Here is a 56,190-nt window from a genome sequence, read left to right as displayed (position 1 = left end):
CCGCTGGTCCGTGCCCACTGCCGCAGGCTCGCCGTGCCCTACACGGAGACCGGACTGATCGACTCGTACCGGCAGGCCCTCGGCCATATGCACGAGGTCGGCGGTGAGCTGCGCGGCGACGCGGGGGGCGACGACCGGCGTGCGGCGGAAACCGTCGCCCACGAGGTCGCTGGGTAGGGAACCGGCGGGCCCACGGGCGCGTTCTCACAACAGGAGCGGCGGCCGGAGGCCGGTGGCCGCGAAGGAGGCGTCGAAGATGTCGACAGGTGCGAAGATCGCCATTGGGGGAGTGGCCTTGGGCCTCATCCTCTGGCCATTCATCGGATTCTGGATGTCGCTGCTGGTGATCGTCGGAGTGCCCGCCGTGGCCTACTTCGCGCTCGACCCCTCGCAGCGCCGCCGGCTCCGCCGGATCAACAACCGCAAGCAGATCGGCCGCTGACCTGGCCGGTTCGCTGTGCCCCGCGGTGGGCTACGGTCGTCCGGGACGATCACCGACACGGGAGAGGGAGCCCCGCACGATGAGCATCGGCGGACGGGTCACCACGGTCAGCAGCAACGGCGCGTACTCATTCACGAAGCCGAACAGGGACGGCATCACCCTCCTCGCCGGGCTCGGCGTCGAGGGTGATGTGCACGCGGGCGTGACCGTCAAGCACCGCTCGCGCGTCGCGCAGGACCCCACCCAGCCCAATCTCCGTCAGGTGCACCTCATCCACGAGGAGCTCTTCGACGAGGTACGGGAAGCGGGCTTCGAGGTCCGTCCCGGCGACCTCGGGGAGAACGTCACGACGCGCGGCATCGACCTGCTCGGCCTCCCGACCGGCACGGTGCTGCGCCTCGGCGACGAGGCCGTGGTCGAGGTCACCGGACTGCGTAACCCCTGTGTGCAGATCGACCACTTCCAGGACGGGCTGCTCAAGCAGGTCGTCGGCCGGGACGACGAGGGCAACATCGTGCACAAGGCGGGGGTCATGTCCGTCGTGAGGACGGGTGGTGTGGTGCGGCCCGGCGACACGATCACGGTGGAGCTGCCGGTCGGGCCGCACCGGCCCCTGGAGCGCGTCTGAAGCCGGCCCTCAGTTCAGCGGACAGGAGTTGACCACGTCACCGCCCACGGGCCTGCCGATCGTTCGGTCCGAGGGCGGTGCGACGCCGTCCTCCACCCACGCGGTCAGCGCCGCGAACGCCGATCGGTGACAGGGCAGGATCGGGCGCAGCAGGTCCGGGTACGTGTCGTACAGGCCGTCGGTGTGCGTGCCGTCCTCGACCGTGTAGTAGCGGTGCAGTGCCGAGCGGCCACGGCCGTCGATCATGCGGGAGTACACATCGGAGTCCTGACGGATCGGCAGCAGCGTGTCCAGATCGCCGTGGAGGGTGATCAGCGGCTTCCCGATCCGGCCCGTCAGCGCCACCTCCGCCAGCGCCCGCCGCACGGACGCGGGGCGTGAGGCGAGGTCGTACGCCGCGTCCGACGCGCAGACCGCGAAGATCTGCTCCGGCGTGGAGCCCGCCGAAGCTCCCGGGCAGGCCGGGTCGTACGAGGGGTCGAACTCGGCGCGGAAGATCTTCTGGGTGAGCCCCCAGTAGACCTTCTCGTGGTACGGCCACAGGAACTGCGAGCCGGGTGCGAAACCGGCCGCCAGGAGGTCCTCGTCATCGGCCCGGCCGAGGGTTCTGGCCACGGTGACGGGCAGGCTCGTCAGCGGGTTCGGCCCGCGCGAGGTCCACAGGACGCCTTCCCAGTCGACGCCTCCGTCGTACAGCTCCGCGTGGTTCTCCAGCTGCCATCGCGTGAGATAGCCGCCGTTCGAGATGCCCGTCATGTACGTCCTGGCGGGCCCGTGCCCGTAGCGCTGACTGACCGCGCGCTTCGCGGCCCGGGTCAGCTCGGCGACACGGCGGTTCCACTCGGCGACCGCGTCACCGGGCCGCCGGCCGTCCGTGAAGAAGTCGGCTCCCGTGTTGCCCTTGTCGGTGGCGGCGTACGCGTACCCCTGCGCGAGGACGTGGTCGGAGATGAGAGCGTCCGTCGCGTACTGCCTCCGTGTGCCGGGTGCCCCTGTGACGACCAGCCCGCCGTTCCAGCGGTCCGGGAGCCGGATCACGAACTGGGCGTCGTGTCGCCAGCCGTGAGTGGCGTTGAGGCGGGAATCGTCGGGGAAGTAGCCGTCGATCTGTATGCCGGGCACTCCGGACGGATTCCTGGTGCCGGAGGCCGCCAGGCCGGCCTGGTCGGCCATGTCGGTGTACGGCGTACCGGCCAGCGCGGCGGTCGTCAGATCCCCGAGGCAGGCAGACTCCTGATGGTCCGCGCCGACGATCCGGAGCCGGTCCTGACGGGCGCAGTGGCCATGTGCCGGCCCGGCCCCGGCCTCTGCCGGGCGGGCGTCCGCGAGGGATGTCCCGGTCAGGGCGAGCAGCACCGCGGCGAGGACCGGAGTCCTCCGCGGTGAATGGAGCAATCGTGATGGGCGGGACAAGCGATGCGGGCGGGACAGGCGCATGACGGCAGGCCTCCGGATGGACGGCGAACAGGTGGGTGCGCCGCCACATCGTGCTGGGGCCCTGCTCGTACGGCCATGGGCCCGGCCCACACCTCGCGCCCGCCGCCCATGTGCTCAGGAGGGGCGTCCAGCCACTGCGCAGGAGGACTGCTCAGGAGGGGCGTACGGCCATCTTGTCCAGAGCCTCCAGCAGGCCCGGCAGCTCGGGCCCGCGCCCCACCGGCAGCACCTCGCCCGGCTCGTCGTCGAGCAGGACGAAGGCGATGTCGTCGGTCCTGGCCACCAGGGACCAGCCGGGCCCGTCGGCGCGCAGCATCCGCGCCCCGTCCGGGGCGAAGCTGGACCGCACCCGCCCGGGCGGCGGCGCCTCGACCTCCACGTAACCGTGCAGGTCCTTGAGCACCCGCTGCACCCCTTCGTGCGGCTTCGCCGGCTCCTCGCCGTCCTCCGTCCGCTCACCGGGCTGGACGAACGTCACCTGGTCGCCCACCTGCTCGCGCCAGATCGCCCACTGCAGGGCGATCTCGTCCGCGCCCATCCGCCGCTGAGCGGGCCCCCAGGTGTCCGTGTCGGGCGGGGAGAGTCGTGGTCCGTCACCGCCGTCGTCCTCGGGATCACGGGGCGCGGGCACACCTGGAGCGACGGTTGCGACCTCCAGCGGCCAGCCGGGCAGTGCGGCGACCACGGTCCGGTCGCTGGGCGACAGGTCGTACTCCATCCCGCAGTCCCACGACGCGATCGCGACCGCGACGAGCGAGACATCGTCGACCACGACCGTCCACCGGCCGCCGGTGCTGTCCTGGCCGAGGACCAGGCCGTACCCTTCGGCGTACGGCTCGAGCCCCAGCGAGGCGCACGCCGCCGGGAAGTCGTCGCCGAGGACGCTCGGGAACTGCGCCGGTGTGAGCAGCAAGGCGGTCAACACATAGAGCGTGTCGTCGTCGGCGACCTCGTCCGTCCCGGCCACAGCACCTTCTCCCCATCCGATCGTTCGTCGGCGCACCCTAACCAGTGGGTAACCCCGACGTCGAGAGCCTGCGGCAGTAAATGTGAACCGTGCGCCCACCCCGGGCTCGCGAGCCGCCCACGCGTCAGGCCACGGGCAGCCCCAGCAGGCTGCGCGCCACCGACTGCGGGGACTCGTCGCGCTCGCGCGCGAGGGCGATCACCGCCCGGCAGGCCAGCTCGTTCACCCCGAAGGACAGCGCCTCCGGCGACACCCAGCTCGACGCCTCCTCGATCCCCTGCTCGTCGTCCTCGGCGCATGCGGACACATACGTCGCCGCTGCCTCGAAGATGTTGTGCTGCCGCCCCCGCGCGGCCGGGACCGCAGCCGTGCTCGCCTCACCGCCGGGCCCGGGCCCGAAGAGCTTGCGGATTCTTGCGATCAATCTGTCGAACACAGTGGCCCCCATGCCTGGTCGTTCACCCGTTCGGAGTACTCCGCCGGTGCGACAAGTCTTCCCGCAACATGGCCCGCAACCACGCCAGTTCCGCTTCGCTTGTCGCCCGGGCGATCGTGAGTACGCCGCGCCGGTACGGGTCGTCGAGCTCCTCCGCCCGCAGCGGCCGGTCGCCCTCGTAGAAGAAACTGGCGGGCTGCTCCAAGAACTCCAGCCGCCGCCGCAGCACCGCGGCACGCGCCGCGGCTTCCGGGTGGTGCCGGAGGAAGGCGAGAAGCGTGAACCAGCGGTTCTCGTCGGTGATGTCCTGCTGTACGGGCTCGGCGAGCCGGTGCAGCAGCGCCTGCCGTCCCGCGTCGGTGAGGCTGAGGACATGGCGGGGTGCAGCGGCCTGGCCGGGTTGGCTCTTGCGGACCAGCAGGCCGCCTTTCTCCAGTCGCTTGATGGCGGGGTACAGGGTGCTCTCGGCCACCGGGCGCACGTGCCCGGTGAGCGCGGTGATGCGTTTGCGCAGCTCGTAGCCGTGCAGCGGGGTGTCGTACAGGAATCCGAGGATGGCCAGCTCCAGCATGCTTGCATTCTGTCGCACTCGCGGGGTACATCGTTGACGTAGTACTACGTGACCGAGGTATAGTCCGGGATTCGAGAGGGCGCCGGAAGAGACGTGGAGTGATACGGATGCGACAGGCCAGGTTCGACGCACGGGGCAGCCTCATCCGCTGGACGGAGTCGGCGGGGGAGGGGCCGGCGCGGGTGTACGTGCACGGCCTCGGCGCCGCCTCCACCGTCTATCACGCGCACATCGCCGCCCATCCCCTCCTGGCGGGCCGCCGGTCGCTCTTCGTCGACCTGCCCGGGCACGGCATCAGTGACCGGCCCGCCGACTTCGGCTACACGCTGGAGGGCCACGCGGACGCACTGGCCGCCGCGCTCGACGAGGCGGGTCCGGGTGCGGATCCGGGTGTGGGTGTGGTCGGCGACGGTGCGGAGATCGTCGCGCACAGCATGGGCGGCGCGGTGGCGATCGTCCTCGCCCACCGCCGGCCCGAGCTCGTGTCACGCCTGGTGCTCGTCGAGGCCGACCTCGACCCGCACCCGCCCGTGACCGTGGGCAGCAGCGGCATCGCCGACCTGCCGGAGGAGGAGTTCGTGCACGGCGACGGGTTCGCACGCGTACTGCAGCGGATCGGACCCACGTGGGCCGCCACCATGCGGCTCGCCGACCCGCTGGCGCTCCATCGGAGCGCGACCTCGCTCGTGCGCGGAACGAGGCCGACGATGCGGCGGATGCTGATGGACTGCCCGGTCCCGCGCACGTATCTGCAGGGCGGGCTCAGCGGCGAACTTTCCGGCGAGGACGCACTCGTGGCTGCCGGCGTGCAGGTCGTGACCGTCCCCGACGCCGGGCACAACGTCATGTTCGACGCCCCCGAGGCGTTCGTCCGCGCGGTCGCCGCGGCAAGGCCCGGCCGCCACGGAGCAGGCGCGACACGTGCACTTCGGTCCTGACGCGCCTCGGTCCTGACGCGCCGCAGCCCTGACGTGGCCTCAGTCCTGACGTGACTCAGTCCTGGCACATCTCAGTCCTCACGTACCGCCAGCACCAGGAACAGCGCGTCCTCGTCGGTGTACGCCACCATCCGCCAGCCCGAAGCACCCAGCAGCGGACCGAGATTGGCCTCGGCGCGCAGATCGTCGTCGGTGGTCTGCCGGCCCTGGCGCGCGGCGAGCGCGGCCCGCCCGATCGGATGAAAGAGCGCGAGGCGCCCGCCAGGGCGCACCACTCGGGCCAACTCGCGCAGATTTGCCTCCGGTTCCGACAGATGGGCGACAAGCCCGGCGGCGAACACCGCGTCGAGCACCTCCGAGCGCAACGGCAGCCTCGCCACATCGGTGAGCAGCAGCCTGCCGTCCCTGTCCCGGCCCGCACGGACGGCGGCGTCGAGCATCTGCGGCGTCAGATCGGCCCCGATGACCGTTCCGCCCGGCCCCACGGCGCTCCGCAGCGCGGGCAGCGCACGCCCGGTGCCGCAGCCCGCGTCCAGTACGGAATCGCCCGGACGCAGTCCGAGCGCCGCGGCACCGGCGGCATAGGCGGGACCGTCACCGGGGAAGCGCGCGTCCCAGCCGGCCGCACGGGCGCCGAAGAACTCCTGCACGAGTGTGTGGTTGGCGGTCATACGGACATGATTCCGCACGCGCGCACAGTTGACCCGTAGTCAATCCCCAACGCCTTCTGCGGACGCACTCACTCAGACGTTTGGTGCACATGTTCGAGCTCGGCACGATCGTTCTGGAACGTCTCTCTGTCATATTCCATCAGGTTTCGAAATGCGCCCCTGTCACACGCACTTGGCAGGACTAGCGTCCCGGAGCCATGGGACATCTGGACCACGCCACCTTCGGCTGGCTGACCCCCGTGCTGTCGTACGCGATGGCCTGCATCGGCGCCGCCCTCGGTCTCCGCTGCACCGTACGCGCGCTCGAAGCCACCGGGACCTCACGCCGCAACTGGCTCATCACCGCCGCATCCGCCATCGGCACCGGCATCTGGACGATGCACTTCGTCGCCATGCTCGGCTTCGGCGTCACCGGCAGCGACATCCGCTACAACGTGCCGCTGACCATCCTCAGCCTCCTCGTCGCCATGCTCGTCGTCGGCGCCGGCGTCTTCGCCGTCGGCTACAGCCGCGACCGCGTCCGGGCCCTGCTGCTCGGCGGCCTCACCACCGGACTCGGCGTCGCCAGCATGCACTACCTCGGCATGGCGGCCCTGCGCCTCCACGGCGAAGTGCGTTACGACCCGCTGCTCGTCGGACTCTCCGTCGTCATCGCCGTCGTCGCAGCCACCGCGGCCCTCTGGGCCGCACTCAACATCAAGTCACCCGTCGCAGTCGCCATCGCGTCGCTCGTCATGGGCGCGGCGGTCAGCAGCATGCACTACACCGGCATGCTCGCGGTCGGCGTGCACGTCGAGCCCTCGGATGGGGCACTGCCCGGGGCCACGGCCATGCAGTTCATCTTCCCCCTCGCCGTCGGCCTCGGGTCGTACCTCTTCCTCACCTCCGCCTTCGTCGCCCTCTCCCCGACGGCGAGGGAACGCGCCGCCTACGCCTCGGCCGAGCGGATCACCGAACCGGCGGCCGAACCGGCCACCGCATCGACGGCCGCAGCGACCACCCCGTAAGGCCGCCCGCCGCACCCACCACCCCGTACCCGGAACGAGGAGGCCATGCGCAAACCCCGCAGCACCCCCGGCGCCGACACGCCATCACCGCACGGCCCCAGTCCGACCGCCTCCGCTCGACCGGCAAGGCGCGGTCGGCGCGCCCACGCCGGACCGCCCGCGGACGAGGAGCTCGCACCGGGAACGGACCTCGGCCCGACCGCGGCACACTCCGTAAAGGGCCGCCCCCGTGAACGCCTGGGGCTGCGTCCCCGAACCGTACGCGCCAAGATCGTCTCGCTGCTGATGGTGCCCGTCGTCTCCCTCCTCGCCCTGTGGGGCTTCGCCACCGTCACCACCGCACAGGACGTCGCACGGCTGCGTCAGCTCCGCGACGTCGAGGACCGCGTCCGCGAGCCCGTCGCCGAAGCCGTCAACGCACTGCAGGCCGAACGCCGCGCGGCCCTCCGCCAGCTGACCACCCCAGGCCCCGAGCGCGCCGCCGACCTCCAGCAGGAGGCCGAACTCACCGACGCCGCCCTCGCGAAGCTCGCCCTCGACGACACCCACACCGTCGCCGACGCCGGCGACCTCCCCTCGGCTGTCGCCGGCCGCCTCAAGGGATTCGTCACAGCGACCGCCGCACTACCCGCCCTGCGCACCGATGTCCTCGCCCGCAAGGCCGAATGGAACCGCACGTACGAGAAGTACACCGCGGCCATCACCTCGGCGTTCGGCGTCAACGGCGCCCTCACGGGCGTCCAGGACACCGCCCCCGGCTCCGACGCCCGTGTCCTCCTCGAGTTCGGCCGCGCCGCCGAAATGCTCTCCCGTGAGGACGCCCTGCTCACCTCCGCCCAGGCCGCCGGGACCTTCAGCAGCGAGCGTCTGCGGCTGTTCACCGGCGCCGTCGAGACCCGACGCGTCCTCACCGAATCCGCGGTCGCCGACCTGCGCGCCCCCGAGCGCGCCGCCTGGCGCTCACTCACCGCTCAAGGGGCCTACCAGGCACTCGAGTCCGCCGAGGACAGGACCCTCACCGCCCCTGCCGGCCGACGCGCCGCCGAGGCCGTACCCGCCACCACCTGGGAGGCCGCCCACAGCAGCGTCCACACGGCGATGCGCGACATCGAGACCGGCGCCCGGCAGAGCGCCGCCGACCGCGCCGACCCCTTCGCCCAGGGCCTCGTCACCGCCTCGGGCGCCGCCGTACTCCTCGGACTCGCCGCCGTCGCCGCCTCGCTCGTCATCTCCGTACGCATCGGACGCGTCCTCGTCGTCGAACTCGTCAGCCTCCGCAACACCGCCCTGGGGATCGCCCGGCACAAACTGCCCCACGCCATGCGCCGCCTCCGCTCCGGCGAAGAACTCGACGTACAGGCCGAAGCTCCGCCGGGACCACACCCGCAGGACGAGATCGCCGAGGTCGGCGAGGCTCTCTCGACCGTCCACCGCGCCGCGCTCAGCGCCGCCGTCGAACGCGCGGAACTCAGCCGCGGCATCTCCGGGGTCTTCGTCAACCTCGCCCGCCGCAGCCAGGTCCTCGTCCACCGGCAGCTCAATCTGCTCGACAGCATGGAGCGCCGCGCCGAGGACCCGAACGAGCTCGGAGACCTGTTCCGCCTCGACCATCTCACCACCCGCATGCGACGCCACGCGGAGAGCCTGATCATCCTCTCCGGCGCCGCCCCCGGCCGCGCCTGGCGCATGCCCGTACCGCTCACCAACGTCGTGCGCGCAGCCGTCTCCGAAGTCGAGGACTACGCGCGCGTCGAGGTACGGCAGCTCCCGGAGAGCGCCGTCGTCGGCGCCGCCGTCGCCGACCTCACCCACCTCCTCGCCGAACTCGTCGAGAACGCGGCTCAGTTCTCCCCGCCCCACACCAAGGTCCGCGTCAGCGGTGAACCCGTCGGCAACGGCTACGCGCTCGAGATCGAGGACCGCGGCCTCGGCATGGGCAAGGAAGCCCTCGCCGAAGCCAACCGCCGCATCGAGGAGTCGGAGGCGCTCGACCTCTTCGACAGCGACCGGCTCGGCCTCTTCGTCGTCAGCAGACTCTCCGCCCGTCACGACATCAAGGTGCGGCTGCGGACCTCGCCGTACGGCGGCACGACCGCGGTCGTCCTGATCCCTACGCCACTGCTCCAGAGCGCACTCCCGCCAGGAGCAGGAGCGGGCGCCGGAACGGGCGCGGGCACGGGCCTACCGGCGTCCACGCGCCATACGGGCGGAACGGCTCCGTCCGACGCCCACTCCGTCGTGCACGGCGACCAGTCAGCCCCGCGGCCTTCCGGCTCCGTGACAGGCCGCCGCTTCCTCGAAGTGCAGCCGGACAACGCACCGCCCCCGCCGCCAGGCGTCATCGCGCTCCGGCTGCGTGGCCGCCCCCAGTCCGTCCCGCAGCCGGAGCCCCACCAGCAGCCGCACTTGCACGCGCACTACGAGCCCGAGACCCGCCCCCAGGACGACGCGGGCGGCCTCCCACGCCGGGTCAGGCAGGCCAGCCTCGTCCCCCAACTGCGCGAAGCACCCGGCCCCGAAGAGCCGGAGGCGGCCGACCGCACCGCGAACGACACCCCGGAACGCACCCCGGAACAGGCCAGGGACCGCATGGCCGCCTACCGAGCCGGCTGGACCCGCGGCGGCGGCGCCGCCCCCGGCCGGACCACCCACAGCAGCGCTCACGGCAATGCCCACGGCAACCCACCCAGCAGCGCCCACCGCAGCGAAGGAGACGACGCATGATCGACCACGAGAGGATCACCCCGTACCAGCGTTCCGGAGAGCTCGACTGGCTGCTCGACGACATGGTGCTGCGGGTGACCGAGGTCCGGCATGCCGTCGTCCTCTCCAACGACGGCCTCGCCGTCGGCGCCTCCAACGGCCTGACCCGCGAGGACGCCGAACACCTCGCCGCCGTCGCCTCCGGATTCCACAGCCTCGCCAAGGGCGCGGGCCGCCACTTCCACGCCGGTTCCGTACGCCAGACGATGGTCGAGATGGACGACGGCTTCCTCTTCGTGGCCGCCGCGGGCGACGGCTCCTGCCTCGCCGTCCTCAGCGCCGTGACCGCCGACATCGGCCTCATCGCGTACGAGATGGCCCGCCTGGTCAAGCGCGTCGGCGAACACCTGCACACGCCGCCGCGCATGTCCACCACCCCGCCCGCCGCCGGCTGACCGGAGGGAGACGCCACACCATGAACGAAGCCGGCGACGGCGACCGGGAACTTCAGGGCAGCCGCTGGTACGACGCCGAAGCGGGCCCTCTCGTCCGCCCGTACGCCATGACCGGAGGGCGTACGCAGCCGGGCCCCGGCACCGTGCGCTTCGACGTCATCGCACTCGTCGACGCCGCCCCCGACGCGGCCGGCCGGGCCGGTGAATCGCTCCTCGGCCCCGAACACCGGGCCCTGCTCACGCTGTGCAGCGCGGAGACCCAGTCCGTCGCGGAACTCGCCGCCGACGCCGACCTGCCCATCGGCGTCGTACGCGTCCTCCTCGGCGACCTGCTCGAGGCCGGCCTCGTCACCGTCAGCCGGCCCGTACCGCCCGCGCAACTGCCCGACGAGAGGATCCTCCGGGAGGTGATCGAAGGACTCAGAGCGCTCTAGCGGCAGGTATCCGGGCCGACTCAGGGGCACACTGGTGAGGCACGACCGGGAACCACAGCCGGACCGGACCCGGGCCGGACGACACATGCAGCCGGACCATAGCCGGACCGGAGGCGGACCCGGGCCGGAAGCGGAGCGGACGACGACGCCGAGGAGCACCGTGCCTGTCCCGATCATCATCGACTGCGATCCCGGGCACGACGACGCCGTCGCGATCCTGCTCGCGGCCGGGGATCCCGCGATCGACCTGCTCGCGATCACGACGGTCGCCGGCAACCAGGTGGTCGAGAAGACCACGCTCAACGCCCGCCGGATCTGCACCGCCGCCGGAATCACCGACGTCCCCATCGCGGCCGGCTGCGCGCAGCCGCTCGTCCAGCCGCTGTACGTGGCGGCCGACGTCCACGGCGACTCGGGCATGGACGGTCCACGCTTCGGCGAACCCACCGTGGACGCGGTCCCCGAGCACGCCGTGGACCTGATGTACCGGATCCTGACCGGGCATCCGGAACCCGTCACTCTCGTCCCGACCGCCCCGCTGACCAATATCGCCCTGCTCCTGACCCGGTATCCCGACGCGGCTGCGCACATCCGCGAGATCGTGCTCATGGGCGGCTCCACGGAGCGCGGAAACCGCACCCCGGCGGCCGAGTTCAACATCTACGTCGACCCCGAAGCCGCCGACATCGTCTTCCGAAGCGGCGTACCCGTCACGATGTGCGGGCTCAACGTCACCCACCAGGCACTCGCCACGCCCGACGTCCTCGCCCGCCTCGATGGACTGGGCACCGAACTCGGGCGGATCTGCGTCGAGCTGATGACGTTCTTCGCCGCCACCTACCGGCGGCTGTGGGGCTTCGAGGCGCCGCCGCTGCACGACCCCGTCGCGGTGGCGCGCGTCATCGACCCCTCGATCGTGCGCTGCGTCGAGGCGAGCGTGGCCGTCGAACTGCACGGCCGGCACACGCGGGGGGCGACGGTCGTGGACCTGCACCAGTACCTGGACCGGCCCGTCAATGCGCAGGTGGCGGTGGACCTGGACGGCGAGAAGTTCTGGGACCGGGTGGTCGCGGCCGTCGACACACTTGGGAAACGGGAGGGCTGAACCGCGGCACGGCTCGCCCGTCCGCGCATCGGTCATGCTGCCCCGGGCCCGTTCCAAGGCTCCTGACCTGGGAGACTGGACCCGACGGCCGTACTCGACCAGGAATGAGGAACAGCCCTCGTGCCCGAAACACGTCAGGATCCCGCCACGCGCCACGACGCGGCACCCGCCGCGGAGCGGTCCGGCCTGCGGGGCGACTGCGGGAACTGTTTCGGGTTGTGCTGCGTCGCCCTGCCCTTCTCCGCGTCGGCCGACTTCGCGTTCGACAAGCCCGCAGGTCAGCCGTGCACCAACCTCCGTGACGACTTCCGCTGCGGCATCCACACCCGGCTCAGGGAGAGCGGATTCTCAGGCTGCACGGTCTACGACTGCTTCGGTGCGGGCCAGAAGGTCTCCCAGGTGACCTTCGGCGGGCAGAGCTGGCGCGAGGCTCCGGACACGGCACGTGAGATGCTCGACGTCTTCCCCGTGATGCGGCAACTCCACGAACTGCTCTGGTACCTGGCGGAGGCACTGACCCTGCCCGCCGCCCGCCCGCTCCACGCGGACATCCGCCGTCTGACCGACGAGACCGAAGCCCTGACCGGCCGCGATTCCGGCGCCCTGCTCGCCACCGATGTCCCCGCCCACCGCGCGCAGGTCGGCGAACTGCTGCTCCGCACCAGTGAACTCGTACGCGCCGAGGCCAAGCCGGGCCGCAGGAAGAACCGCCGCGGGGCCGACCTCCTCGGCGCCCGGCTCAAGGGCGCCGACCTGCATGGCGCCGACCTGCGCGGCGCGTGCCTCATCGCCGCCGACCTCACCGGCGCCGACCTGCGTCTGTCCGACCTCCTCGGCGCCGACCTGCGCGACGCGAACCTCGGAGGAGCCGATCTCACCGGCAGCATCTTCCTCACCCAGCCGCAGCTCCAGCAGGCCCGGGGCGATGCCCGGACGAAGCTGCCGCGGGCGCTGTCCCGCCCCGCGCACTGGTCGTCGTAGACGTAGCGTGGTAGTGGGTGTCACAGGGTCGTGCGGCGCCAGTGGCACAGGGCGACGCCGCTGCGGGGCATGGGTCTGCGATACGGGGGTACGCGCCAGCCGAGTCCCCTACGTCCCGCATTTACGCTCCGGCCACCCGCCGGACCGGCGCCGCGAAGCCGGAGGCGCAGCGAACCGGGGGCGCAGCGAACCGGGGGCGCAGCGAACCGGGGAAAGGAGCGCTGACCACCATGAACATCGCCTTCCTGATGGCGCCGGAGGGCGTCGAACAGATCGAGCTCACCGAACCCTGGCGGGCCGTCGCCGCCGCCGACGACACACCCCTGCTGCTCTCCACGAGGCCCGGTCGGATCCAGGCCTTCCACCACCTCGACAAGGGCGACAGCTTCCCCGTCGACCTGGTCGTCCCGAGCGGCGCAGCGACGGACTACGGAGCTCTCGTACTGCCCGGAGGCGTCGCCAACCCGGACGCACTGCGGATGGACGAGAAGGCCGTGGCGTTCGTACGGGCGTTCTTCGAGGCGGGCAAGCCGGTTGCGGCGATCTGCCACGCCCCCTGGATCCTCGTGGAAGCCGACGTGGTGCGCGGCAGGACGCTGACCTCCTGGCCCAGCCTGCGCACCGACATCCGCAACGCGGGCGGCATCTGGGTCGACGAGCAGGTGAAGGTATGCCACGAGGGGCCGAACACGCTGATCACCAGCCGTAAGCCGGCCGATCTCAAGGCCTTCTGCGCGGCCTTCACCGCCGAGTTCGCCAAGCAGTCCGCCGGGGCGGGCGCGGGACGCTGAGCCGGGGCGTTGGGAGCAGGGTCATGCGACTCGCACATCTCGCACCCCTCTACGAGAGACCCGGCCCCTGGGCAAGCATCTGCGTCGCCACGCCCGGCGGCGCCGACGATGCGACGCCGGGCGTGCGGGAGCTCGCCATCCGGGACGTCTGCCGGGAACTGGGCCGTCAGGGCGCCGACGAGACCACCGGACGGGCCGTCCATGAAGCGCTGACCGAGTGGCCGGGACCCGTGGGCGCGGCCGGCCGGGCCATCTACGCCGCGCATGGCGAGGTCGTCCTCGACCCGCCGCTCACGGTCGCGCCACCGGCACCCGAGATCCATTGGTCCGCCCTGCCGCGGGTCGCCCCCTTGCTGGACCTCGCCGTTCAAGAACCGGTCTGCCTCATCGCGTACATCAACCGCAAGGGGGCCGACCTCGAGATCCGGGGCCCGCTCGGCAGCCGCCCCGCGGGCCGGATGGAGGGGAAGGACTGGCCCCTGCAAGGCACCGCCACTGCGGACTGGTCCGAGCGCCACTTCCGGATGAGCATCGAGAACCCCTGGGAGCAGGTACAGGAACAGGAGCCCCCGGCCCAGGACACCTGGGACCACGGCGGCCGGGATGCACCGTCCAGGGACGACATGACCTGGGACGAAGCGACCTGGGACGAGAACGCCCGCGACGTCGCCGCAGCCCTGGCCCTCTGCCAGGAAGAGGCCCGCGCGGATCTGATCATTCTCGTCGGCGGTGACCGCGAACGCCGAACCGTCGTCGAGCGGCTGCCGCAGGCGCTGCGTCCGCTCACCGTCGGCACGGAGTACGGCGGCCACGTCCGCGGTGCGGGCGCCCGACTGCTCGACGAGGACGTCGAACGCTCCCGCCAGGAGCATCTGCGCCGTATCGAGGCCACTGATCTCGACCGATTCCGGGCCCCCGGCACGGCCAGGGCCGAAGGGATCCCCGCCCTTGTCGAGGCGGCCCGCGAGCACCGCATCGCCGAACTGCTCATCCGTCCCGAAGGACCCGACGCCCACCGCGAGGTATGGGTCGGCACCGAACCCGACCAGATCGCGGTGCACCGTGGCGACGCGGGCCATCTCGGCACACGCCATCCCGAGCCCGCCCGCGCCGACGACGCCCTGCTGCGGTCGGCGGCGGTGAACGGCGCCGATGTCCTGCGCGTACATCCGGGCGGCAACAGACTGGCCGACGGGCGTGGCATCCCCGCCGGGGGTCTCGGCGCGCTGCTTCGGCAACCGTGAGCGGCGGCCGCGGTCGGTCCGTGGCAGCCGCACACCGTCGGCGGCGCGCTGCCGCGTCCCGTACTGCTTCGACCCGGCCGGACGAACAGTCGTGACCCGGCCGGACGAACAGTCGTGCCCACACGAATTGCGATTTCTTTCGAGCACCTTTTGCGACCGGAACAGTCACATCCCGCAAAAAGCGATCGCACCACCCGACCCAAGGCCCTGATTGTCATACTGCTCAGGCCACGAAGAACAGTTGTACTGGTGCCGGCCTCTCGCTCAGCCCGCCGTCCTCGAGGCGGCTCCGGCGGCTTTGACCTGGGGTTCCACCTGGCGGCCCACACCCGACGAGAGAAGTGATCGATGGCCCCCGAGCTCTCTGGCAGCACCGGCGGAGAATCCGCCGCTCTCGCGCTGAAAATACTGGTCGCCGGCGGTTTCGGCGTCGGCAAGACGACGCTCGTCGGAGCGGTCAGCGAAATCCGCCCTTTGCGGACCGAGGAGCAGCTCAGTGAAGCCGGCCAGACCGTCGACGACACCGGGGGAGTCGACCAGAAGACCACCACCACCGTGGCCATGGACTTCGGGCGCATCACCATCCGCTCAGGACTGTCCCTGTATCTTTTCGGCACCCCCGGACAGGACCGCTTCTGGTTTCTGTGGGACGAACTCTCCCAGGGCGCGCTCGGAGCTGTCGTCCTCGCCGACACCCGCCGCCTCGAGGACAGCTTCCCCGCCGTCGACTTCTTCGAGCACCGCAGCATCCCCTTCGTCGTCGCCGTCAACTGCTTCCCAGGAGCGCGCACCTACGGCGCACACGAAGTCTCACGCGCCCTCGACCTCGAGCGCGGAACCCCCGTCGTGCTGTGCGACGCACGCGACCGCGACTCCGGCAAGGAAGTGCTGATCCGCCTCGTCGAGTACGCCGGGCGCATGCACACCGCCCGGCTGCTCAACTCGGTCGGCTGACCACTCACCGGATCAGTCGGCCACACCGGCCACGCCCCGCACCTGCTCGACGCGCACTCGCACCACCAGCTCACCCGGCACGCCGTTGCGCGCACCGAACTCCTCCGCACGCTCCTCACCCATGTACCGCGCGCCGATCCGGGTCGCCCAGTGACGCAACTCGCCCGGATCCTCGCTGAGTTCCGCCCAGCCGCGGATCAACACGAACGAGTACGGCGGCCGGTCCTCGTCCACGCAGAGCGCCACGCGTCCGTCCCGCGCCAGATTCCGCCCCTTGACGGTCTGCTTCCCGGTGTTCAGGACGACGTCGTCACCGTCCAGCACGAACCAGACCGGTGCGACGTGGGGACTTCCGTCCGCGCGCACGGTCGACAGTTTCCCGGTGCGCGTCCCCTCCGAGACGAACGCCCGCCATTCCTCCTGCGTCATCTGCTTCGACATGTGCCCCATCCTGAACCCGGATGCGGACTGCCGCACGGGGAAGCCACCTCTTCGCAGCACCCGCTGCCGTGCGCCCGGAATGACTCCTTGCCCGGACGCGGGCAGTGAGGAAGGCTTGCGCGCAGCACGGCGCGACGGGGAACACATGAACGGGGAGGAACAACAAATGGCGTTGGACAAGGGACTCGACTGGCTCCTGGACGACCTGACCAAGCGGGTCGAGTACATACGGCACGCACTCGTGCTCTCCAACGACGGCTTGGTCACCGGGGCCAGCACGGGCCTCGCACGGGAGGACGCGGAGCATCTGGCTGCCGTCTCCTCCGGCCTGCACAGTCTTGCCAGGGGCTCGGGCCGGCACTTCCAGGCGGGCAAGGCTCGTCAGACGATGGTCGAATTCGACGACGCGATGCTCTTCGTCACGGCGGCGGGCGACGGCAGCTGCCTGTGCGTCCTCAGCGCGGCGGAGGCCGATGTCGGCCAGATCGCCTATGAGATGACCCTGATGGTGAACCGCGTGGGCGAGCACCTCGCCGTGGGCGCACGACAGCCGGGACGTGTGACGCTCTCCGACCTCTGAGGTGCCCGCCGACTTCCCTCACGCCGCCTGACCTGCGGCGCCGAGGCCTGGCCGGGCCGGGGCCGATACCGGGCCTCGGCCCGACCGGAGCCGTCGTGTGCCCGGAGCGTGCCGGGTCGGACACGGGGCCGGGCCCGCGGATCGTCCCGACGATCAGGGTTGTCCACAGGCCCGGCGAGAAGCCGTCCGGCCGGGTTACGGTCGTCACTGAGAGTATTCGTCACCTACGGGGGAGACCGACATGACCGACACGAACACCGGCATGCCCGAAACCGTGGCCTTCGGGCGGGCCGCGACGGCTCTGGAGCTGAAGCGCGGCGAGTTCGACCTCGCGGCGCAGCTCGGCTACATCGTCGTGGCACAGGGCAAACCGCCAGGAAGGGGCCGAGTGTCCCGGGCGGAGATCGAGCGGCTGCGCGCGACCGACGGCTTTCCCGACGCGCTGCGCGAGCGCGTCCGCACCGTCGGCACGGCCGAGGCGGCCGCGCTCATCTCCACCACTCCCAGCCGCTTCACCAGGCTGGCCCGCTCGGGCCACGTCACGCCCGTCCGGTTCTATCTGAACCGCTACCGCGCGGTTGTCTGGCTCTATCTGGCGCCGGAAGTCGAGGAGTTCGCGGCGCGGAACGCGGATCTGCTCGACGGGAAGTTCCCTCCGGCACTGCGGGCGAGACTCGACGAGGGTGAGGACTGGCGCGCCCGCAACTGGCGGGGCCGGCGCCTCGGCATTCTGCTGCCCCAGTGCGACGGCCCCTGGGAGCGTACGGCGGCGATCGCGTCGTTCCTGGACCCGGTCCAGGTGGCGGAGGTGGTCGACGACCCGTACGAGCGAGCGCATCTGGAGCGCCTGCGTCCCGAACCGCCCCACGGGCGCACGGAGTCGCCGACGGTCCGCGAGGCCACGGTTCGCCTGCTGCTGGCGGAGGACCCGGACGAGATCCTGTGGCACCGGATGAGCCTGGCCCTCTCGCTGGACGAAGCCCGCGCCTCGGGCCCGGCACCTCGCCCGGACGGCGAGCGGCTGCGGCTGCCGCATCCCGGCGCGCCGGGGGTTGCGCCCCGGAGCCGAACCACCCCAGGTTCGCAGGCCGGCACCGGTCCAGGCCCAAGCTCCGGTCCGGGCGCTGATACGGCCCTCGCCGCCGCAGTCGGCGGCAACGCGGCACCGGCCGTACCGGCGCCCCGCCAGGGCAGCGACTGGAGCCTTCCGGGGCGGCCGGGCCGGGACGGGAGTGCCAGGCACCGGGCGTCGACCAGGCGCATGTCCAAGGGGCTGCTTGCGCGGCTGCGCCTGCGCAAGCCGTTGCCTTCCGCCACCGGCTGACCCGCCGCCGTCACCGGCGCCAACAGGATCTGGAGTCCTGCCCTCCCGCCGTCCACCGCTGCCCCGAGTGGCCGCCGCTTCCCCGGGCCCTCGTGCACGACGGCGCCCGAGGACCTGCCGTTCGGCACCGACGCCTGAGCCGCTTCGCTCCGCTCCGCCCGGACCTCTGCTCTGCACCCCACACGCGGGCCGGGGGCCGCTCCCACCGCCTCCGCACCCACCAATTCCGCATCCACCGGCTCCGCGCCGCCGCGTGCGCAGGGCGGCAAGGGCGGGCACGATGGCGGCATGTTGCTGGCCCGCCTCGCCGACGTGTCACGACAGGTTGCCGCCGAGCCGTCCCGTACGAGCAAGATCGCGGCCCTGGCGTCGCTGTTCGCGGATGCCCGTCCGCAGGAAGTCGCCCTGGTGATCTCCTACCTCGCCGGTCGGCTCCCGCAGGGGCGGCTGGGCGTCGGCTGGAGCGTCCTCAAGGTCCGGCCCCGGCCCGCCGACGAGCCGAGCGTGACCGTCGGTGGCGCCGACGCCGTGTTCACCGCACTCGCCCAGGTCGCGGGAGCGGGCGCCCAGGCGGAACGCAAGCGCCTGGTCGGGGAGCTGATGGGCGCGGCGACCGAGTCCGAGCAGGAGTTCCTCCTGCGGCTGCTGACCGGTGAGGTGCGCCAGGGTGCCCTGGACGCCATCGCGACGGAGGCCGTCGCCAAAGCGGCAGGCGCCCCGGCCGGCGACGTGCGGCGCGCCGTGATGCTCGAGGGCTCCCTGCCCCGCGTGGCCGCTGCCCTGCTCGCCGAGGGCCCTGGCGTCCTCGCCTCCTTCCGGCTGCAGGTGGGCCGCCCCGTACAGCCGATGCTCGCCCACACCGCCGCGTCGGTCGCCGACGCCGTCCGGGCGCTCGGAGCCTGCTGCGTGGAGGAGAAGCTGGACGGCATCCGCATCCAGGTCCACCGCTTCGGCGACGACGTCCGCATCCACACCCGCTCCCTCGACGACATCACCGGACGACTGCCCGATGTCGTCGCCTCCGTACGGGAACTGCAGGGCGACGAGTTCATCCTGGACGGCGAGGTGATCGCCCTCGACCCGTCCGGCAGGCCCCTGCCCTTCCAGGACATCGCCTCCCGCGTGGGCTCGCGCACGGACGTGGCCGCCGCGACGGCCGCAGTGCCTTTGTCACCCGTCTACTTCGACATCCTCGCCGCCCACGGCACCGACCTGCTCGATCTCCCCGGCCGTGAGCGGCATGCGGAGCTGGCCCGTCTGATCCCCGAACCCATGCGTGTCCGTCGCCTCGTCGTCGACGACCCGGGATCCCCGGCACAGCTCCGCACAGCCGAGGACTTCCTCGCCGTCACGCTCGAGCGCGGCCACGAGGGCGTCATGGTCAAGGCGCTGGACGCGCCCTACGTCGCCGGCCGCCGCGGCCGTTCCTGGCTCAAGGTGAAACCCGTCCACACCCTCGACCTGGTCGTCCTCGCCGCCGAATGGGGCCACGGCCGCCGCACCGGGATGCTCTCCAATCTCCATCTCGGCGCCCGGGCCGCCGACGGCACGTTCGTCATGCTCGGCAAGACCTTCAAAGGGCTCACGGACGCGATGCTGCGCTGGCAGACGTACCACCTGCGCGAGCTGGCGGTCTCAGACGACGGTTTCGTCGTACGTGTACGGCCCGAGCTCGTCGTCGAGATCGCGTACGACGGCCTGCAGCGCTCCACGCGCTATCCGGCGGGATTGGCCCTGCGGTTCGCGCGGGTCATCCGACACCGCCCCGACAAGAGCGCCGCGCAAGCGGACACGATCGAACATGTCCTGGCCTTCGCGGAAGGCCGGGGTGCGTCGTCCTGACGAGGAAGGCCCCGGCCGGTCGGGGGAGGCCGGCCGGGGCAGCTCAGGGAGGGATGCGGGTACCTGCGCCAGCGCAATGGTCCGTGTTTTCGCACCCACGTCTAGATGAACGATAAACCATTCGGAGGCGTGCCTCGAACCCGCCCGCCGGGCTTCCTCGCGTCTCGTCTTCGTATTTCGAATGATGAAATACGCCTTCCATGTAGCGAGATCGCGCGCCACCCGGAGGGAACGGAGGCAGAAGTCCGCCTGGACCGTCTCGTCGAGGCGCGCCACGGACTCCTGCCCGTACAGCTTTCGGTACGCCGTACGGATCTCCTCGATGCTGCGGTCGCGGCCGGTGCTCCGGCTCGCCGGGTGGAGGACCAATCGGCATATCGCCAAGGCCATGGAGGCCGGCGGCGGCAGCGCGCACCTCTGAGGCGTGGCTGCGGCATGCCACGGCCGGACCGATCGACCGTGGCACGCCGCGCGGTGGGGGGTGACGGCCGCGCCCCGCGTGGGGCGCGCCCGATCGCCGGTCAGCGCTGGTGGTGGCCGCGGTCGTTGTCGCGGTCGCCGTTGCGGTCGTTGTCATAGCCACGGTCGCGGTTGCGGTCGTTGCCGTAGCCGCGGTCGCGGTCGCGGTCATAGCCACGGTCGCGGTCGCGGTCGCGGTCGTGTCCGCGACCCCAGGAGAGGGTGTCGACGACGCGGCCGCGGCCATCGCGCAGGGTGGCGCTGTCGCGCTTGTTCCACACCTGGTTGCGGCTGTCCTGGTAGACGTCGTGGCGGGTGTCGCGGCCGAAGCCGGTGTGGACCCTGACGCTGGACCGGCCGTCCAGATGGAACCGCTTGAAGCGGTAGCGGTTGCCGTCGTTGTCGGTGAGCGTCCAGCCCTGCAGGTTCACCGCGCGTCGACCGTTGTTCTTCACCTCGACCCACTCCGCGTTGAGGTTGCGGTGGGAGTGGTTGCCGCGACCGTTGTTGTCGTAGCGGACCTCGCCGATGGCGACGGCGGAACGCTGCCCGTGATGGCGGTCGTTGCCGTCCTGCGCCGTGGCCGGCACGGCGAAGGCCCCGACGACAGCGCCGGACGCCAGGGCGCTCGCGATGAGGCGGCGGACATTACGGGAAACAGGCATGAGCATGCCCCTTCACGCAAAGGCACGAGGGCCCGGTCAGGGCCGCAGGTGCGGATCGGGTTCCCGGCGGGTGCCGAGTGCCGCCACCCTGCCGCGGCGATGCCGATGCACGCGGGGGAAACGATTCGCGTTACTAAACACGGACATGTCCGTAACGCTCCCCTGTAGCGGGCACGCATCGCCGACGCACCCGCGCCGGGTGCCGCTGCCCCATGCATCGACCCCTTCAAAGATCAACGACAAGCGGTTGCCACCCACCCGCGCCACCCCGGACGGCACCCGTCCCGCGTCCTCCGGACGGCCCAAAGGAGTCGGTAACAGAGGTCGAAGCATGCGCCTCGCACAAAAGCCCGGGGCGCCGCTCGGAATTTCGACCTCGGGGGCGACGCCGGAGCGTTCAGGCGGCGGCCCGACGGCCCATCAGCGCACCGCCGATGATCCTGGCCGGCGGGCACAGGGTCTGGCCATGGGCAGCGAAGAGAGCGTCCCGCGACGAGAATCGTCCGAGATCCTCCCGCACCACCGCCGAGAGGTCGAACGACGAGCAGCTGTCCGCGTCACAGGTGGAGCCGTCCCAGTCCACGGCCGTTGACGAAAGGGCCTCGAAGAGCGTCTGCGGTCCGCTGTTGGTGAAACCTCGCGGGTTTGCCGCGACGAGCGTGCCGAGGGGCGCGTACAGCTCGGACACGCTCACCCACTCCGGTCCGATCCGGAACTCCGGCCATGCGAGTACGACGGTGTCGGGCACCAGACGCCGCAGCCGCGGGAACCGCGGGTACCAGAACGAGCCGTCCACCAGAAGACCACGCACCCTGGTCGGCACCCCCGCAGCGCGGGCGACCGCTTCGAGGACCGCGAGGCGCTGGCTGCACGACCCACGACCCCGCGCCAGAGTCCGCGAGGCGGACTGGGCGTCGTCGAGCGCGTAGACCGGCCGGACTCGCTCACTGATGAGACGGTGCGCGGCCTGCAGCGGGAGCCGCTCGTCGGCCTCGTCGGCCTCGTCGGCTTCAGCGGGGGCGGCGGAGCGGGCGTCCGCGAGCAGGCGCTGCACCTCCGCGGTCCGCCAGTCGAGGATCCGGGTCGGATCGACGGATCCCGGAACCTCTTGCGTGGCGGGGGGCATGGGGCGCCTGTGCCGCCACCACGGAGTCAGCGCGGCGCTCGTCATGAACGGATGCTACGAGGCGCCGCCACCGCCACCGCCACCGCCACCGCCACCGCCGTCGGCACCGGCCCCGTGCCCGGAAGCCCGGGAGCTCGTCATGTGCCGTTGCGGATGGCCGAGATCAGGCGCGCACAGCGTGCGCTCATGTCGTGCGCCGACTGGTCGGGGCGGGAGACCCACCAGGCCACGAGAGCGCTGACCGTGCCCGTCCAGACATGCTTGAGGGCGTCCGCGTCGAGAGGGTCCTCGTTGCCGTGGTCGTGCAGCAGCGCGGCGGTGCCGGAGGCCGCGAGTTCGTCGATCACCTCGCGGTGGCGCTGGGCCGCCAGGCGCAGTTCGGAGCCGGGCGGCAGCGTCCTGTCGTACAGGACGAACCAGGCGTGCCGCCGGCCCTCCAGGGCTTCGAAAACCGCGGCGAGGACCGCCTGGGGAAGTCGGTCGTCGGCAGGTCCGTGGGCCACGGCGGAGTCGATGGCCTCGATGAGGCGGGTGGCGATGTGCTCGAGGCAGGTCAGGTAGAGCCCGTCCTTCGAGCCGAAGTAGGTGTAGAGCATCGGCTTGGTCACCCCCACGCGCCGGGCGATCGAGGCCATCGACCCGGCGGCGTGGCCGCGCCGGCCGAACTCCTCCATGGCGGCGGCAATGATCTGCTCCTCGCGCCGGGCGCGCGGAACGCCCTTGGTTCCGGCGCCGCGGCCCGCGCCCGTGCCGCCCTGGTCCGGTGTTGCGGGACCGGGCGGAGGCGGTGCGTCGTCCGAGGCCCTTGCGGTGGTCATGGCGAGGACTATACGTTGCGGTAATTTACCAACCGGTAAATTACTGAGAGGTCAGATCACGTGGTCGACAGCACTCAGCCCTCGCCCCCGCCCGCTACATCCTCGAACGCACCTCAGCAGCGCCGCTCCTGGTGGGGCTGGGGCACCGAGGACAAGGCACTGCCCGACGCCGAATGCACCGCCCTCGGCGCGCTGCTCCCGGGCGCTGCGCCCACTCCGCTGCCCGTGCCCCGAATCGCCGCCCTCACCCTGCCCGAGGTGCGCGTCACGCCGCCCTCGGCGCTCGCCCACCTCATGTCGGCCGCTCCGCGGGACCGGGCCGCCCACACCTACGGCAAGGCGTACCGCGACGTCGTCCGGGCACTGCACGGAGACCTCGCCGCAGCGCCCGACCAGGTCGCCTTTCCCGCGACCGAGCAGGACGTCGTCGATGTCCTCGACTGGGCGGCGGGCGCGGACGTCGCCGTCGTACCGTACGGCGCGGGCAGTTCGGTCGTCGGCGGGGTCGAGTACCGCAACACGGACCGGGACGCGGACCGGCACAGGGGCGTCGTGTCGCTCGACCTTTCGGGCCTGGACCGTGTGCTGGAGATCGACCGCGTCAGCCGTGCGGCCCGGATCCAGACAGGCGCCCTCGGCCCGGCGCTGGAAGGGCAGTTGCGGCCGCACGGCCTCACCCTGCGCCATTTCCCCCAGAGTTTCGAGTTCTCCACTCTCGGCGGCTGGCTGGCCACCCGTGCAGGGGGGCACTATGCCACGCTCCACACCCACATCGACGACCTGGTGGAGTCGCTGCGTGTGGTGACCCCGTCCGGTGTCAACGAGTCTCTGCGGCTGCCCGGTTCGGGGGCCGGGCCGTCGCCCGACCGGCTGTTCCTGGGATCGGAGGGCACCCTCGGCGTGATCACCGAGGCATGGATGCGTCTGCAGGACCGCCCGCGCCACAAGGCGTCGGCCTCGGTGCTGTTCGGCGACTTCACGGCAGCAACCGACGCGGTGCGCGCCATCGCCCAATCGGGCCTGTACCCGGCCAACTGCCGCCTCCTCGACCCCGGCGAGGCCGCACTGGCCGGCGTCGCCCGCGAGGGGCAGAGCCTGCTCGTGCTCGGCGTGGAGTCGGCCCACGGTCCCGTCGGCGACCCTCTCGCCGAACTCGTCACCCTGGCCCGGGACCACGGCGGCTCACTCGCACCGGCGACGCGGGGCGCCGACGACACCGACGCGGCCGGCACCTGGCGCTCGGCGTTCCTGCGCATGCCGTACCTCCGCGATGCGCTCGCCCGGATGAGCGTGATCACCGAGACGTTCGAGACGGCCTGCACCTGGGACCGCGTACCACAGCTGTACGAGGCCGTGCGGCGGGAGCTGGGTGCCGTCGTGCACGAGGTGACCGGCGCCGACGCAATGATCAACTGCCGCTTCACCCACGTCTACCCGGACGGGCCCGCGCCGTACTTCACCGTCATCGCCCCCGGCCGGCGCGGCGACGAAGTGGCCATGTGGGACGAGATCAAGTCCGCCGCGATGCAGATCCTCGGCGACCACGGCGCGACCGTCACGCACCACCACGCCGTCGGTCGCGACCACCGGCCCGGATACGACCGCCAGCGCCCGGAACCGTTCGCCCTCGCCCTGCGCGCGGCGAAACACGCGCTCGATCCCGCGGAAATCCTCAACCCCGGGGTGCTGTTCGATCCCGGCCGGCGCTGACCCGGACGGTACGCCGGAATGCCGAAGTGTCGAATCCCGGGGGGCCGTGTCGCGTAGACGACTCCGTCGGACGGCTTCCCGGGACGGGGGTCACCGCACGTGCTTCTCCATCAGGCCGGCCACCGCGCCGCCGCCGGTGTCGGTGCCCCCGTACGGCCTGAGGAAGGCGAACGGAGATGTGTTCCGCGACCCGGACGACCAGCGGTTCTGGCGGGCCGACCTGCCCGACGGGGACGGCCCTGCCGCCGGGTACGGGCCGCTGGAGGCCGTCGCCTGCAACAAGGTGAACCTGGGGCGGATCGCCACGCACTGGCCGGACATGCTCCGGGTCGCCGGACCGCTCATCACCAACCGTCCGCGCCTACGACCTGCTGCGCATGTTCGGCCGCGAGGGCCACCCCACCCCGCTCGGCGCCGCGTTTGCCGAGTACGGCCGGATCGACAAGACCATGCACCTGCTCGCCCTGGTCGACCCGGCCGACGACACCTACCGCCGTCTGATGAACCGGCAGCTGACCGTGCAGGAGTCCCGCCACCGCCTGGCGCGCGCGATCTGCCATGGCAGCCGCGGCCAGATCCGCCAGGCGTACCGCGAGGGCCAGGAAGACCAGCTCGCCGCCCTCGGCCTGGTCCTCAACTGTGGACCATGCGCTACCTGGACGCCGCCGTCGCCCAGCTCCGCGCCGACGGCCACGACATCAAGGACGAGGACGTCGCACGGCTCTCCCCGCTCAAGGACCGGCACTTCAACTTCCTGGGCCGCTACCCGTTCAACATCAAGGCCAGCGGCCCCGGCCAGGGCCTGCGTCCCTTCCGGCACCCGGACGCACCTGAAGACACCGATGACGGGGACTGACGGGCCGCACCGGCCGGGCCGCTTTCGGGCAGTCCCGGGCGTGTGACGCAGGGACCGCAGCACTCAGTGCAGCCTAGTCGTCGAGCACGTCGGTGGTGTTGTACTGGTCGTGCCTGATCCGGAAGGCTTTCAACTCTTCGCGGCCGCGATGTGAGTACTCCTCCACCTTCTCGAAGTACTCCTCCCTGGAAGCTCCCGGTGTGAAGAGCAGCAGAAACGACACCGGGTCGTCGCTGTCGTTCTGGAAGGCGTGGAGCCCGCCGGGCGGCACGTAGAGGAAGTCTCCCTCGCCTCCTGTGACCCAGCGTTCGCCGTTGTAGAGCCGGACCTCGCCGGACAGGACGTAGAAGGACTCGGAGATCGTACGGTGGAAGTGTTCCGTGGCGCCCATGGTCTTCGGCTCCATGTCGACCTTGTACAGGCCGAACTCGCCGTTGGTGTTCTCCTGCTTGGCCACGTAGCTGATGTTGGTGCCACCCGAGCCGGTGTCGGGCTGCGGGGGTGCAGGTCGGAACAGTGCGCTGACCTGGCCTCTTTCGCCGAGGTAGCGGGGCTCTGGGTAGGACATGGCGACTTCCTCATTCGTGAGTAGGTGGTTCCAGGCCAGCCCTTTGAAGGACTGGTGGACTGACTGGTCTGGGTAGGTTTCACAGCGGCGGGCGCTCGGCGAAGTGCGTGTCCTTCGCGTCGGGCGCGAACGGCGCGAGCTTCGGCAGCTCCTCGTGGAACTCGTAGTCGGTGGCGAGGATCGCGGACAGCGGCGCTATGGCTGCCTTTGGCTTGTTGCCCGCGGCTATGTGTGCGCCGGCAGACGCTCGCGCGCCTCGGGCCTGCGGACCAGGACGATGCGCAGCGGGGACTGGTTGAAGGCGGTTCGGCCGTACTTGACCAGGTCATAGATGGCCCGCATCTGCTCGTCCATGACTGGATCGTCGCTGAATGTGTCAGCGGTATGGGCTTCGCGGAAGAGGAGGTCCAGGGCAGCAGGATGCTCCCCAACCGCAAGAAGCCTGGTTCACGCGGGGGGTCGACCGCCGAAGTTCGACCGCGTGGGCTAAAGAGACGGATTGGACCCACGCTTCTGGCCGCTGCTACGGCCAGAAGCGGCACGAGAGGTACGGCAGCCCGACAGATGAATGAGAGAGCAGGCCGACTCCGACCTATGGCTTCACGTCGAGACGCACGAGCGCGCCGATCTCCACCAACTGGTCCGGTAGTGCCAGGTCAGAGACACCCGTGACCGTGCTGGTGGGCCGGTGCTCCCCGAAGTACTCGGCGTGAAGGCGTGCCGTCGTGTCGAAGTTCTCCCGCAGGTTCCTCACCAGCACCGTGCTCTCCACGATTTGGCTGCGCTCGGCCCCGAAGTGCTTCAGCACCAGGTCCAGATTGGCCAGCGTGGTTTTGACCTGGAGCTCGAAGTCGCCGGCACCCACGAAGTTGCCGTCACGGTCATGGGACACCTGCCCAGACACGTACACCGCGTCACCGACCTGGATTGCCTGGCTGTATCCGTAGAGCGACTCCCACGGCATACCAAAACCGAATCTCTTCGCCTGAACAGGCATGACTCACTCCCTGGTGAGACGACGCATGGCGCTGCCAGTTACGGACAGTCCTCTTTCGAGGAAAAAGTTATGCCGTGCTCATCTTCTGCGCACTGAGGAAGGCCTGGGACATGCCGCACACCAGGGGCGGGGCTTTGAGGCAGGCGTCATGCAGCACCCCACTGAGCCGACCCCGATCGAATCGACCACGCACCGGACCGCGGGAGCCGGTCCGCCGGAGGCTGCGCGCCCCTTCAGCAAACCTTTGTGACGCCTCCAGGTCGACACCGCCTCGGAGGAACGTGCCCAGGCGGGGCTTGCTCCTCGAGCCGTCGTTCACCCAGCTCGCGGGGTCGACGTTGCTGTCCAGGACCATGGCCCGGACCCTGTCCGGGAAGAGGTTGGCGTAGACGGCGCCCAGGGACGTCCCGTAGGAGACCCCGAGACAGCTGAGCTGCCGGTCACCGACGGCCTCCCGGAGCCGGTCCAGGTCGGGTGCCGTGTCGGTGGTGGAGACGTGGCGCAGCAGCTCCGGATCACGCGCCTCGCAGCGTTTGCCGAGCTCGGCATGCGCGGTGATCCAGGTTTCCCTCTCCTGTTCCCCGACCGGGAATCCGACAGGGATGCGCCCTTGCAGGCCAGGGCGTCCTCCGCACTGTCGAAACAGCGCACGGCGGTGCTCTCGCCCACACCGCGCGGGTCCCAGCGGCGATGTCGAAGCGCTGCCGCAGTTCCGGGGGGAACAGCTCCTACCACACCGGCAGTGCCGTGGTTCCCGCTCCGCCGGGCCCCCGGGGTTGAAGAACAGCGTGCCGATACGCCGCCCGGGACCGGTCGCCTTCCGCTTGATGACCGTGAGCTGGACCGTGCGGCCCTGGGGGGTGCTGTGGTCCTGCGGCGCCTCGGCGGTTGCGCAGTCGAAGCCGGCGGCGTTGCGACAGGGGCTCCACTCCAACGTGCCGGCGCCTGGTGGGGTTGGTCCGCCGGCGGCCGGTGCGAGGCCCGGTCCGGTGAATGCCGTGCAGATCAGCGCCACCGAAGTGGCCACCGCACAACGCCAAGGGCGCGCTGTGGAACCTGGTATGTGCCCGTTCGTCCTCCACCGGCACCCCATGGGCGTCCGCCAGTCATCACGGGCATCCGCCCCGATACGAACGCGGCCCGACCGCGCGAGCAACCGGCGGGCGGCCGAATGGCGGGCAGGGGCGCGCCGTCGGGTGTCCGGGCAGGAATTCGGAGAGAATGGACGAATCCGACGAAACTGTTCGACGCGAGATTCTGTTGCGGAGGCGCCGTGGATACCTGGGCGACGTGGACCACCCAGGGGATCATTGCCGGTTCGGGTGGTGTGATGACCACCGAGGGAGGTCCGATCACGGGTGACCTGACGGTGCACACGGCCTGGATCGACGGCCTGGCCCAGGTGACCGTGCAGCACACCGGTGCGACGGAGTGGTACGCGATGCAGGGCGGTCCCGTGCCCGCGGCCGACGAGGCCACGGGCCGGGCCGTGCATCAGGCGGCCGTGGAGGCGGTCAAGGCTGGAGGCGGCGCAATCCTCACGTTCCCCTGACCGGGCGCCTCGTCCGGGGCAGGCAGACCCCGGCACCCGTCGCCTCCCCGGCTCAGGCGGTGAACCCCAGAACCAGGGCGCCGACGACCGGCGCCGCGTACGGCAGCGGGAACGGGATGTGCGCGCACCAGCGCGCCCGGATGACCGTGACCACGGCACCGGTGAAGTACAGCACCAGGCCGATCCCGGCGGCGACACCGATGACCGGTACGAACAGTCCGGCCAGGAGGCCCGCGGCCCCGGCGGCCTCGGCACGGCCAGCGCCGGCCGACAGGGGCCGGGACCACCCGTCCGGTTCCGGACAGCTGCCACGGGTCGGCGGCGCGTTTCCCGCCCCCGCGCTGATCCGGCGATGCCCGAAAAACCGCAGTCCCGGGAAGCCAGGCCGCGTACGGAGCGTACGCACGACTGCTCCCCGGGACCTGCGACCGAACGTGCGCCTAGAAGGTGAGGTTCCAGGCGTCGATCTTGCCGGTGTCCTGGGCCGCCAGGTCACGGACGCGCAGCTTCCAGACGCCGGCCGCCACCTCCGACGAGGCGTTCACGGTGTACGTCTTGGCGACGTTGTCGGTGCCGTCGTTGTTCGGGAAGTCCTCGAGCGTGTAGACGGTGCCGTCCGGGGCGACGAGGGAGAGCACCAGGTCGCCGCGGTAGGTGTGCTTGATGTCCACACCGACCTTGAGGGTGGCCGGGGCATTGCCACCGACGCCCGTCACGGTGATCGGCGACTCCACCGTGGTGTTGTCGGTGACGGCGACATCGGCGGTGTTCTCGAAGTGCGCGGCCGGCGGCTGGGTGCCGCCGACGGCCTTCAGCGCGTCGACCTGGCCCTCACCGAAGAAGGCGTTCTTGGCGGTCGTGCCCGTGCAGCGGCTGTCGGAGGGGCAAGCGGTGTCGGTGGCCTGGGTGGCCAGCTGGGCACGCAGGTCCGCCGGCGTGGAGCCGGGGCTGGTGCTCGCCAGCAGCGCCGCGACGCCGGCGACGTGCGGGGAGGCCATCGACGTGCCGTTCATGTTGCCGTACTTGCCGCCCGGCAGCGTCGAGTACACCCCGAAGGCGCCGTCGCCACCCGGGGCCGCGATGTCGATGATGTCCCGGCCGAGGTTGGAGTACGACGCCTTGACGTTGCCGTTGCCCATGGCCGCGACGGTCACCACGCCGGGCAGTTCGGTCGGGATGTCGATGCAGGCGTTGGTGATGGTGCGGCTGACCGGTGTCGAGTCGTTGGGGCTCGATGTGTCGGTCCGCTTGTTCGCCAGGTCGTAGTTGGAGTTGCCCGCGGCCGCAACCTGCAGGGAGCCCTTGCCCTCCGCGTACTCCTGGGCGCGCCTGACTCCCTCGATGATGGCTGCCTGGTCCACGTTGTCCGGGCAGTTGAACATCCACGGGTCCGTGTAATAGCTGTTGTTGGTGACCTTGAACCCGTGGTCACCGGCCCACATGAATCCGCAGACGGTGTTCTCGGCGAAGAACATGCTGGTGCCCGGCTCGGCGATCCGGACGGAGGAGATCTTCACGCCCGGGGCGACGCCGATGACACCCTTGCCGTTCTTGGCCGCCGCGATGGTGCCCGCCACATGCGTGCCGTGCTCGCCGACGTCGCGCCATGAGCCGGTCCTGGTGTCGGCCTTGCCATAGGCGCAGGAGACGGAGTCGGCCGCGTTGAAGTTGGGCGCGATGTCCTGGTGGAGATCGTCGACGCCAGTGTCCAGGACACCGACCTTCACCGTGGCCGAACCGGTGGTGACCGGCCACGCCTTGTCGGCCTTGATCTGGGTCATGTCCCAGCGGTTGGACTCGGTGAGGGTGGTCGGGCTCTGCGGGGGAGTGGCGGGCAGCGCCGGGCTGTACGCATCGGCCGGCACGTCCGACGTCCGGGTGGCGCCGACCTGCTGGACGCCGCCGATGCCGCGCATGACGGCGGCGAAGGACGCGGACGTCGAGTGGGCCACGATCACGCCGATCGCGTCGTAGTACGCGAACACCGTGCCGCCGTTGCTCGCGACCGCGCTCCGCACGGCAGAGGTGTCGCCCGGGGCGGTGATGACCAGATAGGCGCGGGTGCCGGCGGCCCAGGAGCCCGCGGTACCTGCAGAAGCCTCGGAAACCGCGGAAACCGCGGAAACCGCGGAAGCCGTGGACGTCGTGGGTGCTGCCGGGCCGGCGTGGGCCGCACCGGCGGGGGTCACGAACGTCACGGCCGCACCCAGAGCGGCCGCGGCCACGACCGAGCGTCTCAGCCGGCCGGATATGAGGGGGGTTGTCAAAGCATCCTCCGAGAGCCCGGTGGCGCTGGTGACGCCGACCGGGCCGTGGGTCGAATGGGTCGACGCAAGATCTCAGACCACGACCCGGGATGGGAAGGGTGTCCGATCACACAAGTGGCCTTCCCCGGCAAGTGGTTGGCGGTGATTCCGCTACGGCCTCTCCTCGCAGCAGCGCGCCGAACTTCCGGGCGTCATCGAACAGGCCACCGAGTCCTGCCGGGCCTTCGTCGCCGCACGCGTGGGCTCCGGCGATCCCGTGTACGTGCAAGCGATGAACGAGCGCGGTGGCTGGGCGCGTTGGGACCGTCTGCAGGCCTGGCTGGTGGCCCATCGTGAGGTGTTCGCACAAGCACTTCTGAGCTGAGCGCGCACGGCAGCCGGCGGAACCCGTCGACGCCGGCGCTCAGTGCGACCGCATGCGTTCAGCGGCCTTCCATCCGCGCCGCATCGCGTTTCTGCCGCATCCGCGCCAGTGCGACGGTGAGACACGTGCACGCTGCCCACCGCTGGTGATCAACGCGTTCACCGGCGTCAGCGGATCCGCGGCCATCGCCTTGGCCAGCAGTACGCCGACGACCAGCGGGAGCAGGGCTGCGGCCAGGGCAGTGCCGGTGGTGGTGACGTGCTGGACGCGGGGGTGCCGCGCTACGTGGAGGGCCATGGCTCCGATTGGATCAGTGGCGCCGTGGGCAGGGGATCGGGCGATGTACTCAGGCTGCCCGTTCCGAGGTACTCAGAGGGCCGGGCCGGCCCTCTGCGTGGAGGCATGGCCACCCGTGCAGGAAGCCCGCGCCCCGAGGCGTGGGCGGAGTCACGCCGACGCACGTGAGGCGCGCGTCGACTCCGTCCGTGACGAGGTGGTGGCGTGCCGGCAGATCTCGCCTCCGGCGTCCTGGTCGCCCTGCCGGAAGCGCAGCACCGTCACCGCCGGGTCGATTGCTCGGGGGAATGCGGCCCGGGCGGCGGCGGGGCTGCGGTCGGAGGCGGTACGGGAACGGTTCACGCTGGAGTTCGTGAGCGTGCCGGTGCCGAGGCTGGTGGTGCCGGCACTGAGGTCCTCGTGGCCCTTGGCGACGGACTCGCTGATGCCGTCGACTGCACGGTAGGTGCCGTTCTGGAAGCCGACGACGGAGAGGTTGTAGGCGAGATGGTGTGCGCAGTAGCCCATCATGCCGGTCTCGGCGGCCTCGCCGTGCACATCGGAAACGCCGCGCCCGACAAGGAGTTGCTGCTCTCGTCGCTGGCCGCGGCGGGGCCGGCGGCGGAGTGTGCGGCGGGCAGGAGGCGGCGGTCGGGCTCGAGGCCGCGGCGGACAAGGGTACGCCGGCTGCCGTCAGCCCCAGGGCTGCGGCGAGCGAGGTGAGGGGGAGTGTGCTGCGGAAGCCGTCGCCGGTGTGGGGCATGGAACTTCCCGTGTGGGGGCGGCATGCGGCCCGGTTCCGGTTCCGCTCGGCGGAACACCGGCAGATGCGGGGGAACCCGGGGCGCGGGGTGCCCTGACGGTAGGGCTCCGATCATTGCGCCGCAACAGGTTGCTACCCATGAGTGGACCGATTGTGCCGGGCCGGCCGGCGGTGAGATCACTGCCGGCCCTGGCTGAGCTGCCTTTGAGTCCCCACGGGGTCATGCCCCGAAGGTCGTTCGTGCGGGTCGTTCACTGCCGAAGCACCGCCTCTGGCGCTTCGGCGACAACTCGTCCGCCCGCCGGAGGGTAGGAGGTTCTCCTGCCCTGAGAAAGGGCTCAGTAGGCGGAGTCGACGTTGTCGATGGAGCCGTAACGGTCAGCGGCGTAGTTGGCGGCCGCGGTGATGTTGGCGACCGGGTCGGTCAGGTCGTGCGGGGTGCCGGCGACGTGGTAGGCGTCGAAGGTCGGCTGGATGACCTGGAGCAGACCCTTGGACGGCGTGCCCTTCTGCGCGTTGATGTCCCAGTTGTTCTGGGCGTTCGGGTTACCGCTGGACTCGCGCATGATGTTGCGGTGCAGGCCCTCGTAGCTGCCGGGGATGCCCTTGGCCTTCATGATGTCGAGCGCCTCCTTGATCCAGCCGTCCAGGTTGTCGGCGTAGACCTTCTTGCCCTTCTTGCCCTTCTTCGCCGAGGCGGAGTCGGCCACAGAAATCTTTTCCGTCGAGGAGCTCGCCGAAGCCGGCTCGGCGGCGTGGGCGGGCGAGGACGTCAGCGTGAGAGCGGCTGCCGCGGCGCCTGCCGTGGCGATGCCGGCGACAGAGATCTTGCGGAGTCGGGCGATGCGGTGGGCGAAGGTCTGCGTATGAACGGTCATCGGAAGAAACTCTCCTGGGGGGACGTTGGGGGGATGGCCGACCGGGTTTCGGTGCGGCGGGTGCGGAGCGGACTCCGCGTCGTGGTCGGAGCGAAGGAATCGGGCGGGGGGTCGTCCGGTCCGCCACGTGGCTCCCCGGAACGTCAGCCATGGTTAGGGGCGCCGGGCCTGCGGCGCAAAGATGTGACGTACTACCCGACTACAGAGGAATGCCGGAAATCATCTGATACGGCCTGGTGCGGCAGGGAGGCGAGGGGGCGCCTTCTACTACCGCCCTTAGGACGTGATGCGGCTCCTATGCGTGGGATCACACCGGGAGGGTGCTTCCCGTACGGACTGTTCTTGCGCGGCTCCGCTGCGAAGCGTCGCGGGCGCCCGCGATCAGGAGTCAGTGCCAGGTGTCGTCCTGGGGCGGCGGCGGAACCGGTCGAAGGCGGTCTGCCGGGGTCCGGGCTCCTGGCCCAGGAGGTTTCCTTCGGACATCAGTCGCGGGCACAGGGTCGTGTCAGTGCCGCGGTCCAGGGTCACGGCATGACTGGGAGAGACCTTCCCGCGTTCGATGCCGCATGGGACCGCTTCGCGTCCTGGCCCTTCGTGCACTCTCCCATTGACCACGCGGCCCTGCGATCGCCTGGCATTTCTGCCTCACCTGGAGCACCCGCACCCGGACGGAGAGCGGCGGCATCCAGCACGGGCCACCGCCCCGCCCTTCCGGCCGGCTTCGACCGCCCGGCGAGGGCTGGGCCGTGGGCTCGGCGCACTCATTCCCCCGTCGGCTCCCCAGGCGCCTCGTGCCGCCGCACAGGATCCCGACGTTCCGGTCGGGCCGTTCCACACGAGCGCCGTCACCGTGAAGGGCTCCGAGGGTTTTGAGGACGCACATTGCTGGGCGGTTTCGCTTGGACCAGCGGGCGGACCTGAGGAAGATGCCTGCGATGTGGAGGCCGGCCAGGTAGATGGTCGCGGTCGTCTCGTAGCGGGTGGCGATCCCGCGCCACTCCTTCAAGCGGTTGATGCACCGCTCGACGGTGTTGCGTTGTATGCCTCGCGGTCGAAGGCCGGTGGCGTGCCTCCGGCAGGTGGACCCGCTGCGCTCCGGTCCGGAACTTGAAGGCGATCGCGTTGATCGGCTCACGGTGATCCCACCACCGGCCACCCCGCTTCGGCGTCCGGTCCGGGAGCAACGGCTCGATCCGCGCCCACTGCGCGTCAGTCAAGGGCGCACCCGGACCAACGACCCACTGATCCAAACGAAACTGCCTACTATGTCACGCCATGCCTGGTTGCCCGGTACTTCCGCGTCACCGTGCCGATGGCCAACCTGTGATCTTGACGGCGCCCGCCGGGGGCGGATCCGGTGGCAGCAGCGGCCGGATCCGTCCCCCTGCGGCACCTGTCAGCCCGGTCTTGATGTTCATGGTCAGAGGACGGCGTGTTCCTCGCGGGCGGGCGCGCGCGGCGACCTGCGGGCCATGGCGACGTGTACGCCGAGGCCGCCGACCCGACCGGGTGGCAGGTCCGCGTGACGGCCTGCGGGGCGAGGTGCGCATCGACCTGTCGGGACCACTCGGCGCCGAGGGCTCAGACGCGTCGGCCCTGGCACTGTCGCCTACGGCTGACGTCACCCGTCTGTGGCGTCGTGCGGTCGGTCAGGCCGGCCGGCCGAGGCCGGACATCGCCACGGACTCGTGGACCTCCTGATCCACGGGGCAGGCCTCAGTCCCTCGTGGAAGTGCCGGCGGTCCAGCGCTGGTCGCTGTCCCCCTCCGCCGGGGCGAAGCCGAGGGGACTGCCCTCGGACCCTCCCAGAGGTTCCAGGGCGTGGTCCGGCGCGATGTGCGGGCGTATGGCCCCCGAGCTGTCGACGGTGAAGCGCAGATTCAGGCCGTTCTTGCCGTTGACGGAGGCACAGGACCAGATGCCTGCGCCGCGGTCGGTGTCGCCGCGCGAGTCCAGGCAGTAGTCGGGATCCGAGTTGCTGCGCAGAAGACCGAGGGAGTCGAGACTCCACAGCTGGGTCCGGGCGCCACTGCAACGGGCCGTGACGACGTCGGTACGGTTCTCCATCACGCCGTCCGCGATGTCCAGGCACAGGCCGGACGCCGTATTGACGACCTGGACATAACCGCCGCCCGGGACGATCGGTTCAGGCCGGGGCGGCACGTGCTTCGAGGGAGAGGGAGGGCGTGAGGCAGTGGGGGCGGAGGTCGATGCGGTGGGACTCGCCGAGGGGGATGGCTGCTTCGACGGCTGCTGAGTGGGGCTCGTCGACGGGGTGGGTACGGGAAGGGTGGGCCAGGCCGCTTGAACCGGTGGCTGGTCCGCGCGGTCCTCGGCCGGGCGGGAGTCCTCGGAAGCGGTCGCCAGCAGAGTGCCGGCGACGACGGTGACCACGACACCCACGGCCACGAGTGCGACGGGCAGCGGCAGCCGCCGCGGACCCCTCGCTGCGGCGGGGGCGGTGAATCCCGGCACGCCGGCCGTCCGTATCGGCCCGTCGGACCCGTCGAGACCGTTGAGCCCCTCGGACGGGTCGGGCTGGGACGACTCGGCGTCGAGCGGGACGTAGACGGGGCCGTGGGCCGCGTACGCCGCTCCGCCCCATCCGAGCAGGCCTTCGGCAAGGACGGCCCGGGAGTCGTCCGCCATCCGCGCCAGTTCCGTGACCAGCCGCGTGCAACTGGCGCATTCCGCCAGGTGGAGCGCCAGATCCTCGCTGTGCCGCCGGTCCCCTGGTCGCGTCGCCGCCTCGATGATGCGGCGGAACCCGAGGCACTTCTTGTCCTCGCCGTGCTCCAGGTAGGCCTGGATGTAGGCCCGACGCATCGCGTCCTGCGCCTTGGGCCGCAGCTCGGGAACGAGGTTCGGCCGGACGCCGACGAAGGTGGCGACGGCGGCGTCCGGCTCCTCGTCCACCACCGCGTACCAGAGGACGCCCCGTGTCAGTTCCGGCAGCCGGTAGAAACCGGTGAGCATGGCGGACGAGGCATCGGGCCGCAGGCGACGGGCCTCCGGCAGACCCGGCGCGGGTGCGTCGGCGGTGTTGTCGATCCATGTGACGAAGTCGGGTGCAAGCCGGTCCCGCCGGCTCCCGGCGGCCCACGTGAGCCCCACCCGCTGTACGAGCATCAGCAGATGGTGGCGCCAGTTCCCCCGGGGCTCGATGCCCCGCGAGGTCTCCCGGGCGGCGAGGTCGAAGGCCTGCACGGCCAGCTGGTTCCCGGCGACCTGGTTGCGCCCGCAGAGCCGGGCGTAGGCGAGGACCGCGGGCAGATGGCGGCGCTTGAGCTCCTGGTTGGCGGGGAAGGCCCGCGGAGCACCGGAGCGGATGCGTTCGGTGATCTCCCCGTCCGGCAGGGTGGTGCAGTCCGTTCTCCCGTCCGCGAGGTCCGGACCGACCCGGTGGAGCTCTGGCACCCTCTTGACTCCTCGTTCAGTACGTCACGACCGACCGACCCACGTGCCGATCGGGACCACACCGGTTACTGGGCGGAAACAAGTGCCCATGGTGAAGCAGGTATTGCCGCAGGGATAGGTGTATCCGCGGGTAAGTCCCTCCCGGATGCGATCTGCGGCACAGTGACGTGCCGGGGGCCGCCTCGAAGTGTCGGAGTGTGGGCGTGCGATCAGCGAGTCGCGGACGTTCGCAGGTAGTCGGTGAGGCCCTGGAGGAGACGGTCGACGTCGTCGGTGTCGTTGTACGGGGCGAGGCCGACCCGCAGTCCTCCGGTGTCGCCGAGGCCGAGACGGCGGGAGGCCTCCAGGGCGTAGAAGGAGCCTGATGGCGCGGCGACATGGCGCTCGGCGAGGTAGCGGTAGGCCTCCACCGTGCTGCGGCCCTCCATGGTCAGCAGCAGTGTGGGAGTGCGCTCGGCCGCTCGCGAGTGCACGGTGATCGCTTCGAGTTCGTCCAGGCCGTGCTCGATGCGCCGGCGCAGCGCGCGCTCGTGGTCCGCCAGCGCGGCGCTTGCGGACTCCAGGCGCTGCCGGCGGGTCCCGTCGCGGCGCGGGCCGAGGCCCGCCAGGAAGTCGACGGCCGCGGTCGCGCCCGCCAGCAGCTCGTAAGGCAGGGTGCCGTACTCGAAGCGCTCGGGGACCGCGTCGGTCGACGGCAGCAGCTTGTCCGGTTGCAGTGTCCCCAGCAGCTCGGGCCGGCCGGCGACGACGCCGATGTGGGGCCCGAGGAACTTGTAGGGGGAACAGGCGAAGAAGTCCGCGCCCAGCCGGTCGACGTCGACGAAGGCATGGGCGGCGTAATGCACCCCGTCGACATAGAGCAACGCTCCCACCTGATGGGCGATACGGGCGATCTCCGGAACGGCAGGCCGGGTACCGATGAGGTTCGATGCGGCGGTCACCGCGACAAGCCGGGTGCGCTCGCCGAGCACGGCCCGTACGTCCTCGGGTGTGAGCTCCCCGGTGGCGGGGTCGAAGTCCGCCCACCGCACGGTCGCCCCGGCGCTCGCCGCCGCCTGGACCCACGGGCGGATGTTCGCGTCGTGGTCGAGGCGACTGACGACGACCTCGTCGCCGGGCGACCACGTCTTCGCGAGGGTGCGTGAGAAGTCGTACGCCAGGTGCGTGGCGCTGCGCCCGAAGACGATCCCGGAAGGCTGCGCCCCCAGCAGGTCGGCGAGGGCCTGCCGGGCGCCCGTCACGATGCCCTCGGCGTTGCGCTCTCCCAGGGTGTTGCTTCCCCGGTTGGAGAGCGGGTTGGCGAGTGCGTCGGCGACGGCGTCGATGACGGGCTGCGGGGTCTGTGTGCCGCCGGGTCCGTCGAAGTGGGCCAAGCCGGCCTTGAGGGCGGGGAACTGTGCGCGGACGGCGGTGACGTCGTAGGTCATGGAACAACCCCTCGGGCGGACGGATCAGATGACGACGCGTGATCGTTTCGGCCATTACTCACGAACGCGGGCCGCGTGTCAACGGCGCACCCGGGCGCCGCGCCACCGCGGCACCCCGGCGCGCTCACCGCAGCCGGAACACCGGACCGCGCGGCGTGAACGGGAGAGCGGCGCCTTGCGGAACGAGATACGCGTGGTCGCGGCGGACCCGCAAGGTGTCGCAGTAGCCGTCGGTGATGACCAGAATCGGCGCGCCGCGCGGAAAGTCCTCCGCGCGGTGCAACAAGTCGATGCCGGGTTGCAGCACGGTGCCGCCCCGGCCGCGTACGCGTACCCGGCCTGCGATCTCGGCGGGCGGCAGATAGCCCGCATCGTGCGGTGCGGCGTCGCAGAACACGACCCGGGCCGCGGGCACATCGCGGGCGTCCGCGTACGAGGCGATCGCTCCGAGCGCCTTGCCCAGCAGCCGTCGGTCCATCGAACCGGAGGTGTCCAGGACGACGCCGAAGGTGCAGCGGGCGATCTCCTCCGGCGGGAAGTACCGTCCGGCGCGCGGGATGTCCGGGGTCGACGCCTGACGCCGGGCGGGCCGGGAATAGCTGCGCACCGGCTCCGGGCGGGGCACGAACTCGTCGAACCAGCGTGCCAGCCGGGCATCCCACGGCACGGGCGGGTGGGCGAGAGCCCGGATCTCCTCGACCAGCCCGGCGGGGAGCAGGCCTCGCTCGTGTCCGGTGTGCAGCTCATGGCCGTTCAGCAGCGCGCGGCGGTAGAACTCGTCCAGGTCCACCGGCGCGGCGGGCGCGCGCAGCGGCTCGCCCAGAATGTCGCCCGCACCCTTGCCCCGGAGCGTGGCCGGCCGGCGGTGGCGTCGCAGATCGGTGGCGATGCGGTCGTAGACCTCCTCCACCGACAGGTCCTTGAGCCCGGCGTCGTGCAGCAGCCCTTCGGGCATCTCACCGACGTCCATCTCCTGCAGCCAGCCGTTGACGACGTAGTCGGCGGCGACGTTGAAGAGAAAGGGGTCGCGAGCGCCGCGGCGGTCACCGTGGCGCAGCGCCGCGTGCAGCATCTCGTGGCCCAGGATGAAGCGCCATTCCGGGAGCGTGAAGTGCTTGAGAGGGTTCACGTAGATCTCGCCCGCGGCGGCGTCGACGGCGGCGACAGCGATTCCGTGGGCGCGCGCCAGCTCAGCGTCGGCGACGATGCGCATACCGGCGGCGATCCCGCCGAGCAGCGGGTACGAGGAGACGAACCAGCTCAGCGCCCGGTCCCAGGGCTGCTTGCGGATCCGCGCGCCGGTGAGGCTGTCGCGGTGGCCGCCCGCGACATCCATCGCCGCCGACATGGTGGCGGTCAGGGCGCGGGCGAAGGCGAGCTGCCAGTCCTCGGGCGTGCTCCAGCCGCCCCAGGAGCTGAGCTGCTGATCGGGTTCGCCGCCCGCCGTGCCACAGGCCCGGTACGCGGGCGGGATGCCGTCACGGCGCCAGCGCGCCCCGAGCTGCTGCTCGTCGCCGCCCGGGTAGGACGCCGGAAGGTGGTCGGGCGCCCGGCCGACCGGGAAAGTGAGCAGGAACCGGTTGACGACCGTGCAGCGCGCCGCGACGTCGAATCGGTCGGGCTGGACGCGCGGCCCCTTCGCGGCCGGGACATGGCCGAAGCCGAGGTGGATCAGACAGTGGGCCAGCGCCCATGCCCAGGCGGCGGGCTCGGCGAGGCGGGTGGGGTGCGCATGGATCGTGCCGTTGGAGGTCACCCTGGCCAGACCGTCGGCCGGTGCTTCCTCGCACTTCACGTCGCGGCAGATCTCGGCCTCGACGGCCGCGAGCGCCGGGTTGTGCCGGACCAGGGCGACTCCGGCGGCGAACGCTTCGGCCGCCGGGTCCGGTCGCTCCGCCCCCTCGGCCTTGCGGCGGCTCATCGGCGAGCCTCCACCAGCCGGGGCATGTCACGCGCCGCCTCGACGAGGAACCACGCGGGCAGGACCGGCTGACCGTCCTCGTCGTCGGCGATGACGGTCTGGGCGACTTCGACCGAGATCTCGGCCAGCTGCACGAGGAGCGACTTCGCACGGTAGGCCGTCTGGCGAACCGAGCCGGACGCGTGCTCCTTGCTCGCCGGCAGTTCTTTGGTGAGACGGCCCCGGAAGCATCCGCGAGGTAGTAGAGGAGATCGCGGTCCTCGATCCGGCGGGGCCAGGAGGCGTCACCCTTGATGATCGCCTCGATGCCGTACGCGTTGCGCACGATCTTCGCGTACCCGCAGAAGGCGACCGCGTGCGCGGGCGTGAGCGTGCCGTACGCGAGGACCTTGAGGGTCTCCTCGCCGACGCCCGGTCCGAAGGAGTGCAGCGCATCGGAGAGCATGTGCCAGGAACGCGGGGTGGAGAACGGCTCCTCGGTCTTGGGCGGCTGCGACCAGAGATGGTCGGGGCGGTCGGTGAGGTAGTCCACCACCCAGGGGTGGATGCCGTGACCCGCCGCCCACTGCAGCCAGTCGGTGGCGCTCGCCCGCAGATGCACATGCGTGAGCCGGTTGACGAGCGCGGAAGCGATCGGGCGGGCAAGGGCGTTGTCGGTGGCCCGGTTCCCGGCACCGATCACGATCGACCCGGCGGGCAGCTCGTAGGCGCCGATACGGCGATCGAGGATGAGCGAGTAGAAGGCCTTCTGCACATCGGGGGTCGCCGCGTTGAGTTCGTCGAGGAACAGACAGTACGGCGTGTCCCTGGCGATCGCCTCGGGCGGGCAGAACACGGACCGGCCGTCGCGGATCTGCGGGACGCCGATGAGATCCTCGGGCGCGAGCTGGGTGCCCAGCAGGCTGACGCACTCGAGTCCCAGGGACTCGGCGAAGTCCCGCACGAGGGACGACTTGCCGATACCGGGTGCTCCCCAGAGGAAGACGGGCCGCACCGTCGCGAGGCCGAGCAGCAGCTCGGGAATCTGGGCGGGCGTGACGGCGACGGCTGCCTGCAAGAGAGAACTCCAAGAGAAACGAGAGGGAACCGGGAACCCGAGCGGGAACCGCGAACCGGGGAAGGGAAGGGAAGCGGGAGCGGTGAGAGGCGAAGGGGCGTAGCGGCCTGGGACGGAGGCTCGTCCCACGGGCCTGATCAGTGTCGGCCGACCGGGCGCCCCGGCGCAGCTGATTTTCCCGCTCGTCACACCACCATGACGCGCGTGGCTGCCGGTGCGGCTCGCAACCGCAGGCGTGCGTCCTGCGTCGTCGTACGGTGCGACGTCGTGCCCCGCGGTGACGATGCGGCGCGGTGACGGCGGACCCAGGCGAGCAGGGGAGGACGATGAGAGCGGCACAAAGCAGTTCCCCTTCGGGTTTCCGAGAGGCGATCAGGCGGCACCTGCACGCGGGCAGCAGCAGCAGCAGCAGCAGCAGCAGCAGCAGCAGCACCGGCGGCGGCAGCGGCACCGGCAGCGGGGCGGTGCGCGGCGAGGACGAGCGCCGGCTGCCGTCCTGGCGGCGGGGACGTGCTCTCGCGCTGCTCGCCCCAACTGTCGCCTTCCTGCTGGCCTTTCACGCCGTGGTGCCCAATGCCATGGGCCGGGCGGGAAGCCTTCTGGAGACCTTCCTGCCGTGGCTCGGCCTGACCGTCCCGGTCCTGACGACCTTGGCCCTGCTGCGTCGTTCAGCCGTCGCGCTGACGGCGATGGTGCTGCCCGTCGTCGTTTGGCTCGGTGTCTTCGGCGGCCTTCTGCTTCCCGGGGACCGCTCGGCCCACGATGTCATCGCGCTTCAGCACAATGTCAGCGACGAGAATCCGGACCCGGCCGGCACGGCCAGGGAGCTGATCAAGGCACGAGCCGACCTCATCGCCCTCGAGGAGGTGACGCCCTCCGCTCTGCCCGCCTATGCGGCAGCCTTGGCGCCGGAGTATCCGCACCGTGCGACCACGGGCACGGTCGGGCTCTGGTCGAAGTACCCACTCACCGACGTGCGCCCGCTGGACATCAAACCGCAGGGCATCACGGAGAGCTGGAACCGCGGCCTGAGGGCCACCGCCAGAACACCGCACGGCGACGTCGCGGTCCATGTGGCGCACCTGCCCTCGGTGCGCATCGGCCTGAGAAGCGGGTTCGCTTCCGCATGGAGGGACGAGAGCGCCGCGCTCCTCGGCAGGGCCGTGGAAGCCGAGCCGTTGGACAAGCTGATTCTGCTCGGAGACCTCAACAGCACCGTGGACGATCGCGGGCTGGCCCCGGTCAGCTCGCAGCTGCGGGCGGCGGACTCCGGCTTCGCCTTCAGCTGGCCCGCCGGCTTCCCCCTGGCCCGGATCGACCAGATCATGGCCCGTTCCGCGACCGTCACCGAGGTCTGGTCCCTGCCGGCGACGGGCAGCGACCACTTGCCGATCGCCGCACACATCAGGTTCACCCCCTGACCGGGCACCCTGCTGCGGCGTGCGCGGAACTCGGCGAATACGGGGCGAGCGCAACGGTCGGACGGGCAGCGGCGCACACCTGACGAAGCGAGCCCCGGTTTCCACCCAGAGCGCAGGAACGGCACCGCAGGCTCGTGCCTACGGTGCCGTCCTCACGCATGCGACCCTCCTGGAGCGCTCGCTGCCGCGAGCCGCGGGAACGCAGGGATCGGGGCGCCCGTCAGTAGGGTCCGTTGACGTTGTCGATGCTGCCGTAGCGCTGGGCTGCGTAGTTGCAGGCCGCGGTGATGTTGGCGATGGGATCGTAGATGTCCCACGATGTCCCGTTTACGTGGTATGCCCGAAATGTGGGGTCAATGACCTGCATGAGTCCTTTGGAGGGTATTCCAGCCTTTGCATTGGAATCCCACAGGTTGATTGCGTAGAGATCGCCACTGGATTCGCGCATGAGATTCCGGCGGATTCCCTCGTGCGTTCCGGGAATTCCGTTGGCCTCCATGACGAGCAGCGCGTGCTTGATCCAGACATCGACGCGCTCGGCGCTCGCGGGTGCCGCGGCGGCCGGGGTCGGCGCGATGGCGGCGCCGGTGGCGAGCAGGACGGCGGCGGTGGCGGCCGAGCCGGCGAGGCGGCGGACCGCCTTGGATGCCGCTCGCTTGGGGAGTACGGAAAGCCGCATGGTGCCGCCCTTTCACATGATTTTTCAGTGCGTGGTCCCGTGCACGGCGGTTCATATGGAATGGGTGGTTCCGCCTGGGTTTTCAGGATCGGGAAGGCAGGGGGTGGCGGCAAGGTGTGCAATCTGTGATTGCCGCCACAGGTGCGGGGAATTCGGTGGAATCGACCCATATCGTTCTCTCGGTGTGACGGCTTTTATCGGATATGTCCATTCTGTCGGGCGGTGACTCTCTGCTCGTCCGGGATGACCGCGGCCTCCACGCGGTACGAACGGCAGCACCGCCCCGAGACCGGGTCGGAACGCCGGTGGGCGGGACGCGTACGAGCGCCCCGCCCACCGGCCGAAGCCGTATGGTTCCGCCACGGCCGGTCAAGCCGATTCCTGGCGGACCAGTTCCGTGGGAAGGATGACGCCGGCCGTGTCCTCCCCCCGGATCCGGGGGGAGCAGCATCCGGACCATCTCCCTGCCGATCCGGTCCCACGGCTGCCGGATCGTGGTGAGCCGGGGCCTGGCCGCCGGCGCGGCGTGCGAGTCGTCGAAGCCGCCCACCGCCACGTCCTCGGGCACGGTCCGACCGGACCGGTTCAGTACGTCGAGCACTCCCTGCGCCATCAGGTCCGAGGCCACGAAGACCGCGTCGATGTCCGGGGCGCTTCGCAGCAGCAGTTCGGCAGCCTTCTCCCCGCCGGCCCTGCTGTAGTCGCCGGTGGCGATCAGCGACTCGTCGACGGGCAGCCCGCACTCGGCGAGCGTCTCGCGGTAGCCGGCCAGCCGCTCGACGCCTCCCGGGGTGTCGGAGGGCCGGTCACCGTGGCGATCCGTCGGCGGCCGGAGGCGTGCAGGAAACGCACCATCCCCCGCGCCCCGTCCCGGTCGTCCGCCGCCGCATGACTGACCTTCGCCTGCTGCCTGATGGGCTTGCCGCAGGCGACCACGGGGATGCCCGCGGCGACCAGCTCGCCGGCCACGGGATCACCCGAGTGGCTGGAGACCAGCAGAACGCCGTCCACGTGCCCGGCCTCGATGTACCGCAGATCGCGGCGGCGTTCGTCCTCGGTGCCCGCGATCAGCAGCAGCGGAATGTCCTGGTCGGCCAGCGCCTGGGTGCAGGAGCGCAGGAGCACATTGAAGTCGGGGTCCCCGAAGAACCGCTCCTGCGGCTCCGTCAGCAGGAAGGCGACCGAGTCGGACTTGCCGGTGATCAGTGAGAGGGCGTGCCGGTTGACGACGTACCCCGTCTTTTGGATGGCGCTGTTGACGGCCTTCCCGAACTGGTCGAGACGGTCACCGATGACGACCCGAGGAACGCGAACCGTCCTTTGGGTCGGCCCTTGTGCAGCCAGTTCTTCGGTGCGGCGTGACACGAGCGTCGGCGGTTGCTTCGGCCAGCCGTCCCTCGGCGTCAAGCCGAACGGTCAGCTGAACCGGATCCGGTCCCCAGTCGTCGTTGACGACTCGGAGGTGCGGCGGCGGCAGGTCCGCCGCGATGTCGGCGAGTGCGGTCGTGCGGTCTTCATGGCCCACCCCTTGTCGTCCCTCCTCGCGACCAGCCGTGATCGTCGGCCTCGGTCGAACGGCACCAGCACGGATGATCACAACATGTGCAGCTCAGGCCGGTGATCCGGGTGAAGCACCCCGGCCGTGCACCTTGTCCGGGCGGGGCCGGACGTCGGCCTCGGACCAGTCGCGCAGCCGGGCGCCGGACGGTCGCGCCCGTGCAACCCGTGACCTGGCTCGGCGCGTCGCGCCAGGCCTCTCCCGGGCGCAGAATGTAGACGATGCCGGCCGGCGCGGCCCGGTCAGGCACCGGCAGCCGTCCGGGTCCGGGTGAAACGATCAGTTGGTCCCCGTGGGACCGGGTCTCCGGCCTGTGCGGCTCCCTGAAGATCCATGCCGCAGAGACGCCACCCGGCGAGCGAACGCTCCAGGTCCGGTCCACCCTCGCCGTGTCACCGGTGATGACGGCACGCACGGATGCACACTGGCCACGACCATCCCGACAGCCGCACACCGCACCACACACACCACACCGAAGCCGAACCCTGACCCAAGGCATTGCGACGACACACGATCCTCAAGGACATCGCGTCGCCCACACGAGGAGGCTGAACATGGCAGTGGCACGAGTCGGACTCGTCGTCCACGAAGGGCGCCCTGAGGCTGTCGACGCGGCTCGGGTCGTTCGTTCGTGGTGTGACAGCCACGGCGTCCGCTGCACGGACATCGACGTGTGGCACGACGGCGAACAGCGGCACAGCGCCCAGGAGGATCTCGATGCCGCAGGCGACCCCGACCTCATCGTGACCCTGGGGGGAGACGGCACATTCCTGCGCGGCGCCCGCCTGGCCGCTGAGCACGATGCCCTTGTGCTCGGTGTCGATCTCGGACGCGTCGGCTTCCTGACCGAGGTACCCGCCCAGGACGTACGACTGGCCCTGGACGCCGTCCACGAGGAACGCTGCAACACGGAGAGCCGCATGCTGCTCACCATGCGCGCCTCGTGCGCGCTGGAACTGCCCGAAGGCATGGAAGCGCTGATGCGCTACGGCCGGGGCCCGCTCCTGCCGCCACCGCGTGTGCGCGCAGAGTGCGAGAAGGGCGGCGGCTGGGGCATCGCCTTGAATGCGACCGCGCTCAACGACGTCGTCCTGGAGAAGCTGGCGCGCGATCACCAGGTGTCGGTGGGCGTCTACCTCGCGGGCCGGCTGCTGGCCTCGTACTCCGCCGACGCGGTCATGGTCGCCACCCCGACCGGCTCGACCGCCTACAGCTTCGCCGCCGGCGGACCGGTCATCTCGCCGCGCGCCGCGGCACTGGTCTTCACCCCCGTCGCTCCCCACATGGCCTTCAACCGTTCCGTCATCGCGGCCCCCGACGAACCCATCGCCCTACGCCTCCTCGAACGCTCAGGTCATGCGGCGGTCAGCATCGACGGCCAGCTGCGCGGCGTGCTCCGCCCCGGAGAGTGGATCGGCGTGTACGCCTCGCCGCGCCCGCTACGAGCGGTACGGCTCGGGCCCACCGACTTCTACGGACGTCTGCGCGAGCGCATGAGGCTGACCGACGCCCCGGCAGCGGCCGCCGACGGGGAGGCGGCACCGCTGTGGCCGTTGACGACTCCGGCGCCCCCCGACCTGGCGCACTTGAGCCTGCCGCCCGTCCAAACCGGTACCTACCCGATCCAGTGACCACTGCCGGTGCGCGCCCGCCGAGCCGCGGCACCGCCGCATCACCCGCGCGACAAGGACGGCCGTGGAGGTGGCGGTCCCGCCGCCCAAGCGCCCGGAGCTGTTGGTGGTGAGGCCAGGTCGGTCGCAATGCTCAGGCGGCGGGGAACTGGTAGAGCCCGCGGCCGGCACGGTGGGCACGGGAGGTGGCGACGAGGCGGTCGAGGGTGCTGCGGACCGCGTTGATGCTGCCCGTGGTGTCGTCGCGGCCGATGGACTGTGCCACGTCCCGGGCGCGCAGCGGGGTGTCGGCGTGGCGGGCCAGGACGGCGATCACCTGCTCGGTGAGACCGCCGGCGTCCTGAAGGGCTGCAGCGGGAGCGGTGCCCCGTGTCTGCTTGGCCTTCGTCGCCTTGGCGGTGGTGGACTCCTTCGCCTGGCGGCCTGCGGTGGCCGACGTGTCGCCCGCCTTGGACGAGGCGTTCTTCTTCGTGTCGGCGCTGGTCTTGCGGGTCCTGCGGGGGGCTGCTGCCTTCTGCGGAGCCGCTGCGTCGTCGACCACCGGCGTGCCTTCGACCGCGACCGGCTCCGGTGCGGGTTCCGTCGTGCCTTCGACCGCGACCGGCTCCGGTGCGGGTTCCGTCGTGCCTTCGACCGCGACCGGCTCCGGTGCGGGTTCCGTTTCGGCGGCCGGCTCGACCGGGGTCGCCCCTGCCTCCGCTCCGGCGTGGGCGTCGGACTCGGCAGTGCGGGGCTTCGGGATGGCGGTGGCGGACAGGGCGCTCAGTGCCGTCAGGGCACTGCGGACCGACTCCAACCGTTCCGAGACCGCGGCAAGTTCTTCCTCCAGCGCCTGTTGCTGCTCTTCCAGCTGGGGAAGTTCCGCCTCCAGCAGGGCAGTTGTTGCCTCGATGCTGTCCGCTGCGATGGCTGCCGTTGTCATGGTGTGCTCCTGAAACGCGAGGGCGGGCATCTTGAGATGCTCGGTGTTGTGACTGCAGAGTACGGGTGTTGTACGGCGGATGGCACATCCCTGCGTCGGGCGACCGCCGTGGAAGGCCACTTTGTTCCCTACAACGAGTGAAAGTGCGGACGTTGTGCGCCCGGCCGGCGTTGCGCCCGTCCACGGGCCGTGTGTTGTGAGTCGGTGTCGGGCGGTCGCCTCGCCGCGAAGGGGTCCGTGGTGCTTCAGCCGGACGATCTTCCCCAAGCGGGAAGTGAGGTCCGGGGACACTGTCCCCTCCACAGTCACGCATAGGTGAACCCTCAACCAGTGTGGAATGCTCTCGGCCCGGCTGCGGCCGCGCGGGCAGGGGCGGACGGGACCTGCCCGACAGCCGCGTCGCCTGGTACCGCCAATACCGGGCGCGCGTGCCGACTGCGCCGCTCCGAAGACGGCGCAGGCAGGCACGGCCCTCGGTGGTTGGGCGGCTGGTAGGCATGAAGGCCGCCGCGGGCGCATGATGAAGTGATGGCAAGAGCGACGATCCTGTCCGTCGACGACGATCAAGGGGTCTCCCGGGCCATCGCCCGTGACCTGCGGCGCCGGTACGGTGACCGGTTCCGCGTGTTGCGTGCGTCCTCGGGCGACGAGGCCCTGGAAGCCCTGCGCGAGGTCAAACTGCGAGGCGAAGCGGTGGCCGTGATGATCGCCGACTATCGCATGCCCACCATGAACGGCGTCCAGTTCCTGGAAGCCGCCATGGATCTTTTTCCGCAGGCGCGGCGGGTGCTGCTGACCGCATACGCGGACACCGGGGCGGCCATCGACGCGATCAATGTCGTGGACCTCGACCATTACCTCATGAAGCCGTGGAGCCCACCGGAGGAAAATCTCTATCCCGTCCTCGACACCTTGCTGGATCTCTGGGACGCGACCCCCGACCTGGAGGCTCCCGAGACCCGGGTCGTCGGCCACCGCTGGTCCGCGCCCTCTTTCGGCGTACGCGAGTTCCTCGCGCGCAACCTCGTCCCCTACCGGTGGATCGCCGCCGACGAGCCCGAAGGTGTCCAGCTGCTACAGGCTGCGGGCCTCACCACCGCGGACGTCCCGCTGGTCGTCACCTCCGACGGAAAGGTGCTCCACGCCCCCACGGAGGCGGAACTCGCCGAGCACGTCGGTCTGAGCACGAGCCCCGCCGCCGACTTCTACGACGTCGTCGTCATCGGAGCGGGCCCGGCCGGTCTGGGCGCAGCCGTCTACGCGGCCTCCGAAGGGCTGCGCACGGTACTGGTCGAGCGCAGCGCAACCGGGGGCCAGGCGGGACAGAGCAGCCGCATCGAGAACTACCTGGGCTTCCCGGACGGGGTGTCCGGAGCGCAGCTGGCAGACCGCGCACGGCGGCAGGCGGCCCGCTTCGGCGCCGAGATCCTCAGCGCGACCGAGGTGGTGGCGCTGGAGGCCGCGGGAGCAGGACGCGTGCTGCGGTTCGCCGGCGGCACGTCGATCGGCGCGCACACCGTCGTCCTCGCCACCGGGGTCTCCTACCGGCGCCTCGCGGGAGTGAACCTCGACGCCTACACGAGCGCCGGCGTCTTCTACGGCTCCGCAGCCTTCGAAGCGGCCAACTGCCGTGGCGACGATGTGTACATCGTCGGTGGCGCCAACTCGGCAGGGCAGGCAGCCGTGTACTTCTCGCGCTACGCGAAGCGCGTCCACCTGCTGGTGCGTGGTCCCGACCTCACCCGCTCGATGTCCCACTACCTGATCCAGCAGATCGAGGCCTCGCCCACCATCGAAGTCCACCCCTGTACCGAGGTGGACGCCGGCACCGGCGAGGGCCATCTGGAGCGGCTCACCCTGCGCGACAACCGCACCGGCAGCACCACGACCGTCGACGCTTCCTGGCTGTTCGTGTTCATCGGCGCCGAACCGCAGACCGAGTGGCTGGGCGGCCTGGTGGCCTGCGACGAACGCGGGTTCGTCCTGACCGGTCCCGACCTGCCTGCGGCAGGGGGCCGCTCGCCCCGGTGGCCGCTCGTGCGCGCCCCGTACCACCTCGAGACCAGCGTGCCCGGCGTCTTCGCCGCCGGGGACGTACGTGCCGAGTCGGTCAAGCGGGTCGCCTCGGCGGTGGGCGAGGGAGCCATGGCAGTGACGCTCGTGCACCGCTACCTGGAGGCGCAATGACCGCCCCGACCCCTCGCACCACGCTGACCCCGGACGAGCTGGGCACTCTTTTCCTCTTCGAGGCGCTCGACGCCGAGCAGCTGTCCTGGCTGGCCGAGCGCGGACGCGTCGAGGTGCGCGAGGCGTCGGAGGCCGTCTATGCACAGGGGGAGAACGCGACGTGCTTCTTCGTACTGCTCCATGGTGCCGTCGCGCTCAGCCGGCTGGTGCACGGTGACGAGATCGAGCTCGGCCGTACCGACCAGAGAGGCGCCTACGGAGGTGCCGTACAGGCCTACCTCGGCGACCGCGTGGACCAGGCCTACTCCCACACCATGCGCGCGATCACCGAAACGGAGCTCTTCGTTCTGCCCGCTGCCGAGTTCGCCACCGCAGTGAGGACCTGGTTCCCGATGGCCCTGCACCTGCTCGAGGGAATGTTTCTCGGGACACGCGCCAGCGACATCATCGTCGGTGAGCGCGAGCGGCTCGTCGCCCTCGGCTCACTGACCGCAGGCCTGACCCACGAGCTGAACAATCCGGCGGCGGCTGCCGTGCGCGCCACGGAAACCCTGCGCGACCGAGTGTCGAAAATGCGACGCAAACTGGCGCTCATCGCCGACGGCCGGGTGGACGGCACGCGCCTGCACCAGCTGGTCGAAATGCAGGACGCCGCGGTGCGCCGGGCCATCAGCGCGCCTTCGCTGTCGGCGATCGAGGCGGCCGACGCCGAGGACGAACTCGGCGACTGGCTCGAGAGCGCAGGGATCGACAACGCCTGGGACGTCGCTCCCGTTCTGGTCTCCGGCGGCATCGACGCCGAATGGCTGGCCGAGGCCACCGACAACCTGTCGGAGGACAACCGCCGGGCCGCGGTCGGCTGGCTGACCTACACCGTGGACACCGAACTGCTGATGGGCGAGATCGAGGACGCGGTCCAGCGCATCTCCGGACTCGTCGATGCAGCCCGCCAGTACTCCCAGCTCGACCGCTCCGCCCAGCAGCCCGTCGACGTCCACGAACTCCTCGACGCCACCCTCGTGATGCTTCAGGCCAAGTTCCCCGAGGACGTGCGTGTGGTGAAGGAGTACGACCGCGACGTTCCGCGCGTCCCCGCCTACGGTGCGGAGCTCAACCAGGTGTGGACCAACCTCATCGACAACGCGCTGGCCGCGATGGACGGCAGCGGCACCCTGACACTCGCCACCTGGCACGACGACGTCCATGTGTTCGTGGAGGTCAGGGACACCGGCACGGGCATCGACCCGGAGGTCCGACCGCGCATCTTCGAGCCCTTCTTCTCCACCAAACCTGTGGGCGAGGGGACCGGTCTGGGGCTGGACATCTCCTACCGGATCGTGGTGAACAAACACGGCGGCGACATCCGCGTGGCATCCAGCCCCGGCGACACCCGGTTCCGGGTCTCGCTCCCGATCACCTCCCCAGCGGTGGAGGAGCCCGTCCGAACATGCGCACGCCCCAGCACCGGCTCCCGTTCCGGCACCTGAGGGGCGGCTGCGATCAAAAAGCGCCGTTGACCGGAAGGATCACCTCAGGCCGACGGATCGCACGGCTGAGCGCGTCATCCGGCCTTGCGTGCCGTGACCGTCATGACGACCGGGGTGGGGGCACCTTGTTCGCCGATCCGTTCGAGCGCCAGGCCCGCGTCGAGGAAGGCGTTGAGCAGTGTGGGCAGCGGAAGGTGTGTGGCCCCGACCTTGTCGCGGATCCCCTGGTCCGTCCATGACTTCTTCGTCCACACGCCATCGAGGTAGCCGGGGTGGACGACCACCGCGTCGGGGTCGCTGCGGTCGATGAATCCCCCGCAGAAAGGGATCCTCGAGGAGTTCGGCCCTGTCCGTGTCGGATCACCGGCAGCGGACTTCGGGGTGATCGACCCTGCTCGGCAAGCTCTCCGTCCGGAGCGGTCAGCACGACACAGGTGCCGTGCTCGAACAGCACCCACGACTTGTGAGGGTCGGTGAGAAGCCGCTGCCAGACCTCTATGAGTGTCTCGGTGTTCACGGCGGTCATCATCCCGCAGGGCACTGGCACAGGGGCTCGACCGGTCTGATGGGAAGGGGGGAGGACTGCGAGGCGACACGACACGACACGACACGACTTCGGCCGTGACCTCACCGCCGACGCCCGGGGACCAAGCTCCGATCGCTCGCGTGCAAGTGAGGGATCGGCGACCAGACGGTGATCCCCCTCGCGGGCCGGCCGAACTCGATTGTCAGTGCGACCCGGCACGATGACACCCATGACAACGACTCCGGTCCTTGCCGATGCTGCCGCGTACACGCAGGCGGTCGAGGACGCACAGAAGGCAGCGGCCGCGTACTACACGGGCGGCGACAGCGACCTCGACGACGCCGCGTACGACCAGCTGGTACGCGCGATCGGGCACTGGGAGGCGGAGCACCCCGACCAGGTGCTGCCGGACTCGCCGACAGGGAAGGTCGCCGGCGGCGCCGTCGGCGGGGACGTCCCGCACACCACGGCGATGCTGTCACTGGACAACGTCTTCTCCGCCGAGCAGTTCACCGCCTGGGCCGCCTCGCTCGAGCGGCGGATCGGGAGGCCCGTCGCCCAGTGGAGCGTGGAGCCCAAGCTCGACGGCCTGGCGATCGCCGCCCGCTACGAGAACGGTCGCCTGACCCGGTTGATCACCCGAGGAGACGGGACCGCCGGTGAGGACGTCTCGCACGCCACCGGTACCGTCGTCGGCCTGCCCGGTCGGCTCACCGAGCCGGTCAGCCTGGAGCTGCGCGGTGAGGTGCTGATGACCACCGACCAGTTCGAGACCGCGAACACCACCCGCGTCCAGCACGGGGGAGAGCCGTTCGCGAACCCGCGCAACGCCGCGGCCGGCACCCTGCGAGCGAAGGACCGGGCGTACACGGTGGAGATGACGTTCTTCGCCTACGGACTGCTGGCGCTGCCCGCAACCGACGCACCGCTTGCGGAGCGCCTGGAACGGCTCCCGCATGGTGAGCTGATCGAGTACGCCGCCGCACTGGGCGTGCACACAGCGGCCGACACCGCGGTGCCGGGCCGCACGGTGACCACGACCGACGAGGTCCTTGCCCGCGTCGAGGAGATCGCCGCCCTCCGCGCCGAGCTGGCGTTCGGGATCGACGGGATCGTCATCAAAGCGGACCTGGCGGAAGACCAGCAGGCCGCCGGATCCGGGTCCCGTGCGCCCCGGTGGGCGATCGCGTACAAGCTGCCCGCTGTCGAGAAGATCACCCGGCTCCTGGACGTGGAATGGGCGGTGGGCCGCACCGGGATCATCGCACCGCGCGCGGTCCTGGAACCGGTCGAGATCGACGGCTCCACCGTCACGTACGCCACCCTCCACAACCCGGCCGACATCACCCGCCGCGACCTGCGCATCGGCGACCAGGTCATGGTCTACAAGGCGGGCGACATCATCCCGCGCATCGAAGCCCCCGTCGCCCATCTGCGCACCGGCGCCGAACAGCCCATCGCCTTCCCGGAGGTGTGCCCGCAGTGCGGTTCCGGGATCGACACCAGCGAGCAGCGGTGGCGCTGCGAACGCGGCCGCAACTGCCACCTCGTCGCCTCCCTCTCCTACGCGGCAGGCCGGGACCAGCTCGACATCGAAGGCCTGGGCACCACCCGGGTGGTGCAACTCGTCGACGCCGGCCTGGTCGCCGACATCGCCGGCCTGTTCACGCTCACCCGCGACCAACTGCTCGGCTTGGACCGCATGGGCGCGACCAGTACCGACAACCTGCTGGCCGCGATCGAGCAGGCCAAGGGCCGCCCGCTCAACCGAGTGCTGTGCGCGCTCGGCGTCCGTGGCACCGGCCGCTCGATGTCCCGTCGTATCGCCCGCCACTTCGCGACCATGGAGGCGATCCGGCAGGCGGACGCCGAGGCGATGCAGCAGGTGGAGGGCATCGGTGTCGAGAAGGCCCCGGTGATCGTCGCGGAGCTCGCCGAACTCGCACCGGTCGTCGACAGGCTCATCGCCGCCGGGGTGAACATGACCGAACCCGGCGTCGCCACCCCCGCCCCTGCCGCTCCCGGCGCGGATCCCGACGAGCCGGACGCTCCTGCGGGACCGCTGGTCGGCATGACCGTGGTGGTCACCGGCGCCATGACCGGCCCACTCGCGGACCTCACCCGCAACCAGATGAACGAGCTCATCGAACGCGCCGGAGGCAAGTCGTCCTCCAGCGTCTCCAAGAGAACCAGCCTCGTCGTCGCGGGCGAGGGCGCCGGGTCCAAGCGCACCAAGGCCGAGCAGCTCAACCTCGAGATCGTCACACCGGACGAGTTCGCCGCCCAGGTCGCCGACCTCCTTCCCGAGCTCATATAGGCCGGCGCCATCACGGTGTCATCGGGCGGCGTCGTCGGGCGAGCCTGCGAAGTGCCCCATCCCCAGTTGCGGGTCCCGCAGCTGGGGTCCGGGTGTTCCTCTGCGCACGACGATGACCGGCGACCCGGCTTTCGCACGGTTCCGTGCCCTCACGCGTCCGGGCACCCGACGACGGTCGATGCCGCGGACGCCTTGCAGGGCGGGCCCTTGCGAGGCACTGCCGCATTCTTTGTCCGCAGCCGCAGCCGCAGCCGCAGGCCTCGCCCGCAGCCGCAGCCTCGCCCTCAGCTCGAGTCAGGCAAGACGCATCCCGCGACACCATGCTGCCAAGCAGGTCTCGCCCTGGCGCTCGTGCCGCAGCGAGATGCCCTGCTGATCGTGGGTGACGCACCGGCTCACCAGGCGCCTCGACGTTGCGTTCCCACCTCACATCGACCAGGCACCAAGCGGCGTCGCCTCGAGGCGTGGCGCGAACAGGGGGAGGCCAGAGCTGTCAGCCGAGAGCGTCGAGCAGCTCGCGCTCGCGCTGGGCGCTGAGGCCGGCTCGTCGTTCCCGGTCCAGCCCCTGCTCGCGTTCCCAGAGCACCGTGTCGGCCAGCAGCTCCGCCCGGGGCCGATGACGGAGCCCTGCGGCGCGCGCCGCGGCGCCGTTCCGGGCCGACCAGCCTTCCGAACCCGGCTCGACCAGCCACATCGGCAGCGACTCGGGCCCCATGTACTGGGCTACGCCGTTCGCGAGCAGCCACGCCGAGTCGGCGGTGACCACCCGACCGGTGTGCCCGCCAACGGAGCGGGACAGCTCGATCCACTCCCTGAACGGAACGACCGGACCGACAGCGTCGTACGTGCCGACGGTCTCCGTCTCCGCGGCGTCGAGCAGCCAGGCCGTGAGGTCCCGCACGTCCACTGCCTGCGTCGGCATGTCCGGTGCATCGGGAACCAGCATCGGCCCCTGCGGATCGCGTGCGGCACGGGCCGCCCAGTAGCCGGAGCGTCCGCTGTGATCGCCGGGGCCGCCGATGAGACCGGCGCGTGCGATGAGGAGGCGGTCGCCCACGACGGCCGCCGACTCCTGCTCGCAGGCGACCTTCGCCTCTCCGTACAACGCGCGGTCGACCTCGCCTCGGTCGGTCGGAGCAAGGACGGCCGCGGACTCGTCCGCGTCCGGCGTGGCGTGGGAGGCGTAGGCGTTTATCGACGAGACATAGGCCCAGTGCCTGGCCCTGGCGCCCATGGCAGCGAGCGCCCCGCGCACGAAGCCCGGCTGCCAGGACACCTCGACGACCGCATCCCATTCACGGTCGAGCAGCGGCCTGTACGCCGTAGGGTCGCGCCGGTCGGCGGCCACCAGTGTCGCTCCGTCCGCGACTTCACCGCTCGTGCCTCGAGCCAGACACGTCACCCGATGACCGCGCTCGATCGCCTGCCTCGCGAGCTCACGGCCCACCCACGCTGTTCCGCCCAGAACCAAGATCTCCATCCCGACACCCAAGCAGGCGAACACCGAGCACCCAGGCGGGTTCGCCGACAGCGGACCCGATGCCGTCAACTGATCGTCGGCAGGCGCGCACGCACGCGCAGCACACCCGGCAGATGCCGGGCCCGTGGCCGACGGCTGTCCCGTCGTCCGCGCTCGCGGCACCCGGGCGGCCCCGCGGGCAGCAGCTCACGCGTGCGGCCCCGACTGGACAAGAGGCGTACGCATGCGTGCGCCGCGCCGGGTGGGCAGCGCCACTATCCCTGCGGAGCCCTCCATGCTGCATCCGCGGGCTTCCATCCCCATGTGGTGATCATCCCTGGTGACAATGCGGCACAGTCGGGCGAGTCCAGATAGCACCTCGCTGCGTCGATCGCCTCGTCGTCGACCAGCCCGGTGGCCACGATCGCCTCCCGTGCGCGCTCCCATGTGTCGGCCCAGAAGCGGCTGATGGGGCTGCCGGGCAGCAGCGGAGGCACATGGATCTCGGCGGCCACGGAGGTGAGTCCTGCCGTGCGCAGGAGCTGCGGGCAGTGCGTCACCCAGGTGATGTCCGTGCCGATGGTGCCGCGGAGGCCCTGCCACATCGCCCGCATGACCCGGGTGTACGGGGTGATGGGCGCCGTTTCCGTGGTCAGGTCGATCGCGTCGCTGAGGACGAGGACTCCACCGGGGGCGACGAGGCCGCTCAGCTTGGTGATCAGCTTCTCCGGGGAGGGCAGGTGCATGACGACGAAGCGTGCGTGGACCAGCTGGAACCGACCGGGTCGACCGGGATCGAAGGCCGGGTCGGTGATGTCCGCCTCCATGGCGGTGAGGCCCGGGAAGGGACGGTCGGTGAGAAAGCGCACGTCGCGGTCGACGGCGAGTACGTCCGCCACACCGGCCCGGCTCAGCAGGAGTCGCGCCACGG

At 70.9% G+C, this 56,190-nt stretch carries 48 protein-coding genes and 7 pseudogenes (2 of these 55 running past the window's edge); 25 read left to right on the top strand and 30 right to left on the bottom strand.

Annotated features, from left to right (window positions below; genetic code table 11):
* The 3 genes from ACWCP0_RS08720 to ACWCP0_RS08710 form a co-directional block, all read left to right on the top strand.
* Positions 1–177 carry the end of a fatty acid desaturase family protein gene (locus ACWCP0_RS08720; protein ID WP_451078138.1) on the top strand. Its footprint begins 1,026 nt before the window's first position, so the window shows 177 of its 1,203 coding nt (coding positions 1,027–1,203); its start codon lies off the left edge, out of view; it ends in the stop codon at positions 175–177.
* 79 nt (positions 178–256) lie between these two features.
* Positions 257–442, top strand: coding sequence for a hypothetical protein (locus ACWCP0_RS08715; RefSeq protein ID WP_351225710.1), 186 nt, complete (start codon positions 257–259; stop codon positions 440–442).
* A gap of 79 nt (positions 443–521) precedes the next feature.
* On the top strand, positions 522–1,070 hold the full coding sequence (locus ACWCP0_RS08710; protein WP_451078137.1) for an MOSC domain-containing protein: 549 nt from the start codon (positions 522–524) through the stop codon (positions 1,068–1,070).
* Between the two features lie 9 nt (positions 1,071–1,079).
* Here the strand turns inward: ACWCP0_RS08710 and ACWCP0_RS08705 are convergent, their stop codons facing one another.
* The 4 genes from ACWCP0_RS08705 to ACWCP0_RS08690 all read right to left on the bottom strand — a co-directional run bounded on the left by ACWCP0_RS08705 (position 1,080) and on the right by ACWCP0_RS08690 (position 4,481).
* On the bottom strand, positions 1,080–2,507 hold the full coding sequence (locus ACWCP0_RS08705) for a tannase/feruloyl esterase family alpha/beta hydrolase (protein ID WP_451078136.1): 1,428 nt from the start codon (positions 2,505–2,507) through the stop codon (positions 1,080–1,082).
* 151 nt (positions 2,508–2,658) lie between these two features.
* Positions 2,659–3,474 (bottom strand): hypothetical protein, encoded by an 816-nt coding sequence (locus ACWCP0_RS08700; protein ID WP_451078135.1) that lies wholly within the window; start codon positions 3,472–3,474, stop codon positions 2,659–2,661.
* Between the two features lie 124 nt (positions 3,475–3,598).
* Positions 3,599–3,898, bottom strand: coding sequence for a hypothetical protein (locus ACWCP0_RS08695; RefSeq protein WP_351225718.1), 300 nt, complete (start codon positions 3,896–3,898; stop codon positions 3,599–3,601).
* A 34-nt stretch (positions 3,899–3,932) separates the two neighbouring features.
* Entirely contained in the window at positions 3,933–4,481 is a 549-nt protein-coding gene (locus ACWCP0_RS08690; protein ID WP_451078134.1) for a PadR family transcriptional regulator, read from the bottom strand.
* Positions 4,482–4,588: 107 nt separating this feature from the next.
* Here ACWCP0_RS08690 and ACWCP0_RS08685 point away from each other — a divergent pair, with 107 nt between their 5' ends.
* Positions 4,589–5,419 (top strand): alpha/beta fold hydrolase, encoded by an 831-nt coding sequence (locus tag ACWCP0_RS08685; RefSeq protein WP_451078133.1) that lies wholly within the window; start codon positions 4,589–4,591, stop codon positions 5,417–5,419.
* 71 nt (positions 5,420–5,490) lie between these two features.
* Here the strand turns inward: ACWCP0_RS08685 and ACWCP0_RS08680 are convergent, their stop codons facing one another.
* The gene (locus ACWCP0_RS08680; RefSeq protein WP_451078132.1) at positions 5,491–6,090 is read right to left on the bottom strand and encodes a class I SAM-dependent methyltransferase; all 600 of its coding nucleotides are present in this window, start codon (positions 6,088–6,090) and stop codon (positions 5,491–5,493) included.
* Between the two features lie 197 nt (positions 6,091–6,287).
* On the opposite strand from ACWCP0_RS08680, the gene ACWCP0_RS08675 reads away from it, so the two are divergent.
* The 9 genes from ACWCP0_RS08675 to ACWCP0_RS08635 all read left to right on the top strand — a co-directional run bounded on the left by ACWCP0_RS08675 (position 6,288) and on the right by ACWCP0_RS08635 (position 15,764).
* Positions 6,288–7,097: an MHYT domain-containing protein gene (locus tag ACWCP0_RS08675; protein WP_451078131.1), complete on the top strand. Its 810-nt coding sequence runs from the start codon at positions 6,288–6,290 to the stop codon at positions 7,095–7,097.
* Positions 7,098–7,142: 45 nt separating this feature from the next.
* On the top strand, positions 7,143–9,821 hold the full coding sequence (locus ACWCP0_RS08670) for a sensor histidine kinase (protein WP_451078130.1): 2,679 nt from the start codon (positions 7,143–7,145) through the stop codon (positions 9,819–9,821).
* The gene (locus ACWCP0_RS08665) at positions 9,818–10,255 is read left to right on the top strand and encodes a roadblock/LC7 domain-containing protein (protein ID WP_451078129.1); all 438 of its coding nucleotides are present in this window, start codon (positions 9,818–9,820) and stop codon (positions 10,253–10,255) included. The genes ACWCP0_RS08670 and ACWCP0_RS08665 overlap by 4 nt, the downstream gene beginning before the upstream one ends.
* Positions 10,256–10,275: 20 nt before the next feature.
* Positions 10,276–10,689 carry a DUF742 domain-containing protein gene (locus ACWCP0_RS08660; protein ID WP_451078128.1) on the top strand — a complete coding sequence of 138 codons (414 nt, stop codon included), beginning with the start codon at positions 10,276–10,278 and terminating at the stop codon, positions 10,687–10,689.
* 160 nt (positions 10,690–10,849) lie between these two features.
* The gene (locus tag ACWCP0_RS08655; protein ID WP_451078127.1) at positions 10,850–11,794 is read left to right on the top strand and encodes a nucleoside hydrolase; all 945 of its coding nucleotides are present in this window, start codon (positions 10,850–10,852) and stop codon (positions 11,792–11,794) included.
* Positions 11,795–11,914: 120 nt separating this feature from the next.
* Positions 11,915–12,775, top strand: a complete 861-nt coding sequence (locus ACWCP0_RS08650) for a pentapeptide repeat-containing protein (RefSeq protein ID WP_451078126.1) — start codon at positions 11,915–11,917, stop codon at positions 12,773–12,775.
* Positions 12,776–13,005: 230 nt separating this feature from the next.
* On the top strand, positions 13,006–13,566 hold the full coding sequence (locus ACWCP0_RS08645) for a type 1 glutamine amidotransferase domain-containing protein (RefSeq protein WP_451078125.1): 561 nt from the start codon (positions 13,006–13,008) through the stop codon (positions 13,564–13,566).
* 23 nt (positions 13,567–13,589) lie between these two features.
* Positions 13,590–14,810 carry a baeRF2 domain-containing protein gene (locus ACWCP0_RS08640; protein ID WP_451078124.1) on the top strand — a complete coding sequence of 407 codons (1,221 nt, stop codon included), beginning with the start codon at positions 13,590–13,592 and terminating at the stop codon, positions 14,808–14,810.
* Between the two features lie 348 nt (positions 14,811–15,158).
* Positions 15,159–15,764 carry a GTP-binding protein gene (locus ACWCP0_RS08635; RefSeq protein ID WP_451078123.1) on the top strand — a complete coding sequence of 202 codons (606 nt, stop codon included), beginning with the start codon at positions 15,159–15,161 and terminating at the stop codon, positions 15,762–15,764.
* Between the two features lie 12 nt (positions 15,765–15,776).
* On the opposite strand, the gene ACWCP0_RS08630 is transcribed toward ACWCP0_RS08635, so the two are convergent.
* Complete coding sequence (locus ACWCP0_RS08630; RefSeq protein WP_451078122.1) at positions 15,777–16,205, bottom strand: PPOX class F420-dependent oxidoreductase; 429 nt, start codon at positions 16,203–16,205, stop codon at positions 15,777–15,779.
* Between the two features lie 166 nt (positions 16,206–16,371).
* Between ACWCP0_RS08630 and ACWCP0_RS08625 the strand changes: the two genes are divergently transcribed.
* From ACWCP0_RS08625 to ACWCP0_RS08615, 3 genes are all read left to right on the top strand, one after another.
* Entirely contained in the window at positions 16,372–16,785 is a 414-nt protein-coding gene (locus ACWCP0_RS08625; RefSeq protein WP_451078121.1) for a roadblock/LC7 domain-containing protein, read from the top strand.
* 241 nt (positions 16,786–17,026) lie between these two features.
* Positions 17,027–18,109, top strand: a complete 1,083-nt coding sequence (locus ACWCP0_RS08620; protein WP_451078120.1) for a DUF6397 family protein — start codon at positions 17,027–17,029, stop codon at positions 18,107–18,109.
* Positions 18,110–18,397: 288 nt separating this feature from the next.
* On the top strand, positions 18,398–19,951 hold the full coding sequence (locus tag ACWCP0_RS08615; protein WP_451078119.1) for an ATP-dependent DNA ligase: 1,554 nt from the start codon (positions 18,398–18,400) through the stop codon (positions 19,949–19,951).
* A 521-nt stretch (positions 19,952–20,472) separates the two neighbouring features.
* On the opposite strand, the gene ACWCP0_RS08610 is transcribed toward ACWCP0_RS08615, so the two are convergent.
* From ACWCP0_RS08610 to ACWCP0_RS08600, 3 genes are all read right to left on the bottom strand, one after another.
* A complete protein-coding gene (locus ACWCP0_RS08610) occupies positions 20,473–21,075 on the bottom strand; it encodes a lamin tail domain-containing protein (protein ID WP_451078118.1) in 603 nt (200 codons plus the stop codon).
* A gap of 397 nt (positions 21,076–21,472) precedes the next feature.
* A complete protein-coding gene (locus tag ACWCP0_RS08605; RefSeq protein WP_451078117.1) occupies positions 21,473–22,246 on the bottom strand; it encodes a transglutaminase domain-containing protein in 774 nt (257 codons plus the stop codon).
* A gap of 92 nt (positions 22,247–22,338) precedes the next feature.
* A complete protein-coding gene (locus ACWCP0_RS08600) occupies positions 22,339–23,019 on the bottom strand; it encodes a TetR/AcrR family transcriptional regulator (RefSeq protein ID WP_451078116.1) in 681 nt (226 codons plus the stop codon).
* A 60-nt stretch (positions 23,020–23,079) separates the two neighbouring features.
* On the opposite strand from ACWCP0_RS08600, the gene ACWCP0_RS08595 reads away from it, so the two are divergent.
* Positions 23,080–24,729 carry an FAD-binding oxidoreductase gene (locus ACWCP0_RS08595; protein WP_451078115.1) on the top strand — a complete coding sequence of 550 codons (1,650 nt, stop codon included), beginning with the start codon at positions 23,080–23,082 and terminating at the stop codon, positions 24,727–24,729.
* A 187-nt stretch (positions 24,730–24,916) separates the two neighbouring features.
* Positions 24,917–25,585: pseudogene (locus tag ACWCP0_RS08590) on the top strand (Tn3 family transposase); the annotation flags it as partial.
* Positions 25,586–25,658: 73 nt separating this feature from the next.
* Here ACWCP0_RS08590 and ACWCP0_RS08585 read toward each other — a convergent pair.
* The 4 genes and pseudogenes from ACWCP0_RS08585 to ACWCP0_RS08570 all read right to left on the bottom strand — a co-directional run bounded on the left by ACWCP0_RS08585 (position 25,659) and on the right by ACWCP0_RS08570 (position 28,177).
* Positions 25,659–26,153, bottom strand: a complete 495-nt coding sequence (locus ACWCP0_RS08585; RefSeq protein ID WP_451078114.1) for a cupin domain-containing protein — start codon at positions 26,151–26,153, stop codon at positions 25,659–25,661.
* A gap of 88 nt (positions 26,154–26,241) precedes the next feature.
* Positions 26,242–26,564 (bottom strand): annotated as a pseudogene (locus ACWCP0_RS08580) (malonic semialdehyde reductase); the annotation flags it as partial.
* Between the two features lie 181 nt (positions 26,565–26,745).
* Complete coding sequence (locus ACWCP0_RS08575) at positions 26,746–27,150, bottom strand: RidA family protein (protein ID WP_451078113.1); 405 nt, start codon at positions 27,148–27,150, stop codon at positions 26,746–26,748.
* A 67-nt stretch (positions 27,151–27,217) separates the two neighbouring features.
* Positions 27,218–28,177, bottom strand: coding sequence for an alpha/beta fold hydrolase (locus ACWCP0_RS08570; RefSeq protein WP_451078112.1), 960 nt, complete (start codon positions 28,175–28,177; stop codon positions 27,218–27,220).
* Positions 28,178–28,480: 303 nt separating this feature from the next.
* Here ACWCP0_RS08570 and ACWCP0_RS08565 point away from each other — a divergent pair, with 303 nt between their 5' ends.
* Positions 28,481–28,702 (top strand): hypothetical protein, encoded by a 222-nt coding sequence (locus ACWCP0_RS08565; protein ID WP_451078111.1) that lies wholly within the window; start codon positions 28,481–28,483, stop codon positions 28,700–28,702.
* 52 nt (positions 28,703–28,754) lie between these two features.
* Here ACWCP0_RS08565 and ACWCP0_RS08560 read toward each other — a convergent pair whose 3' ends face one another.
* Positions 28,755–29,108, bottom strand: a complete 354-nt coding sequence (locus ACWCP0_RS08560; protein WP_451078110.1) for a DoxX family protein — start codon at positions 29,106–29,108, stop codon at positions 28,755–28,757.
* Between the two features lie 34 nt (positions 29,109–29,142).
* Entirely contained in the window at positions 29,143–30,927 is a 1,785-nt protein-coding gene (locus tag ACWCP0_RS08555) for a S8 family peptidase (protein WP_451078292.1), read from the bottom strand.
* 193 nt (positions 30,928–31,120) lie between these two features.
* On the opposite strand from ACWCP0_RS08555, the pseudogene ACWCP0_RS08550 reads away from it, so the two are divergent.
* A pseudogene (locus ACWCP0_RS08550) lies at positions 31,121–31,333 on the top strand (aminoglycoside phosphotransferase family protein); the annotation flags it as partial.
* Between the two features lie 39 nt (positions 31,334–31,372).
* Here ACWCP0_RS08550 and ACWCP0_RS08545 read toward each other — a convergent pair.
* The 9 genes and pseudogenes from ACWCP0_RS08545 to ACWCP0_RS08505 all read right to left on the bottom strand — a co-directional run bounded on the left by ACWCP0_RS08545 (position 31,373) and on the right by ACWCP0_RS08505 (position 41,072).
* A complete protein-coding gene (locus ACWCP0_RS08545) occupies positions 31,373–31,630 on the bottom strand; it encodes a hypothetical protein (protein WP_451078109.1) in 258 nt (85 codons plus the stop codon).
* A 150-nt stretch (positions 31,631–31,780) separates the two neighbouring features.
* Positions 31,781–32,167, bottom strand: a complete 387-nt coding sequence (locus ACWCP0_RS08540) for a neutral/alkaline non-lysosomal ceramidase N-terminal domain-containing protein (RefSeq protein WP_451078108.1) — start codon at positions 32,165–32,167, stop codon at positions 31,781–31,783.
* A gap of 543 nt (positions 32,168–32,710) precedes the next feature.
* On the bottom strand, positions 32,711–33,250 hold the full coding sequence (locus ACWCP0_RS08535) for a transglycosylase SLT domain-containing protein (protein WP_451078107.1): 540 nt from the start codon (positions 33,248–33,250) through the stop codon (positions 32,711–32,713).
* Positions 33,251–34,184: 934 nt separating this feature from the next.
* Positions 34,185–34,289, bottom strand: a pseudogene (locus ACWCP0_RS08530) (IS5/IS1182 family transposase); the annotation flags it as partial.
* A gap of 55 nt (positions 34,290–34,344) precedes the next feature.
* Positions 34,345–34,434: pseudogene (locus tag ACWCP0_RS08525) on the bottom strand (IS5 family transposase); the annotation flags it as partial.
* A 532-nt stretch (positions 34,435–34,966) separates the two neighbouring features.
* Entirely contained in the window at positions 34,967–36,667 is a 1,701-nt protein-coding gene (locus ACWCP0_RS08520) for a ricin-type beta-trefoil lectin domain protein (protein ID WP_451078106.1), read from the bottom strand.
* A 209-nt stretch (positions 36,668–36,876) separates the two neighbouring features.
* On the bottom strand, positions 36,877–38,094 hold the full coding sequence (locus ACWCP0_RS08515; RefSeq protein ID WP_451078105.1) for a cysteine desulfurase-like protein: 1,218 nt from the start codon (positions 38,092–38,094) through the stop codon (positions 36,877–36,879).
* Positions 38,095–38,218: 124 nt separating this feature from the next.
* Positions 38,219–40,015 carry a vWA domain-containing protein gene (locus ACWCP0_RS08510; RefSeq protein WP_451078104.1) on the bottom strand — a complete coding sequence of 599 codons (1,797 nt, stop codon included), beginning with the start codon at positions 40,013–40,015 and terminating at the stop codon, positions 38,219–38,221.
* Positions 40,012–41,072, bottom strand: a pseudogene (locus ACWCP0_RS08505) (ATP-binding protein). Before ACWCP0_RS08505 ends, ACWCP0_RS08510 begins: the two are co-directional and overlap by 4 nt.
* Before the next feature lie 326 nt (positions 41,073–41,398).
* On the opposite strand from ACWCP0_RS08505, the gene ACWCP0_RS08500 reads away from it, so the two are divergent.
* Positions 41,399–42,493, top strand: a complete 1,095-nt coding sequence (locus ACWCP0_RS08500; RefSeq protein WP_451078103.1) for an endonuclease/exonuclease/phosphatase family protein — start codon at positions 41,399–41,401, stop codon at positions 42,491–42,493.
* A 220-nt stretch (positions 42,494–42,713) separates the two neighbouring features.
* Here the strand turns inward: ACWCP0_RS08500 and ACWCP0_RS08495 are convergent, their stop codons facing one another.
* On the bottom strand, positions 42,714–43,172 hold the full coding sequence (locus tag ACWCP0_RS08495; RefSeq protein ID WP_451078102.1) for a transglycosylase SLT domain-containing protein: 459 nt from the start codon (positions 43,170–43,172) through the stop codon (positions 42,714–42,716).
* 369 nt (positions 43,173–43,541) lie between these two features.
* A pseudogene (locus tag ACWCP0_RS08490) lies at positions 43,542–44,435 on the bottom strand (LacI family DNA-binding transcriptional regulator); the annotation flags it as partial.
* A gap of 849 nt (positions 44,436–45,284) precedes the next feature.
* Here ACWCP0_RS08490 and ACWCP0_RS08485 point away from each other — a divergent pair.
* Positions 45,285–46,361 carry an NAD(+)/NADH kinase gene (locus tag ACWCP0_RS08485; RefSeq protein ID WP_451078101.1) on the top strand — a complete coding sequence of 359 codons (1,077 nt, stop codon included), beginning with the start codon at positions 45,285–45,287 and terminating at the stop codon, positions 46,359–46,361.
* A 133-nt stretch (positions 46,362–46,494) separates the two neighbouring features.
* On the opposite strand, the gene ACWCP0_RS08480 is transcribed toward ACWCP0_RS08485, so the two are convergent.
* Complete coding sequence (locus tag ACWCP0_RS08480; protein ID WP_451078100.1) at positions 46,495–47,283, bottom strand: hypothetical protein; 789 nt, start codon at positions 47,281–47,283, stop codon at positions 46,495–46,497.
* 528 nt (positions 47,284–47,811) lie between these two features.
* Between ACWCP0_RS08480 and ACWCP0_RS08475 the strand changes: the two genes are divergently transcribed.
* Entirely contained in the window at positions 47,812–49,470 is a 1,659-nt protein-coding gene (locus tag ACWCP0_RS08475) for an FAD-dependent oxidoreductase (RefSeq protein ID WP_451078099.1), read from the top strand.
* Positions 49,467–50,957, top strand: coding sequence for an ATP-binding protein (locus tag ACWCP0_RS08470; protein ID WP_451078098.1), 1,491 nt, complete (start codon positions 49,467–49,469; stop codon positions 50,955–50,957). The genes ACWCP0_RS08475 and ACWCP0_RS08470 overlap by 4 nt, the downstream gene beginning before the upstream one ends.
* Before the next feature lie 74 nt (positions 50,958–51,031).
* Here ACWCP0_RS08470 and ACWCP0_RS08465 read toward each other — a convergent pair whose 3' ends face one another.
* Positions 51,032–51,241 carry a hypothetical protein gene (locus ACWCP0_RS08465; RefSeq protein WP_451078097.1) on the bottom strand — a complete coding sequence of 70 codons (210 nt, stop codon included), beginning with the start codon at positions 51,239–51,241 and terminating at the stop codon, positions 51,032–51,034.
* Between the two features lie 462 nt (positions 51,242–51,703).
* Here ACWCP0_RS08465 and ligA point away from each other — a divergent pair, with 462 nt between their 5' ends.
* Positions 51,704–53,800 carry an NAD-dependent DNA ligase LigA gene (gene ligA, locus ACWCP0_RS08460; protein WP_451078096.1) on the top strand — a complete coding sequence of 699 codons (2,097 nt, stop codon included), beginning with the start codon at positions 51,704–51,706 and terminating at the stop codon, positions 53,798–53,800.
* A gap of 493 nt (positions 53,801–54,293) precedes the next feature.
* Here the strand turns inward: ligA and ACWCP0_RS08455 are convergent, their stop codons facing one another.
* Both ACWCP0_RS08455 and ACWCP0_RS08450 read right to left on the bottom strand, forming a co-directional pair.
* Entirely contained in the window at positions 54,294–55,280 is a 987-nt protein-coding gene (locus ACWCP0_RS08455; protein WP_451078095.1) for an NAD-dependent epimerase/dehydratase family protein, read from the bottom strand.
* Positions 55,281–55,534: 254 nt separating this feature from the next.
* On the bottom strand, positions 55,535–56,190 hold the 3' portion of the coding sequence (locus ACWCP0_RS08450) for a class I SAM-dependent methyltransferase (protein ID WP_451078094.1). The gene runs 199 nt beyond the window's last position; only the last 656 of its 855 coding nucleotides appear in the window; its start codon lies beyond the right edge, outside the window; it ends in the stop codon at positions 55,535–55,537.

The organism is Streptomyces sp. NPDC001970 (assembly GCF_053594115.1).
The sequence above is the reverse complement of the archived record's forward strand: the minus strand, read 5'-3'. Positions and strand labels throughout refer to the sequence as shown.

Excerpts from the sequence above, each read along its gene's own strand:
- ACWCP0_RS08680 (WP_451078132.1), bottom strand. The coding sequence starts at position 6,090 with ATGACCGCCAACCACACACTCGTGCAGGAGTTCTTCGGCGCCCGTGCG.
- ACWCP0_RS08480 (WP_451078100.1), bottom strand. The coding sequence starts at position 47,283 with ATGACAACGGCAGCCATCGCAGCGGACAGCATCGAGGCAACAACTGCC.
- ACWCP0_RS08485 (WP_451078101.1), top strand. The coding sequence starts at position 45,285 with ATGGCAGTGGCACGAGTCGGACTCGTCGTCCACGAAGGGCGCCCTGAG.
- ACWCP0_RS08665 (WP_451078129.1), top strand. The coding sequence starts at position 9,818 with ATGATCGACCACGAGAGGATCACCCCGTACCAGCGTTCCGGAGAGCTC.
- ACWCP0_RS08640 (WP_451078124.1), top strand. The coding sequence starts at position 13,590 with ATGCGACTCGCACATCTCGCACCCCTCTACGAGAGACCCGGCCCCTGG.
- ACWCP0_RS08515 (WP_451078105.1), bottom strand. The coding sequence starts at position 38,094 with ATGACCTACGACGTCACCGCCGTCCGCGCACAGTTCCCCGCCCTCAAG.
- ACWCP0_RS08495 (WP_451078102.1), bottom strand. The coding sequence starts at position 43,172 with ATGCGGCTTTCCGTACTCCCCAAGCGAGCGGCATCCAAGGCGGTCCGC.
- ACWCP0_RS08710 (WP_451078137.1), top strand. The coding sequence starts at position 522 with ATGAGCATCGGCGGACGGGTCACCACGGTCAGCAGCAACGGCGCGTAC.
- ACWCP0_RS08675 (WP_451078131.1), top strand. The coding sequence starts at position 6,288 with ATGGGACATCTGGACCACGCCACCTTCGGCTGGCTGACCCCCGTGCTG.
- ACWCP0_RS08500 (WP_451078103.1), top strand. The coding sequence starts at position 41,399 with ATGAGAGCGGCACAAAGCAGTTCCCCTTCGGGTTTCCGAGAGGCGATC.
- ACWCP0_RS08535 (WP_451078107.1), bottom strand. The coding sequence starts at position 33,250 with ATGACCGTTCATACGCAGACCTTCGCCCACCGCATCGCCCGACTCCGC.
- ACWCP0_RS08620 (WP_451078120.1), top strand. The coding sequence starts at position 17,027 with ATGACCGACACGAACACCGGCATGCCCGAAACCGTGGCCTTCGGGCGG.
- ACWCP0_RS08635 (WP_451078123.1), top strand. The coding sequence starts at position 15,159 with ATGGCCCCCGAGCTCTCTGGCAGCACCGGCGGAGAATCCGCCGCTCTC.
- ACWCP0_RS08545 (WP_451078109.1), bottom strand. The coding sequence starts at position 31,630 with ATGGCCCTCCACGTAGCGCGGCACCCCCGCGTCCAGCACGTCACCACC.
- ACWCP0_RS08685 (WP_451078133.1), top strand. The coding sequence starts at position 4,589 with ATGCGACAGGCCAGGTTCGACGCACGGGGCAGCCTCATCCGCTGGACG.
- ACWCP0_RS08575 (WP_451078113.1), bottom strand. The coding sequence starts at position 27,150 with ATGCCTGTTCAGGCGAAGAGATTCGGTTTTGGTATGCCGTGGGAGTCG.
- ACWCP0_RS08605 (WP_451078117.1), bottom strand. The coding sequence starts at position 22,246 with ATGACGAGCGCCGCGCTGACTCCGTGGTGGCGGCACAGGCGCCCCATG.
- ACWCP0_RS08625 (WP_451078121.1), top strand. The coding sequence starts at position 16,372 with ATGGCGTTGGACAAGGGACTCGACTGGCTCCTGGACGACCTGACCAAG.
- ACWCP0_RS08705 (WP_451078136.1), bottom strand. The coding sequence starts at position 2,507 with ATGCGCCTGTCCCGCCCGCATCGCTTGTCCCGCCCATCACGATTGCTC.
- ACWCP0_RS08715 (WP_351225710.1), top strand. The coding sequence starts at position 257 with ATGTCGACAGGTGCGAAGATCGCCATTGGGGGAGTGGCCTTGGGCCTC.
- ACWCP0_RS08610 (WP_451078118.1), bottom strand. The coding sequence starts at position 21,075 with ATGCCTGTTTCCCGTAATGTCCGCCGCCTCATCGCGAGCGCCCTGGCG.
- ACWCP0_RS08630 (WP_451078122.1), bottom strand. The coding sequence starts at position 16,205 with ATGTCGAAGCAGATGACGCAGGAGGAATGGCGGGCGTTCGTCTCGGAG.
- ACWCP0_RS08565 (WP_451078111.1), top strand. The coding sequence starts at position 28,481 with ATGACCACCGAGGGAGGTCCGATCACGGGTGACCTGACGGTGCACACG.
- ACWCP0_RS08585 (WP_451078114.1), bottom strand. The coding sequence starts at position 26,153 with ATGTCCTACCCAGAGCCCCGCTACCTCGGCGAAAGAGGCCAGGTCAGC.
- ACWCP0_RS08660 (WP_451078128.1), top strand. The coding sequence starts at position 10,276 with ATGAACGAAGCCGGCGACGGCGACCGGGAACTTCAGGGCAGCCGCTGG.
- ligA (WP_451078096.1), top strand. The coding sequence starts at position 51,704 with ATGACACCCATGACAACGACTCCGGTCCTTGCCGATGCTGCCGCGTAC.
- ACWCP0_RS08470 (WP_451078098.1), top strand. The coding sequence starts at position 49,467 with ATGACCGCCCCGACCCCTCGCACCACGCTGACCCCGGACGAGCTGGGC.
- ACWCP0_RS08475 (WP_451078099.1), top strand. The coding sequence starts at position 47,812 with ATGGCAAGAGCGACGATCCTGTCCGTCGACGACGATCAAGGGGTCTCC.
- ACWCP0_RS08600 (WP_451078116.1), bottom strand. The coding sequence starts at position 23,019 with ATGACCACCGCAAGGGCCTCGGACGACGCACCGCCTCCGCCCGGTCCC.
- ACWCP0_RS08455 (WP_451078095.1), bottom strand. The coding sequence starts at position 55,280 with ATGGAGATCTTGGTTCTGGGCGGAACAGCGTGGGTGGGCCGTGAGCTC.
- ACWCP0_RS08670 (WP_451078130.1), top strand. The coding sequence starts at position 7,143 with ATGCGCAAACCCCGCAGCACCCCCGGCGCCGACACGCCATCACCGCAC.
- ACWCP0_RS08510 (WP_451078104.1), bottom strand. The coding sequence starts at position 40,015 with ATGAGCCGCCGCAAGGCCGAGGGGGCGGAGCGACCGGACCCGGCGGCC.
- ACWCP0_RS08615 (WP_451078119.1), top strand. The coding sequence starts at position 18,398 with ATGTTGCTGGCCCGCCTCGCCGACGTGTCACGACAGGTTGCCGCCGAG.
- ACWCP0_RS08690 (WP_451078134.1), bottom strand. The coding sequence starts at position 4,481 with ATGCTGGAGCTGGCCATCCTCGGATTCCTGTACGACACCCCGCTGCAC.
- ACWCP0_RS08645 (WP_451078125.1), top strand. The coding sequence starts at position 13,006 with ATGAACATCGCCTTCCTGATGGCGCCGGAGGGCGTCGAACAGATCGAG.